We start from the raw sequence: 56,970 nt of genomic DNA on the forward strand, positions 1-56,970 counted from the left end.
CGTCCTCCAGGAGACCTGGCTGCGCTGGGTGGACGTCGACCTGTCCGCCGTGCGGGAGCAGCGGGCCTACCTGGTGCGGATCGTCACCCGGCAGGCGCTGGACCGCCTGCGCGCGCTCGGGCGGCGCAAGGAGTCCTACGTCGGTCCGTGGTTGCCCGAGCCGCTGCTGACCGCGCCGGACGTGGCCGAGGACGTCGAACTCGCCGACAGCGTCTCCATGGCGATGCTGCTGGTGCTGGAGACGCTCGCGCCGACCGAGCGGGCGGTGTTCGTGCTGCGCGAGGTGTTCGACCTGGCCTACGAGGAGATCGCCGAAGCCGTCGGCAAGAGCCCGGCCGCCGTCCGCCAGCTCGCCTACCGGGCACGGGGCCACGTCGCCGCGCGCCGACCCCGCGGCGTCGCCTCCCCGGCTGAGACCAGAGCCGCGCTCCGCGCCTTCCAGCGAGCGGTCGAGACCGGCGAGTTGCAGAGCCTGCTCGACATCCTCGCGCCGGATGTCGTCGCCCTGAGCGACGGCGGCGGAGTCAGACACGCCCTCCCGCGTCCCATCGTGGGCGCCGACAAAGTGGCTCGCCTACTGGCCGGCGGCTGGTGGAAGGACGACGTGGAAAGGTCGGTCGAACTGGTGCAGGTCAATGGCGGCCCGGGGCTGCTCGTCCGCGCCGATGGGGAGATCGACGGCGTGGTGGCGGTACGGGTCGAGAACGGCTATGTCACCGGCGCCTATCACGTCCGCAATCCGGAGAAACTGTCGCGCGTGGAGCAGGAGACCACCCTGAGCCGCTGAACCCGAACGGTTAAGACCAGCCGAGGCTACAGCCTCAGAACGCCACCGTATTCATAGAGGTTGGAGTCTTGAGCGCGGCCCTCGAACGGCTTGAGTGCAGGATCGATGGAGGGGAGCGGCGGCTGGTCGGGGTCGGGCCGCCATTCCTTGAGATTCACCAGTCCCGGGTCGAGAGGGGTGAGGCCGTCCAGCAGGTCCGCGAACTCCTTTGGTGTTCGGGACTGCCAGGGAATACCGGCGGCGTCGATGGCGGAGCCGAATGCCAGGCCGCGGTCCGGGTCGTCGCAGACGACCTGGGACGCGGCGATGTAGCTGCCGGGCGCGGCATGGTCGATGACGGCGTGCAAGGTGTCGCGCGCCCCCGCCAGACCACCGCCAGGGGCGTCCTTGAGATGGTGCCCGACCGAGAGGTACAGCACCGCCACCGGCTGAGTGAAGTCGATCAGGCGAACCAGTTCCGGATGCTTCAGGACGGCCGGGTCGCGCATGTCGGCCTGGATGATGGTGGTGGACTCGTCGGCAGCTAGGAGGGCCCGGCCGTGCGCCAGCACGATGGGGTCGATGTCGGCGTACACGACCCGCGCGTCGGCGCTGAACCGCTTGGCGACCTGGTGCACGTTGTCGCCGGACGGCAGCCCGCAGCCGAAATCGATGAACTGGGAGATACCCGGTCCACCCCTTTCAGGGGGAGCGGCCAGGTAGCTCACGACCCGGTACAGAAACTGCCGGTTCTGGCGAGAGATGTCCAGGCACTCGGGGAAGTTCGGTAGCAGATTGAGCAGGAACTCCCGGTCGGCGGAAAAATTGTCCTTTAACCCCAACATCCACCCATAGGCGCGCGCCGAGTGGGGGAGTGTTGTGTCTACCTCAATCGACGTCATGCGTCCAGACCGACCCATCCAAGTGATCTTGTGAGCCACATGCGGGCTCCCCAGCCGAGCGATGTCCGCCACTACACACCACAGACCTTAGGGCCCAGCAGAATGCGACGGCTACGCAAAGGTACGTCTCTTCACCGCGCGCATGACTTCTGGACACCTTCACCTCCAACCCCGAGGACCGCGTGAGTGGCGCGCACGGACCGTCCAGGGCGCCACCCTGTGACGCTCGCCCCTGGAGACTGGATGATCTACGCGCAGACGTCGCGGCCGCACCCGAGGAGACCTGTGACCAGAAACGACTTGTGGGACCCCTTCGGCACGCTTCGCCGGGCCCTCTGGATCAGCGGCGGGCAATGGGCGGGCAAGTCCACCGTCGCCCGGCTGCTCGCTCACCGTTACGGGCTGACCGCCTACCACTACGACCACCACGATGCCCGCGGCCACAACGACCGCCGGATCGCCCGCCGCGTCAAGCTCGGCCAGTCACCCGCCGACCCGGACCCCGACCACACATGGGTGAACACAACCCCACAGGAAATGGCCGCTGGGACCCTGGAAGGCTTCCCGGTCCGGTTCGAATGGGCCCTGGACGACCTGCGCTGCCTGGTCTCCGGGCGTCCCGTCATCGCCGAAGGGTGGGGGCTCCGCCCCGAACTGGTCGCTCCGATCATCGACTCGCCCCGGCGAATGGTCGTCATGGTGCCCACCCAGGAATTCCGCGAGCGCCAGCTCCGCGAACTCCCACGGACCGCCACCGTCAGCGGTGGCGTCAGCGACCCCGAACGGGCGCAACGCAACCGCCTGGAGCGGGACCGCCTCGTCGCCGACGATGCCGTCCGCTCCGCACAACGCCTCGGCATCCGGGTGATCGAAGTCGACGGATCTCAGGACGCCCCCGCCATCGCCGCCATCGTCGCCGACCACTTCGGCCCCTACCTACCACCACCAGACGACCACAACGCCTGATCGGCACCATTTGGGGGCGCCGCCGTGGAGTGCTCAGGAGGTCAGCCCGGCGCGGTGGGTGAGGATCACCAGTTGGATGCGGTCGCGGGCCTTGAGTTTGCTGAGCAGGGCGGCGACATGGGCGCGGACGGTGCCCGGGGCGATGCCGAGTTCCGCGGCGATCTCGGCGTTCGACAGGCCGTCCGCCACCAGGAGGAGGACGTCGCGTTCCCGCGCGGTGAGGTGGGGGAGGGAGCCCGGATCGGGCGGGGACGGCCGGGCGGTGAACGCGCCGATGAGGCGTCGGGTGATGGACGGGGACAGCAGCGCGTCCCCGCGGTCGACGATCCTGATCGCGTCGAGGAGGTCGCGAGGCGGGGCGTCCTTGAGCAGGAAGCCGCTGGCGCCCCCGCGAAGGGCCGCGTAGACGTACTGGTCCAGGTCGAAGGTGGTGAGGATCAGGACGCGGGAGCCGGTGATCCGCCGGGTGGCCTCCAGGCCGTCCATGCCGGGCATCCGGATGTCCATGAGCACGACGTCGGGGCGCAGTTCGTCCGCCAACGCGACGGCCCCGGCCCCGTCGGCCGCTTCGCCGACGACCTGGAGATCGGGCGCGGTGCCGATGATCCCGGCCAGGCCCGCCCGCACGAGCGCCTGGTCGTCGGCCACGAGGACCCTGATCATGCGGTCAGCGGGAGGACGGCCCTGACACGGAAGCCGCCCTCGGGGAGCGGGGCCGCGTCGAGCGTGCCGCCGTGGACGAGCGCGCGTTCCCGCATGCCCAGCAGGCCGTGTCCGGGACGGTATCCGCGCCCCGCCCCGCCGCCGTGGTCGGTGACCTGGACGGTGAGGGCGTCGGGCGTGCGCCGGATCAGGAGGTGAGCGTGATCGATCCCGGCGTGTCTGACCACGTTGGTGAGGGCCTCCTGCGCGATCCGGTAGGCCGACAGGTCGAGGGCCGGCGGCAGACCGGCGAGCGGGCCGTCCAGTTCGAGCGCGGTTCGGACACCGGCCTGGGCCGTCCGGTCGACCAGTCGTCGGAGCTCGCCCAGGCCGGGGGCGGGTTCGAGATGGACGTCGGCGCCCGTGCCGGTGGGACCGTTACCCGTGTCGACGGGACGCAGGACGTGCAGGAGCGCGCGTAGCTCCGTGAGCGTCTGCCGTCCCGTCGTCTCGATCGTGGTCAGCGCGGCCTGGGCCTTGTCGGGCTGGTCGAGGGCGATCAGCGCGCCGTACCCGGCCTGGACGGTGATGACGCTCATGCCGTGCGCGAGCAGGTCGTGCATCTCCCGGGCGATCCGGAGCCGTTCGTCGGTCGCCGCCTGCTCCACGCGGTTCCGAGCCTGGCGGCGCTGGATGCCCAGCGCGTGCCCGGCCGTCCAGATCACCAGGTAGAGCACGGTGAACGCGACCGCGCCGCCCCGGTGCCGGAAGTCGGGCAACGCCGTCGTCCAGGCGCAGGCCACCGCCAAGGCGAGGGCGGCGTAGGCGTACGGCCCCGCCGCCAGCGGCCACAGGACGTAGCCGAGCGCCGTCAACCCGGCCACCATCGAGGGCGGGTCGGCCGCGCCGACCAGGCCGAGCCCGGTCAGCAGCAGTCCGAGCGCGAGCAGCGGACGGCGGCGTCCGAGGGCGATCGGCAGCGAGAACAGCACGACCCCGGCGGCGAGCGCGAGCGCCCTGAGCACACCCTGGTCGGCGTGGTTGCCCATCATCAGCGTCGCGGGCACCGCGAACCCGACCGCCGCCACCCGGTCTCGCACGTTCGGTGCGAGGACGGCCCTGACGGCGGCCTTCACCCGATCCGCCGAGCGCGCGGCCGAGGTCGTCTCCTGCCCCTGCGCGATCCCCGGACGATCGTTCATCGCCCCAGCGTAAGCGGGCTCTCGCGGGGGCCGCATCCCTCCGGAGGTCTATGCCCGCAGGCAGAGGACCGGGCCCGCGGGCAGGGTGCGGAGACCGCCCCGAGGACCGACGCGCCCCACGTCCCCCGACCGACACCGTGGAGGCACCTACGAAGGAGGTACGAGTGCTCGAACTACGCGAGGTCACCAAGACCTACGGGCGGACCACCGCCGTCGACCGGCTGTCGATCACGATCCACCCCGGCCGGGTCACCGGTTTCCTCGGCCCGAACGGCGCTGGCAAAACCACCACGATGCGGCTCCTGCTCGGCCTCGAACGGCCGGACACCGGTGCCGCGCTGGTCAACGGCCGCCCCTACCACGCGCTCGCCCGTCCCCTCCAGGAGGTCGGGGCCCTCTTGGACGCGGGCGCCGTCCATCCAGGACGGACCGCGCGGGCCCACCTGGGCTGGCTTGCGGCCGCCGCCGGGCTGGAGCGGTCGCGCATTGCCGAAGTCCTGGAGCTCACCGGGCTGACCGGGGTCGCGGGCCGCCGCGTCGGCGGCTTTTCGCTGGGCATGCGACAGCGGCTGGGCCTGGCCTCCGCGCTGCTGGCCGACCCGCCGATCCTCATCCTGGACGAACCGGTCAACGGCCTGGACCCCGAGGGCGTCCGCTGGACCCGCGACCTGCTGCGCGGCCTGGCCGCGCGAGGCCGGACGGTCCTGATCTCCAGCCACCTGATCAGCGAGATGGCCCTGACCGCCGACCACCTGGTGGTGATCGGCCGCGGCCGGCTGCTCGCCGACGGGCCACCGGACGCGCTCGGCGAGGGATCGCTCGAAGACGCCTACCTGCGGCTGACCGACCAGGCCGTCGAATACCGGGCGGGTGACCGGTGAAGACCGCGCTCCGGGCCGAATGGGCCAAGTTCCGGACGGTCCGCTCGACCGTCCTCATTCCCGGCGTCGCGATCCTGCTGGGCCTGGGCGTCGGGCTCCTGGACGTCTCCTCGATCGACTGGACGTCCACCGACCCGGCCTCGCTCGACCCGGTCAGCGAGTCGTTCGCCGGATTCCAGTTCGCCGAACTGGCGTTCGCGGCACTCGGCGTGCTGGCGATCAGCTCCGAGTACGGGACGGGCCTGATCGACACCACCTTCCTGGCCGTGCCGCGACGACGCACCGTGTACGCCGCCAAGATCGTCGTCCTCGCGGCCTTCACGCTGGCGATCTGCACGGTCACCACGTTCACCGCGTTCCTGCTCGGCCAGGCCGTCCTGTCCGGGCACCACGCGTCGGTATCGCTGGGCGACCCCGGCGTGCTGCGGGCCGTCGTGTGCGCCGCCGTCTACATGACCGTGGTGACGCTGGTCGGTTTCGCGGTCGGCGCGCTGATCCGGCACACCGCAGGGGCGATGGCCGTCATGTTCGGACTCGTGTTCCTGGCCTGGCCGGTCGCACGGGCGGTCGAGGGAATCTCGACCCTGCCGAGCAAACTACTGCTGGTCAACGCAGCCGGGGCCCTGACCGCGATCCGCCCGATCACGGGCCCACCCGCCGCCCGCACCCCGTCCCTCGCCCTGGCCGCCGCAACCCTGCTCGGCTACACCGTCCTCTTCCTGACAACCGCCTACTGGAGATTCCGAAACGGCCGCAGATGAAGGCACGTGTTCACGAATCTCGATTCAGCTTCCTGACGATGGGACGAACGGTGGCAGGGAAACGGGCCACGCCGCCTCGCGGCGGAGTCTGAGCACCGCGTGCCACGCCAGTTGCGGATGGTTCGCGAGCAGCCCTCTGATCTCGGCGAGCCTGTCGAGCGGATGCTGCTCGTCGGGCCGTCCGGCCAGGTCGCGCAGCCAGTTCGCGGACTCCGACGGGTTCTCGACGAACAACCGCACGAGGATCGCGGTGATCGCGAGATAGGCCCGGGTCTGCACCGCGAAGGTCCGCGCGTTGAGGCTGAGGCCGTGCTCCGGCATGTCGGCGACACTCGCCTCAAGGAGCGCCGAGGCGATGGGGACGTCGGCGCAGGCGGCCAGCCATTCCAGCAGGACGGCCGTCCCCTCCTCCTCGGCGGCGGCCGCCCCGCGCAGTTGGGCCTCCATGACCTCGGCCACGTCCCGGGCGATCATCTTGTGGGCGAGGTACGCGAGGTCGCGGCGGGCTTCGCCGGACGTCCCGTCCGGGCGCGGCCGCCGGACGCCCTCGGCCGACGCGGCGGCGAGTCCGCGCACCAGGCGGATGAGGTCGCGTGCCAGGCCCGCGGTCATCACGTGGCAGAGCCACACGTACGGCGCCGGGAGGGGGACGCCGCGCCGGCTCAGCAGGGCGAGGGCTTCGTTCCCGCGCAGCGGCGGGATCGCCACGACCGTGTCGAAGGCGCTGTCGAAGGTGTCGCGGACCGAGAGGGTGCGCCGTCCGAACGCGGCGAGGGCGTCCTCCGAGACGGTCACCAGGAAGTAGCAGCCGGGCACCCCGAAGATCACCTTGAGGTCGTTGAGGAACTGCTCCGCCTCGCCCGCCGTCGCGATCTTGTCGAGTTCGTCCACCCCGATGACGACCTTGTTGCGGTCCGCGCGCCGCTCGGTCCCGACCAGCGTGAGCAGCTCCTTGAGATCGGAGACCATGCCGGGCAGGCTCTGGCTCTGCTCGGTCTGCTGGACGGCGAACTGCCCGCCGGCCTTGGCGCCTCCGGGGAGCCCCAGCTCCCCGAGCGATGTCCGGGTCACGGCCTGCTGGTACCTCAGCCGCCGCAGGTGGGCGTATGCGGAGACCTGCGCGCGCGTCATGCTCCGCAACTGCGGCCGACGGTTCAGCAGCAGGGCGACGGCGAGTCCCGCCACGATCAGCACACCGCCGGTGACGAGCAGGTAGACCCGCGCGCCGTCCGGCAGATGACGCACCAGATCACGGATCCTGCCTCGGTAGAGCGTCCCGACGATCAGGGCGAGCCCGGCGACGATGGAGGCCCAGGGAAGAGCCTTCATCGTCAGCATCCGGATCCGCCGCGCCGGGGCCGGCTTGGGCGCCTGGTCCCCCACGATCCGCTCGCAGACGCGGACGAACAGGTGCGTCAGGAACTCGCGCGAATCGTAGGCGGTCGGGGCGTGGACGAGCAGCCGCAGGTCGTCGTCCGGATGCCGTTCCGGGTCGCAGAGCTGCCGCAGGACGGTGCTCTTGCCCGCGCCGCGAGCGCCGCTGATCCCGATGCTGGCGCTGCTCAGCTCCTCGATGAGGAGGGCGGCATGGCGGCTGGCGGCGGTCTCGACGAAATGGTCGTCGCGGTCGTCGGTCCCGCTGAGCGGTTCGAGCTCCAAGCCGTGAAGCTCGGTCGTGTACGTGGGCGGATCCTCGCCCAGACGCGCGGTCAGGAGGGGGAGGAGGCCGTCCCGGGCCATGGCCCTGATCCAGTCGCGATAGGTGCGGTCCAGGACGAGCCGCAGGTGCGGGAGCTCGTCCAGTTGGAGCCACTCGGCCGGATCGCGCGAACGCAGCGCCCGGCGCTGTGCCGCGTGCCTGCGGAACGACACCCACAGGAACACCGACAGGAGCAGCGCCACCGACGTGGCGAAGATGGCGTCGGGCACCCACGGCCACTGGCTCCGGGCGGCGAACAGCCCGACGAGCGCCGTGCCCGCCGATCCGGCGGCGACGAGGTAGGCGGTGCCGAACCGGCTCAGGAACGGCAGATCCGCCGCCTTCTCGAACGCCTGCAGCGCCTCGTCGAACCGCTGCCCCCGGTCGCGGGCCGGGGACTCCACGGCGAGCGGGTCGTCATCAAGTAGCGAGGCGGCCAGCGCCCGCAGCCGCGCGCGGGACTCCAGGGGGGAGCGCTGGTCGACCCGCCGCAACACCTCCGGCAGGACGAGAACCTCCCGCAACACCGCTTCGCGCGCGAACACGTCGAGGCGCTCGGGCCGGGACACGGGGGCGTCGCCGTCCGGCGCATGGGAAACGGGCGGGGGCGCGGGCCGGGGCGTCCGCCGGTACGAAGGGTCCGACTCGCGCACGGACCTTTCGAGGACCGCAGGGGTGTCCGGCCGCGTCACGCCGTCCCCGATCCGGGGACCGGTTTCCTGTGGCTGTCCGGGTCCAGGAGGCGTCCATACGCGACGATCGGGTTCGGGCGCGGCGAGCAGGTCCTGGATCTCCCGGAGCCGGAACTGGTAGGCGCCGCCCATGGCGCGCATCACGCCTTGTCGTCGCGCTCTCTCCAGGAACGACAGCGGCCGGAACGGCAGCGCGCCCCGGACGGCGAGGACCGCGACCGTCATCGCGTAGAACCAGACGGCCGAGGCCAACATGACGCCCCAAGCGGTCCACACGCCCAGGAAGAGGCCGGTTCGGGGCCCGGCCTCCGGCCCCAGGAAACCGGTCATGAGCCCGACGCCGGCACCGGTGACGACCGCGACGCCGCCCCGCAGGAGGACCCTGCGGCGCAACCACGCACGCGGCTCGGCGTTCCGCCGCGGCACCGGGTTTCTGATCTTGGCGAACTCGTCCCAGAGACCGGCCAAGGCCATCAGGGCCAGCCACCTCGCCCCTGCAACGTCCGAGACGACGTCGCTGGGGCCGCCTGCTCCGTAGCACGCCGCCATCAGGGTCGAGCCCACGACGGCATCGAGAACTCCGACCGACAGGACTCGGGCCCAGCGAGGTTGCAGCCGGTACAGGCGCCACCACATGAATCCGGTGTTGTCCCGCTCGGTCAGACGGGCCACCCTGCTCAACCAGAGCCGCTCCTTCTCCCCGGCTGGATACAGCCGCTCGATCCAGTCGGAGTACAAACGCTCGATGATCTGCGACGCGGTCAGGGAACCTAGATCGGGCAGCGGAATCCGAGCGTCCAGGTAGGCCGCGCGGACGAGACCGATGGCCGCCGGTCGGCTCAGCGCCCACCCGAGAGCCGCACCCGACTCGCGGACGAGCTGTTCGCGCCACCGATCCCAGCCGGGGTACTCCGCTTGCGGAAGGATGCCCTCCAGGTAACGGACGACCTGCGCGGGAGTGACCGGTTCCAGTCGCAGAACGGTGGCGCGCTGAAGGTTCTCGCCCTGCCTGCTGCGGACGGCGAGTCCGAGGGCGGCGTCCCGTCCGACGACCACCAGGGGGTCGTCCTCGTGTAGTACCGCGTTCATCCGTCGCAGCGCCTGCCCGGCCTTCTGGACGGGCAGTTCGTCGAAGCCGTCCAGGATCGGGATGACCTGACGTCGGCCGACGAGATCCCGGGCGGCTGCGGAGGAAAGCGGGTAGGTCTCGGCGATCTGCTCGGCCAGCCAGTCCTCGAAGGGCCGCTGAGCGGGATCCCAGGTCGCCATGGGAACCAAGACCGGGACCGGTTCACCGGGTGCCCGGTGGGCCAGGAGGTCCCGCACCAGGAGGAACGCGGCCGTCGTCTTCCCGGACCCCGGCGGCCCGGTGAGCACGAGCCGCCGCGGTCTCAAACCGCGAAAGATCTCGCCGATATGCGCTAACTCTCCGATGAATGCAGTCTGGCTTTCCTGTGCGGCTGCTTCATTTGGTCCGAGCATTGTCAGCGAAATCGCCAACGCCTCACTGCCGCCCACCTCTGACCTGGCCAGCTCCGCTCTCCACTGCACGTGGACGGCCAGTTCCAGTGCCTGTAGCGCCACACCCGGATCCCCAGGCACCTGCTGCGGACCTCGCATCGAAACCGCGGCTACGACGAGCGATGCCACCCCTGCCAGCACACCCACGACGCTGGACAGCTTGTCCGCGTTCCCCAGTGAGAAACCGTCCGTCAGCAGGTAGCCGACGACACCCCCCACAGCGAGGAGAGCCCCTCCCACCTCCAGGGCAAGCCGCAACGACCGGTTCATCCCAGCATGCTCGCAGGACTCCCTCCCCGAACACGCCCAAACACCACTACCGGCCAATCAGCCTTCGCCGGTCCGCCCAACCGCGAGGAGCGGAATTTAAAGATCAACTTCTTTGGCTCGGGGGCCGGAAATCAGGGCCCCCTAGAGGCGTCCATTGGGCCCTAGGGCCCTAACGGGTGCGGGGGCGGCCGCATAACTTCCTCCCATCGCTGGACGGCGAATCGGAACGCCGTCGACGGAGGAGTACAGATGCGTTCACGAACGGCAATGGCCGCCCTCGCCATGGCTTCCGCCGGAATCGCGCTCCCGCTGGCCTTCACCTCTCCCGCGTACGCCGACGCCTCCGGGGCCTCTCCCTGGGGCGAGCAGTCCGCCGGTGGGGTGACGATCCCCGCGGGCGTGCTAGGGCACGACATCAGCGGCTCCGGACTGAAGATCAACTACGAGAAGGGCACCTTCCGCGCGATCGCGTGTATCAGCGAATGGCGGATCGACTTCTACTACACCAGCAACGGGAAGCGGTACAAGACCAGCAAGGGCGCCACGCACGACTCCTGCTCGCGGACCGGGGTGCGGACGATCGGCAAGGCCACCCTCAAGAAGGGCCTGGCCTGCGCGGTGATCTACTCGCACGGCCGCAAGCTCACCGAGCAGTGCCACCAGATCACCAAGTGACCGGCGACCGCCACAGGAGACCGATATGAACAGACCAGCACGGGCACTGATCATCGCCGTCACCGGGGCCGCGGCGACCCTGACGTTCGCCACCGCCGCCCACGCGGGACGCGGCGCGACCTCGTCGATGACCGGATCACGGGTCACCTTCGACCCCAACGGCGACAAGTTCACCGTCTGCGACACCTCCTGGGACGGCTGGGACCCGTACGTCAGGTACGAGTACATCCGCAAGGACGGGACCCTCCAGAAGGGCGAGCACTACGTCCACTCCGGCGACGGCACCTGCGACACGTTCAGCCACAAGTTCACGCCCGGACGTTCTGTCCAGTTCGTGGCGTGCGTGGACATCTGGAGCAACAACGACATGTGCGCCCGCGAGTGGGCCACCGGCGTGGCCTAGCCGACCCGGAAGGCATTCCATGAAGAAGTACGGAAAAGTGCTGTCGGTCGGCGCCGTCGCCGCCGCCGTCCTGCTGGGCTCCTCGACGGCCGCCTACGCCGGGCGGGACATGAAGTCCACCATCGAAGGCTCCTACACGGAGTTCCACAGCAACGGCGACAAGTTCTACAACTGCGACACCGACTACGACCTGTTCACGGCGTACGTCGATTACTCATACATCCGGAAGGACGGCTCCGTCCAGAAGGGAAAGCACTACAATCCCGGCGGCCGGGGTGAGTGCGCGACCTTCGACCACGATTTCGGCGAGGGGCGTCCCGTGCAATTCCGCTCCTGCGTGGACGTCCCGATCGGCATCGACCCGTGCGACCGCTGGAGGGAAGGCATCGCCTGACCGTTCCTGAACAACGCGAAAACCGGGCGGGGTTCCCTGCCCAGTTTTCGCTTGTCGTCAAGTGTCGGCGTAGCACGCGGCGGGGCCGTGGCGGCACGGCCCCGCCGTCCCCCGTGACTACCCCGACACCGCCGCTACCCGGCGGCGGAGTCCGGGACGCCGATCGAGTGGCCGAACCGGAACATCCCGGCCGGGTCGTACACGGCCTTCAACTCCATGAGCCGCAGGTGGACGTCGGGCGGCCAGGCACCCGCGACCTGCGCGGGCGCGGTGGCGGCGCCCTGGAAGTTGAGCAGCGCGCCGCCGGTCGTCCACGGACGGACGGCGTCGAGGACACGCTCGCCGAGCGGTCGCACCAGACCCGCCATGTCCTGCGGGGGCGGCGGGGCGAGCACGAGCAGGGAGTACGCGGCGTCCCGTCCGCCGACCGCGTTGGGGACCCGCGGCGCGCGCGCCATCGCGCCGCCGAGTTGGCGCACCTCGACCACATGCGGCGGGGCCTCCGCGCCCGGCCCGGCCGCGTCCAGCAAGGCCTGGACGGCGCCCTCGGTCAGCTCGCGGAACAGCCCGCCGCCCTCCCAGTAGGGCATCGGGTCGGTCGGGTCGTTGTGAATGGCGCCGATCGCCGTGTACGGCATCATGCCGACCATGTCGATGATCGCCGGGGCGGCCGATCGCATCGGCGCGAGCAGCCGCTCGCCCTCGGCCTGGTCGCCGACGTGCGCGACGCGCAGGTGGACGACGAACCGGCCGCGCAACGGCGGCGGCAGCTCCTCCACGGGCGGCAGCCGCAGCAGCGCGACGGACGTGGTGATCGACTCCGGCAGGTCCCGGGACCACTCGCGGTAGGCGTGCAGCACCTGCGCCGAGTGCTCGCCGGGGTAGAAGATCCCGCCGCCGTACAGCATCGCGATCGGGAACAGGTCGATCGTCATCGCGGTGACGATGCCGAAGTCGCCCTTGCCGCCGCGCAGCGCCCAGAACAGGTCGGGCTCGATGTCCGCGTCGGCGGTCAGCGTCCGGCCGTCGGCGGTCACGACCTCCAGGGACCGGACGTGGTCGGCGGCGAAGCCGTAGGTCCGGGCGACCGGCCCGCAGCCGCCGCCGAGCGTGTAGCCGACGGCGCCGACCGCGGGCGCCGACCCGCAGAGCGGGGCGAGCCCGAAGGGCGCGGTCGCCTCGACCACCTCGGCCCAGCGGACACCCGCCTCGACCCGGGCGGTCCGGGCGGCCGCGTCGACGGTGAGGCCGCGCATGCGGCTGGTGTTGACGACCAGGGCCCCTTCCACGGGGGCCGCGGAGCCGTGCCCGGTGGCGTGGACGGCGACGGGCAGCCCGTTCCGCCGGGCGAACCCGACCGCCGCCGCCACGTCGGCCGCGCCGGTCGCGCCGACGACGACCGCCGGACGGTGCCGGACCGTCAGGTTGAACGTCGCGACCTCCCCGTCGAGGCCGGGGTGGCCGGGGGCGAGGACGGGGCCGGAGACCTGCTCGCGAAGGCCGTCGAGATCCGGCGGGGACATGAGGGTCACGATGTTCTCTCCTGACTTGATCTTCTCGGCGGGGCCGAGCGGCGGGCGGCACGTCCTTTCTCGCAGGCGACACTTGGGGCACGGTTCGGGGTGAGTTACATTTGGCCTGTTCGGCACCGTTAAGGCCGGACGCAAGCCGTCCTAAAGTGGCGGCCGGGCGGCCGGGCGGCCGGCGCAGGGACACCGGGGGGACCACGGCGGGACGGGTGGAAGGCGATTTCGAACGCGAGTCCGGCGCTGCCGCCGGAGCGCCGCGATTCCGGGTGCTGGGGCCGCTCGAGGTGACCGACGCGGCGGGAACGCCCGTCGTCGTCGGATCGGGCAAGCTGCGCGCGCTGCTGACCCTGCTGATCGCGGACGCCGGCCGGGTCGTGTCGGTCGACCGTCTGGTGGACAGGCTGTGGGCGGGCGATCCTCCGGCCTCCGCGGTGGGAACGCTCCAGGTCTATGTCTCGCAGGCGCGGCGGCTGCTCGACCCGTCCCGCCGGGCCCGCACCGACGCGGGCGCGATCGTGACCCGTCCGCCCGGATACCTGCTGGACGCGGCGGACGGCGAGGTCGACACCGGACTGTTCGCCGCCCTGGTCGCGGACGGCGAGCGCCTGGCCGAACAGGCCGCCCACGCCGCCGCGCTGGAGGCCGTCGACCGCGCCCTGGTGCTGTGGCGCGGACGTCCCTTCTCCGACGTCGCCGAAGATCCCGACCTCGCCGGTCACGCCGAGGCCATGATGGAGCTGCGGCTGCGCGCGCTGGACTGCAAGGCCGCCGCGCAGCTCGGCCGCGGCCGTCCCGACCTGGCCGCCGCGACCGCCGAGACGCTCGTCCGCGAACAGCCGCTCCGGGAGCGGTACTGGGCGCGGCTCATGCTCGCCGCCTACCGCGCCGGGCGGCAGGCGGACGCGCTGAACGCCTACCAGGACTGCCGCAAACTGCTGGACGAGGAACTGGGGCTCGTCCCGGGCCCGGAGCTGGTCGCCTTGCAGGGCGCGATCCTGCGCCGCGACCCCGCGCTCGGCGAGGTCGCCACCGCCGCGACCCCCGCCCCGGACGCGCCGGAGCCGTCCGGAGGCTCGGAGCAGACGACCCGACCGTCCGAGCCCGCCGCCGACTCCGTGCCGGGGCTCGTCGGACGCGACCGCGAACTCGGCGAGCTGCGGGCCGGGATCGAGGCCGCCCGCCGGGGCACCGCGACGATGGTCCTGCTCGAAGGCGAAGCCGGGATCGGTAAGACCACGCTCGCCGAGGCGTCCGCCTGGATCGCCCGCGACCAGGGCATGAACGTCGTGTGGGCGCGGGCGGTCGAAGACCTCGGCGCCCCGCCCTTCTGGCTCTGGGAACAGGTGCTCCAGGAACTGGGCGCGGAACGTCCCGCGTTCGTGGGCGGCATGGCCGCGGACGACCAGGCCGACCCCGCCCGGGACCCGGCGATCGAACGCTTCCGTCTGCTGGAGGCCATCGCCCGCGCCGTCGTCGACGTCGCCCGCACCGGGCCGCTCCTTCTCGTCCTGGACGACCTGCAATGGGCCGACGCGGGATCACTGCAGGCGTTGCGGCTGCTCATCGGCCGGTTGCGCGGCCTGCCGTGCGGCATCGTGGCGACGTGCAGGTCCGCCGACGCGCTCGACGCGGCGGCGCTGGAGCACACGCTGGCGCTGCTGGGACGCGAGCGCGCCGTCCAGCGGCTCCCGCTGTCCGGGCTGTCCGTCCCCGAGATCGAGGCGCTGCTCAGCGGGCACGGCGACGGCCTGCCGGACGCGGCGGCGATGCGGGAGCGCACCGGCGGCAACCCGTTCTTCCTCGCCGAGCTGCTCCGGTTCCACCACGACGCGGACTCGCGCTCCCGGCCGCAGGTGCCCGCCACCGTCCGCGACGTCGTGGAGCGCCGCTTCGAGCGGCTGCCCGAACGCACCCGCGTGCTCGTGCGGCTGGCGGCGCTCGCGGGCGCGGAGATCGACGTCGCGATCCTCGCCCACGCCGTCCGGCTGGACTCGGCGCGGGTCGTGACCGCGCTGGAACCGGCGCTGGACAGCGGACTCCTCCGCCACGACGAGGAGACATGGCGGTGGCGGTTCGCCCACGACATCTCCCGGGACGCCCTGTCGGCGCGGCTCGCCCCGGGCGAGCGGACGCAACTGCACGCGCTCCTCGCCGACGCCATCGAGGCCGTCCACGGCGAGGACGCCCACCTGGACGACCTGGCGCGGCACCGGTTCCACGCCGCCGGGGGCACCGCGTCCGAGCCCGCCTTCCGCACCTGCTCCCGGGCGGCCGACGAGGCCCGCCGGCGGCTCGCGTTCGACCAGGCGGCCCGGCACCGGGAGCGGGCCCTGGCGGTGCTGCCGCCGGGCGGGGACGGCGAGGACCGCCGCTACCGGACGCTGCTGACCCTCGTCAAGGAACTGCGGCTGGCGGGCGACGTGCGCCGCGCCGCGTCGGTGCTGAACGAGGCGGTGGAGATCGCCCGGCGGGCCGGGGACCGGGAGCGGCTCGCGGAGGCCGTGTCCGTCCTCGGCGGCGTGGCGCTGTGGAACTGGCGCTCCTACGGCACCGTCGACCCCGCCTTCGTCGCGCTGCTGCGGGACCTGATCGCCGAGACGCGCGACCCGCGCCGCCGCGCTGAACTGCTGGGCACCCTCGCCGTCGAGCTGTACTACGGCCCCGACCGTCCGGAGGGCGAGCGGCTGGCCGAGGAGGCGGTCGAGATCGCCCGGCGGATCGGCGACCCGGAGCTGCGCGGCCGGACGCTGAACAACTACGTCATGGCCTCCTGGGTTCCCGAGCGGGAGCCCGCGCGGATCGCCGCGCTGGAGGAGTCGCTCGCGCTGGCGGGCTCGGGCCTGCCCGCCGTCACCGAGGTGATCGCGCGCATGCACCTGCTGTCGGCGCATCTGAAGTTCGGCCGGATCGCCGAGTACGAGGACGGCATCGAACGGTCCCGGGACACGGTGCGGGCCCTCGGCATACCCGAGCTGGAGGTCCAGCTGACCTACCAGGAGGCCGGGTACGCGATCTTCCGCGGCGACGACGACACGGCCGTCGAGCTGATCGAGCAGGCGCACCGGCAGCACCGCCGGATCAGCGTGTGGGGCGCGCAATGGGCCCGCCTCATGCAGCTCACCGTGCTGGACCGGATCAGGGGACGGGTCCCCGCCCGGCTCGACGAGCTTCTCGCCGCGGCGCCGCTCGCGGAGAACGCGGCGCTGCGTCCGACCACCGTCCTGGCCCTGCTGGACGCGGGGGAGCGGGAGCGCGCCCGTCATCTGCTCCGCCGCTGGGGGCTGGAGCGGGTTCCTCGCGAGCTGACCTGGGCCTCGGACTTCGAGCACGGCCAGCTCGGGGAGATCGCCGCCGTTCTCGGGACCCCTGCCCCGGACGCCATGTACCGGATGCTTCATCCGTACCGGGACCGGCTCCAGGTCGTCGGCTCGGCGCTGGCCTGCGCCGGCTCCACTCACTTGATCCTTGCGAGGCTCGCCCGGCGGCTCGACCGTCCGGACGCGGCGGCCGAGCACCTGGCATGCGCCGCCACCGCACCGGGCCCCGCCTCTATGGGGCCGTAACGTTTTCAGGGCTTCGGGCAGACGGGCAGAACTTTATAGTCCGTGAAGTTGCGCATTATCGGGCGCTTGAGGGGCGACCACACGGATTTGGATTGCTGTGATCCGGTCCTGCAATCCGCTCGCTCCTGTATCTCGTCGACCCGCACGCGGCGTATCTGCTTTGGGTCGTCGACCAGAATCGTGGCCCAGCCGCCCTGATCGGCGTTTACGACGTATCCGGCGAGAGTCTCGTTGGTCTTCAGTTTTATCGCTTCGACGGGAAGCCACTGCGGCGCGAGGACGGGCGACAGGATCACGTGGAGCGCCACGCCGAGCAACGAGAATCGGAGCAGGTTGCCGTGCTGTTGCTGCACATCGCCGTCCGACGCCAGGGAAAGCAGGTTCGCGATCAATGCCATCGACGCGAAGGCCGCCATGAGAGGGTCGACGAAGACCAGGAGCAAGGCGAAGGCCACCACGTAGCCGAAGCCGATGATCCCTTGGTCGCCGGCGTCCATCCCACTCGTGGCTCGCTTCAGGATTCCTGGGCCCGACCAAGCCATCACCAGGATCAGCAGGCCGGGTACTTGCGGAACCAGGACGCCGAACAGGAGTGCGCGGGTGTCCGCACTGGAGGTGAGCGCATAGATGATCTCTTTGTTGCCGTCGGCCATGCGGAATAGCTGCAGCCCGGCGAGCACGAAAGGGATCAGCACCCAGACGTAGCCCGCGACGTCCTTGGTCGTCCAGCCCTGCGGTGGATCATTTGCCTGTCGGGTTCGCCGTCGCTCAAGCAGGCGTAAGTGAACCAGGTCGCGTGTTCCATAACGAGATCTTTCTCGGCTGCCCCCGCGCATAAAGCGAGTATGCCAGGGGCGGAGGGTTCTTGTTCGGAATACGAATAGCCGTTGATTATTGACGCCAGGCCGAGGCAGGCGCGGCTCGACGGGCTGGGCCGGTCCCTCCGGGTTGACGCATGCCGATATGGGCATATGATGAGGCCATGGCACGAGCAGCGACGACGTCGGACGTCTTCAACGCGATCGCCGAGCCGCAGCGCCGCCAGATCCTGGTGCTGCTGCGGGCGGGCGAGCGGCCGGTGACCGAGTTGGCCCGGGAGTTGGGGATGACTCAGCCGGGGGCGTCCAAACACCTGCGGGTGCTCCGGGAGGTCGGGCTGGTTCGGGACCGCAGGGCGGGAAAACAGCGCTTGTACGGCCTCGACGCCCGGGGGCTGCGACCGGTCCACGAGTGGACCGGCGGATTCGAGCGGTTCTGGAACGAGAGCTTCGACCGGCTGGACGCGTACGTGCAGGACCTGAAGCAGGAAAGGCAGGAGGAATAGCTGATGAGTGCGACAAGACGAGGAGCACCGGGCCGGTCCGCGACGGCCGACCGCGAGATCGTCATCTCCCGGGTCATCGACGCTCCGCCAGAGCTGGTGTTCGAGGCGTTCACCGAGGTCCGGCATTTGTCGCGGTGGTGGGGGCCGGACGGGTTCACCACGACCACGCGCGCGTTCGAGTTCCGCGTCGGAGGAGAGTGGGCCTTCGTGATGCACGGACCGGACGGGACGGACTACAGCGAATGGATCTCCTGGACCGAGATCGCCCGTCCGGAGCGGATCGCGTTCGTGCACGGTGAGTCCCACGACGACCCGAACGCCTTCGAGTCGGTCCTGACGTTCGAGCCCGAAGGCGCGGCGACCCGGATCGAGATGAGCACGATTTTCCCCACCAAGGAATTGCGAGACGAAGCTGCCGAGAAGTACCACGCGGTCGAGGCCGGGCAGCAGACCCTCGGCAACCTTGCCGCCTACGTCAGCGAGATCGTTCAGAACGGGGTTGAGGACTGATGGCTGGAAAAGTGTTCTTCAGCGTGTCGATGTCGCTGGACGGGTTCATCGCGCCGTCGTCCATCGACGAACTGATGGGGCAGCAGTGGATGGAACTGCAGCGGTGGGTCTTTCCACAGCGGTTCTTCCGGGAGAACCTGAAGCTCGGCGCGGGCGGCGAGGAAGGGCGCGACAACGACATCCTGCGGGAGACGTTCGAGCGCACCGGCGCGAGCGTGATGGGCAAGCGCATGTTCGACGCCGGTGAGCAGGCGTGGCCGGAGGAGGCGCCGTTCCACACGCCGGTCTTCGTCGTGACGCACGAGAAGCGCGACCCCTGGGAGCGGCCGGGCGGGACAACCTTCCACTTCGTCAACGACGGCATCGAGACCGCCCTCGACCAGGCCCGCGAGGCCGCCGGCGACCGCGACGTCCGCGTCGCGGGCGGCGCCGCGACGATCCTGGAGTACCTGAACGCCGGCCTGATCGACGAGTTCTCGATCGCGGTGTCGCCCGTGCTGTTCGGCTCCGGAATCCGCCTGTTCGAGGACGTGGACGCGACCCGCGTGGCCCTGGACCCGGTCCGCACCGAGCCGTCCCCGAGGACGACGCACCTGACCTACACCGTCCGAAAGCGCTAGCCCAGCCGTCGCCAGAGGCGGAACTCAGCCGAGTTCGATGACCACATTGCCGACCTTCTGGCCCGTCTCGACGTACCGATTTGGTTGGTTGTGCGCCATCGCCTCGTAGGCGCCGCCGGATGGGGACGGGCGCATGGCGCGGGTTCCTGCCGCGCCATGCGCACCGTCCAGCGCATCAACCAGGCTGCGCCTGCGAGCCCATCGGTCGGGGTAGCTGAGCCGGGGCCGCTGTTACTTTCGGGGGTTGGTTGGTCCGGGTGGGTCAGCGGACTTCGACGAAGGTGTTGGTGACTCGGTCAGGGGGGCAGTAGGTGGTGGAGGTTTCACCGACCGGCTTCCACGGCCCGTAGCCCTGGATGGTTCCCACGCCGGGAATGTGATGGGTGTAGAAGCAGACGATCCGGTGCTCTCCGGTGCCGCCGAGGCAGGTGCTGGAGGCGATGCTGGCATTGAAGCCGACGCTGCATTGCGACGGGCTGGCCGAGGCGGGCCCCGACATTGTGATCAAGCCCGTCAGTGCGCCGAGGGCCAGAACGGAGGCTGAGGCGGCCTTGCGGGAGAAGAACTTCACACGTCCTCCTGAAAAATGGGTGAGCGGTTGGTCGCTCACCTATTCGCCCGCACAGGGCGCTCTGGATGTCTGGACCACCCCACGAATCCGGCGCCGTGGTCGTTCGCGGGTGGTGTCCCGCCGCTTGGCCTAGTTGTGCGGCCCGGCCGCGTGGTCGGATGGGGGCGCCTCGGCGGTTCTGCGTTGAACGGCCTCGTTTTGGCTGAGACGCCGGAACGGCACCCCCCGGGCGGAGCGGTCGGGGAGGTGCCGTTTGTCGAAGGCTGTGATCAGCAGCAGGTGGATCCTGCTGTGACCTTCTCACCCTCGGTGGTCTCCTCGGCCTGCTGGTCGGTGGCGCAGCATGCGGAGTTCTCCTGCTTGGCCAAGGTGTCGGCGTCGCCCTTGACCACGTAGACCTCCCATGGCTCCTGGCCGGGACCGTGTACCCAGACCTTGTCCTGGAGTGCGTAGCAGCACGAGGTGTCGTCTTCGGTCAGGGTCACCAGACCGGCGTCGGTGAGGCGCTGTGTGGCCTCGTGAACGCGGGCGGTGTCCTCGACCTCCACGCCTAGGTGGTCCATGCGGGTGGGTTCGCCGGCGTCGCCCTCGATCAGGACGAGCTTGAGCGGCGGCTCGGCGATGGCGAAGTTGGCGTAGCCGGGACGCAGCTTGGCGGGCTCGGCCCCGAACAGCTTGCTGTAGAAGGCGATGGAGCCTTCCAGGTCGGACACGCGAAGGGCGAGCTGGACGCGAGACATCGGGACCTCCTGTTTTGATGTTCATCGAATCAGGTCGACGGCTTTGAGTTTGCGCTCCTGCCTAGATGGATGTCAAATTAGAGACATGTCGAAACAAGGTCTGCCGGTCCTGGATCTCTCGCCGGTCGCCTCCGGGGACGCGGAGTGCTGCGTCCCGCTGGCCTGCGAGCCGCTCGACGCGCGGGAGGCCGCGGCGCTAGCGCCGCTGTTCAAGGCGCTGGGCGACCCGGTCCGGCTGCGGCTGCTGTCACTGATCGCCTGCCATGAGGGCGGCGAGGCGTGCGTGTGCGACCTGACGGCGGCGTTCGACCTGTCCGGCCCGACGATCTCCCACCACCTGAAGGTGCTGAAGCAGACCGGGCTGATCGACTCCGAGCGGCGCGGGACCTGGGTGTACTACTGGCTCCAACCACAGGTGCTGGAGCGGCTCGCGGCGATCCTCGGACCACGGCTCGCCACGATGACGGCCTCGTGACCAGCGCTGAGCCCGGTCTGCGCCCGGGGGATTCCGCCGAACCCGGCGCGGCGGGGCCGGGTTCGGCGGGACTGTCCCGGCTGGACCGCTTCCTCCCGGTGTGGATCGGCGCGGCGATGTTGGCGGGCCTGGCGGCCGGGCGCGCCGTTCCCGGCCTCGGGTCGGCGCTGGAGGCGGTGAAGGTCGACGGGATCTCGCTGCCGATCGCGCTGGGACTGCTGGTCATGATGTATCCGGTGCTGGCCAAGGTCCGCTATGACCGCTTGGACGCCGTCACCGGAGATCGGCGGCTGCTGGCGGCGTCCCTGGTGGCGAACTGGGTCGTCGGACCGGCGGTGATGTTCGCGCTCGCCTGGATCTTCCTCCCCGACCTGCCGGAATACCGGACAGGACTGATCATCGTGGGCCTGGCCCGGTGCATCGCCATGGTGATCATCTGGAACGACCTGGCCTGCGGCGACCGGGAGGCCGCCGCCGTCCTGGTCGCGCTCAACTCGCTGTTCCAGGTCGTGGCGTTCGCCGGGCTGGGCTGGTTCTACCTGGAGGTCCTGCCCGGCTGGCTCGGCCTGGACCAGGCCCGCTTGGACGTGTCGGCCTGGGACATCGCGCGTAGCGTGCTGGTCTTCCTCGGCGTCCCGCTTGCCGCCGGATATCTGTCGCGTCGCCTGGGCGAACGAGCGCGGGGCCGCGCCTGGTACGAGGGGACGTTCCTGCCGCGCATCGGCCCGGTCGCCCTGTACGGGCTGCTGTTCACGATCGTCGTCCTGTTCGCCCTGCAAGGCGAGGCGATCACCTCCAAGCCCCTCGACGTGGCCCGGATCGCGTTGCCGCTGCTGGCGTACTTCGCCGTCATGTGGGCCGGGGCCTTCGCGCTGGGCCGCGTGAGCGGACTCGGCTACCCGCGCACCGCGACCCTGGCGTTCACCGCCGCGGGCAACAACTTCGAACTCGCCATCGCCGTCGCCATCGCGACCTTCGGCGCGGCGTCCGGACAGGCGCTGGCCGGGGTCGTCGGGCCGCTCATCGAGGTTCCCGTCCTGGTCGGCCTCGTCTACGTCTCGCTGATGCTGCGCCGCCGCCTCACCGCAGAGGAGTCATGATGTCCGACGAGCCCCAGGTCCCCGAGGTGCTGTTCGTCTGCGTGCACAACGCCGGGCGTTCCCAGATGGCCGCCGCGTTGCTGGACCACCATGCCGCCGGACGCGTCCGGGTGCGCTCGGCCGGTTCCGCGCCCGCCGACACGATCAACACGGCCGTGGTGGACGCGATGGCCGAACTCGGGCTCGACCTGACCGGGGAACACCCCAAGCCGCTGACCGGCGACACGGTCAAGGCCGCCGACGTCGTCATCACCATGGGCTGCGGGGACGCCTGCCCGGTCTTCCCCGGCAAGCGCTACCTGGACTGGCAACTCCCCGACCCCGCCGGACGTCCCGTGGCCGAGGTCCGACCGATCCGCGACGAGATCGACCGCCGCGTCCGGGCCCTCCTCGCCGAACTGGCGCCCGACGCCTCTTAGGCGGGTCGCCGTGCGAGCACGCGCCGCCGGGCCTTCCCTCTGACCGACTTCATCGTCTATCGTCGATTAACGATGGATGAGCAGAGCGGGCCACTCGACCGACCGACCGCAACCGAGTACGCGTCCTGGTTCAAGGCACTGGCCGACCCGACGCGGATCCAGATCGTGTCCTTGCTGGCCCGCCGTGGTCGGCCGATGAACGTGGGCGAGATCGTCCAAGCCGTCCAGGTCGGCCAATCCACCGTGTCAGCCCACCTCAAAGTGCTGGCCGAGGTGCGGTTCGTCCTGGCCGACCAGAACGGCACCGCGCGCTACTACCGGATCAACCAGGAGTGCGTGGCCTGCTTCCCCACCGCCGCGGACGTCGTCATGGGACAACCCGCGCCCGCCCCGCCCACCTGCGGCCCCCCCGAGCGAACACAGACATAGGGAGCACACACCATGGCCGATCCTCACCGCCAGACCCGTGCAGCGATCGTGGACCGCTATGGCGCCTTGGCGCGGGCAGCCTCCGACGGCCTCCCCGTCATCGACTGCGGCCCCGACACCGCATGCTTCGGAGCCGCCGCCTACGACGACACCGACCAGCTGCCAGAGGCGGCCGTCCGGGCGAGCCTGGGCTGCGGCAACCCCACCGCCGTGGCCCACATGCAGCCGGGAGACACGGTCCTTGACCTGGGCTCGGGTGGCGGCATCGACGTACTGATCTCAGCTCGCCGCGTTGCCCCCGGCGGCATCGCCTACGGCCTGGACGCCAGCGAAGACATGCTCACCCTGGCCCGCACCAACGCCGCCCAGGCCGGAGCCGACAACGCCCGATTCCTACACGGCCACATCGAGAACATCCCACTGCCCGACGCATCCATCGACGTCGTCATCTCCAACTGCGTCATCAACCTCTCGACCGACAAATCTCAAGTACTCCGCGAAGCACACCGAGTACTGCGTCCCGGCGGCCGACTAGGCATAAGCGACGTCATCTCAGACGACGCGGTCTCAGAAACCGACCACACAGAGCACCTAGCCGCCGAACAACGCGTCGGATGCGTCAACGGCACGCTCACGGCCGCCCAATACCACCAACTGCTGCACCAGGCCGGATTCACCGACATCACCATCACACCGACCAGCAATGCGGACGTCCGGCTGCACACGGCAATCGTCCAAGCGACCAAGCCCGGGGCTTACGACCGCTCGTAGCACGATCCACGCCCAGGTTCTCCCGCGCCGCGCCTGATTGGAGCGAGTGGGGCAGGCGCACAAGCGAAAAAGTTGTCCGTATGGCAGGCATCCGGCGGCGGCCGGCGGGCGAACCATGGGTGATCGGGCAGCGGCCCGGTCTTTTGTCGACCGGAGGATCCACGATGCGCTTGCCCATCATCCGTTCCGGCCGCCGCCGGCGGTCCGTCACCAGCGCCGCAATGCCCCGGGCGGGTCGCCGTCGTGGCGCTCGCATCGGTGCGACCCTGGCGCTGGCCATCTCCACCACCGGCGTCGGAGTGGGTGTCGGCGCCGCGCCCGCCAGCGCCGACGAATACTGCTACACCGAGTACCTCACGAGCCTGTGCGTGGAGGATGTCCTCGTCACCGCCAAGCGGCCGAACCCCTTCGGACCGGAGATCGATCTCGGGTTCTTCGGCTCGATCGGCGCCTTCCTCTTCGGCCCGCCCAAGCCGCCGAAGCCACCCCGGCAGCCCGTACTCGCCGCCTACGACAGCGTCAACCAGATGCTCTTCAACAACCAGAAGTGCGTCGATCTCCTCACCGGGCCGAACCCGTTCGTGTACCCGGACGGAACCCGGCGGACCGCGTATACCGACTTCTTGTTCACCCGGATCGAGGACACCGGCCTGCCCGGGGTCCTGGACCCCCTCAGCGGTGACTTCGCCTACGCAGCCGCGTCCGAACAGGGGATCCGCGCCGGCGGCACGATCCGGATCTTCGAACCGTTCCTCACCGTGAACGATCCTGGGCTGTTCGGCGGGGCGAGGCTCAACCGGACGCCCACCCGGCTGGACACCCAGCGACTGATCCTGCTCCACGAGTTCGGCCACCTCACCGGAGTCACAGAGCACAAGCGGAACGAGATCGCGGCGATCAACGCCAAGATCGCCGACGACTGCCTGGGAATGGTCTCGCACTGATCACCCGCCCCGGGCGGACCGCGCCTCCGCCCGGGGCTCCTCGTCAGTACGTCATCAAGCCGCTGACCGAACTCACCGATCCCGCGCGGCCCATGCACCCCCGCTGACGCTTGACCAGGCATTTCTCGCGTTGCGCAGGTGCCGGTGGAGCGCGATGCGAACTGCTGCTCTCACCCTCGGTTGATGCCTGCACGGCCTAAGGTCGGCGAGTCGGTGAACCAGTACGAGAGCGGGCCTCACCGCGGTCCGGGCGCGCCCCCTGATCAGGTGCCTCGGCCGCGGTGAGGCCCTCCGGAGTGGTTCTGCCAGCAGGCGTTAAACCTGCGATGTGGGAACAGTTGGGTCGCGCCGCTCGGCTTGCGCGGTGACTGAACTCAGAACGTCCGGCGCTCCAAGCATTTCCAATAAGGCTGGGGTGGTGACTAACGCAGAACTCGCCATTATTGTCTGAGTGGTCATTGATTCTTTTCCCGTGCTCTAGATAGCGCGGACCCGTCGGCCCTCGGGCTCACCAAGCGGTGCATCTGATCGCTGAACGTAGTCGGATGGGCCGCAGGGTGGTGCGCCGGACCGCGTTTGGCTCGCCCACGGGACGGGAGTCGAATGTCGCGGTGGTCGCGGTGCTCGTATTCGATCGTCGTGCTGAGATTCCACCGGCGAAATGGTGCTCAGGGAACCATTCTGGTAACAATTGGGCCGTACGGGCTGGCGGTCACGGCGTTCGCGCCGGATCCTACGGATATGGGTGGGACCGGTGGCCTGCGGATCTCTCTGGCCGACTATGTGGTGGGGCAACTGAACGGCTGGCCGGCACTGAGACTGTGCCAGGCCGATTGCGGGTTCGGGCAGGCTTTCGCCTGTGACGGCGATCAGATCGTCCACCTGCACGGGTGTGATCAAGCTGAGTTGTATCTGACCTGGCCGCTCGTCCAACGCTTACGCGGGCCGTTGGGAGAGCGGGCCTCGGTGCGAATCCGGCCTGGCAGCGGCTGGGTGGAGATGTTCCTGGGCGGCCATGGCGACGTCGCGTTATTGGTCTCGCTTGTCAGTGTCGCCATCAAGGCGCATTCAGCGGCCGTGGACACGGCGCCGCCGCAGCTGGGGCCCTGCCCGCTCGGATACTCGCATCTGGCGGAGAAGCTCATGCCTCAGCCGCCTCCCGGTCGCGGCGGGTTGACCATCACCCCGTCCGGGAATCCGGTAGAACGCGAGGAGCACGTCATGCGCACGGTGACCGATCGCCTCATCCGCAGCTTCGCCGACCATCACGGCCCCGCACAGGTGACCCACGCCATCGACGCGATCTATCGCCGCTTCGACCACAGACCCGTCCGGGACTTCGTGCCCGTGCTTGTCGAGCGGCTCGCTCGCCAGGCGCTCACCTCCGACCTACCGGATCGAGCCGCTCCGCAACGGGAACTCACCCAGAGTCGGTGAAGTCGGCCGCTGGGGGCTCGACTGGTACGTCGCCTTCATTCGACGGTCAGGCGACCATCCGCAGTTACTGTCCTGGCTGGTCGTTCTTTGGCTATTCACGTTTTGTTGTCGTAGAGGTGCGCCATTCCAGGATCTCCGTTCATCTCGCCGTTGCTGGGGGACCGAGTACCCGGTGGAGCGCGATCCGACTTGATGGGGGCCGGGAATCGAAATGGGCGGACCGGAGTGATCGGCGATGTCGATGAGCCGGGCGCTTGGCAAGCTGTCTGCCAGTGTCGGCCAGGGGTGTTCAACGGACGGGATTGGCGGCTCGTCAGGATTAGCGTGGCCGCCAGGACCGTGTTCGGCGGCCGATAAAGGCGGTCGTCGACCTTCAGGGGAAAGGGCTGGCGGGCATGGAGATGAGGCTTGAGGTCGTGGTGGTCCCGGTCGCTGATGTGGATCGTGCCAAGACCTTCTACGAGGGGCTGGGCTGGCGGCTGGACGCTGATGTGATCACCGGTCCCGACTTCCGGGTCGTGCAGGTGACGCCTCCCGGCTCGGGCTGCTCCGTCATCTTCGGCAGCGGCGTCACCCGCGCTTGGCCCGGGTCGGCGCAGGGCCTGCAACTCGTCGTGGACGACATCGAGGCGGCGCGAGCCGAATTGGCCGGTCGCGGCGTCCAGGTGAGCGAGGTGTTCCACGACGAGGGCGGAGTGTTCCACCATGCCGGCGCCGAAGCCCGGGTGGCCGGCCCGGCCCCGGACCGGACGAGTTACGGCTCATTCGTCTCGTTCGCCGATCCAGACGGCAACCAATGGTTCGTTCAGGAGGTCACCACCCGTCTGCCGGGCCGTTGAACGCACATGCCGAGTGGCTGGGCGATCCTGAGGCGTTCTGGGAGCGCCAAGCGGCCAGACTCGTCTGGGAAAAGCCGTGGAAAACGCCTCTGGACGCGGCCAGCGCTCCGCTTTACCGGTGGTTCCCCGACGGAATGATCAACGCGGCGGAGAACTGCCTGGACGTCCACCTCGCCGAAGGCCGCGGCGACGCCCCCGCGCTGATCTTCGACAGTCCGCAGACCGGGACCAAGGACGTCTACACCTACCGGCGCCTGCACCAGGAGGTCGTGGCGTTCGCCGCGGCCCTCGACGGCCTCGCCCCGAACGCCGATGACACGGTCCTGATCTTCATGCCCGCGATCGCGCGGACCGTCGTCGCGATGCTCGCCTGCGCGCGGCTCGGACTCACCCACTCGGTGGTGATCACCTCGGTGCCCGTGAGCGTCCTGCGGGACCGCATCGAGGACGCGCGGCCAGCGATCGTCCTCACCGCGTCCGGCGGGTTCGACGGCCCGGACGCCACCGACTACCAGCCGCTCCTCGAAGCCGCGCTCGCCGGGGCCGCCCACCATCCGAACCACATCGTTGTTCTGCAGCGGCCGGAGGCGGGCCGGTGGACGCCGGCCGCCGGACGCGACCTCGATTGGAGCGGTCTCGTCGCCGGGTCGGCGACGGCACGGTCGCGGCTGGTCCACGTGCCGTCCACCCACCCGCTCTACCTGCTCTACACCTCGGGTTCGACCGCGCGGCCCAAGGCCGTCACCCGCGACACCGGCGGCTACCTCACCGCACTGCGCTGGGCCGTGCAGAACGTCTTCGGCGTCGGTCCCGGCGACGTCTTCTGGACCGACTCCCACCCCGGCTGGGTGATGGGCCACTCCTTCACCGTCTACGGTGCGCTGGTCAGCGGTGCCACGACCATCGTCCATGAAGGACCACAGGTCGACACCTCCGGCTCTTCGGTGTTCCCTCGGATCATCTCCGAGTACGGGGTGAGCGTCCTGTTCACCACGCCCATGACTCTGCGCCGCATGCGTCGGGCGTCCCACCGGCACCGGCCGTTCGGGGCGGACGGCTCACCGCTGCGCGCGGTGTTTTTGGCCAGCGAACGGGTCGAGCCCGACCTCATGGCCTGGACGGGGGAGTTCTTCGACTGTCCCGTCGTGGACAACTGGTGGCAGACCGAGACCGGGTGGCCCATCGCGTCCAACTGCCTGGGCTCGGGCCTCCTGCCGGTCAAGCCCGGCTCGGTGTCGCGGCCGCTGCCCGGCTACCGGATCGAGGTCCTGGACGACGAAGGCCGACCATTACCGACCGGGGAGCAGGGCCACCTCGCCGTGAAACTGCCGCTGCCGCCCGGCTGCCTGACCACGCTGTGGGACGACGACCAACGATTCATCGACACCTACCTCACGAACTTCCCCGGCTACTACGACACCTCCGACGCCGGACACATCGACGAAGACGGATACCTGTGGATCGCCGGGCGCACCGACGACATCATCAACGTCGGCGGCGACAGCCTCTCCGGCATCGACGTCGAACACGTCCTGGGACGCCATCCGGCCGTCGAACGCTGCGCCGTCGTCGCCGCGCCCGACCCGTTCTACACGCAGGTGCCCGTCGCGTTCGTCGTCCCGCGCCACGAGAACTTCGACCCGGCGAACCTGGCCCACGAACTGCGCGGCCTGGTGGACGAACGCATCGGCGAATGGGCCCGCCTTAACCGCCTGGTCTTCGTCCGCACGCTCACCTACACCACGTCCAGGAAGATCAAACGCTCTGACCTACGCGCCTGGCTGTCCGTCGGCACTGGTCTCGACATCGTCGCCGACATTGGCTTACCCGGCCGCATCTCTTAGGAGCGAGGCTGTTGTCGTGTCTGCACGTTCGTTGGTCGGCCGTCGGCTCATGGACAACCGACCGACACCGGTACGGGAACCGCACCTGCCGATAATCGCCAATGCGTATTTCCACGTTCATGAAGAGTGCCCTCACCGCGGCCCTGGTGGTCGGATTCATGGCGCCTACCGCCGCGACCGCCAAGGTGACCGGTGGGCATCCGGAGACCTTCGCGCTGATCGGCGACACCCCGTACGGCGATGCCCAGAGGGCCGCGTTCCCCCAGCTGGTCAAGGACATCAACGCCGACCCCGGAGTGCGTTACGTGCTGCACGCCGGTGACGTCAAGAACGGATCGTCGACGTGTGACGACGCCCGCTTCGCCGACCTGGCGGGACTGTACGGCACCTTCAAGGACCCGTTCGTCCTCACCCCTGGCGACAACGAGTGGACCGACTGCCACCGCGCGGCGGCGGGCGGTTACTTGCCGACCGAGCGCTTGCAGGCGGTCCGCCGGGTGTTCTACCCCAGAGTGGGCCACACCCTGGGCCGCCGCTCGATGCCGGTACGGTCCCAGGCCCGCGACCCCCGACACCGGGACTACCGCGAGAACGTGCTGTTCACCAGCGCCAAGGTCGTCATCGGCACCGTCCATGTCGTGGGCAGCCAGAACGACCTGGCGCCGTGGGCCGAACTCCCCGGGGGCGACCGGCCCGACCTGCGCTTGGCCGAGTTCGAGGCCCGCAAGGCCGCCGCGCTCGACTGGATCGACACCGCCTTCGCCCAAGCAGCCCGCACCCGCGCTCCCGGCGTGCTGCTCATGATGCAGGCCGAGCCCACCGACACCCCCGGGTTCGCCGACATCCGCGCACGGATCGTCGAACGCTCCCGTGCCTTCGGCAAGCCGGTTCTGCTCGTACACGGTGACGAGCACGTGTACGAGGTGGAGCCGGGCTATGCCGGGGTGGCCAACCTGACCCGGCTGGAAACCTTCGGCGACACCGCTAGCACCTGGCTCCGCGTCACCATCGATCCGCGCTCGCCCAAGGTCTTCTCCTGGCAGCCGCGGACGGTGCCCACGCCGTGACCGTCTCGGAGATCGACGGTCGGCTTACGACGGATCTCCGACCGGTCATGTCGTGTGGTGAGAAGCTCGAGGACATTGACTGGGGCGACTTGCCGGAGCTTCGCTGACGCCTCAGCCGGCAACATCGACAGTGTGCTCGACCAATTGATATCCGACTTCTGAACCCGCCCACGCGTGGGGTCGATTGTCAATGGAGGAGGGCGGCCAGGCGGGCGTGCAGAGTCGGCAGCCTGCCGGGGGAGGCGGTCAATGTCGTGGGCAGTTCTTCTTCGGAGAGGATCTCGAAGAGGACGGCGAGTTGTCGCGGGTCCTCGTCCGCCAGGAGTTCGTCGGCGCGCACCACGATGAGGGCCGGACGGTCGAGATCGCGCAGGCAGTCCAGGAAGGCGTCCCAGTTCTGCCCGAAGTAGGCGGGGAATCCGAGGGCCCGCGCCGCCTCGCGGAAGAAGGCGGCGCGGGTCCGGCAGGCGTGCCCGTCGACGACGGCTGGCGCCGGGTCGCTGGTCACCGTCAGCCAAGGCGGCAGCGAGGTCATCGGACGGGCCCCGTTCTAGGAGATCTTGTAGAAGTTGGAGTAGTGGTCCGGGGAGAAATAGACCGCGCCGGTGCTGCCGTGAACGATGCGGTAGGCATCGCGAGAAGCGCCCTTTGCCCGCGAGTAGACGTCGTATTCGTGGTAGGAGGCGCTCGCCGGAAGTTGACCATCGTAGTTGTGGTAGACGCCGCCGGTGTAGTTGTAACGGCCGTCCGGCCAGGTGTACCAGCCGCTGCTGGACGGCCATCCCTTCCCGGCCCACACCGAGGCGGCAGAGCGGCCGTCAGAGCAGCGCGAGATGGTGCAGGAGTTGTAGACGGTCGCACTTGCGGGGACGTCGACCGCGACGCCCGTCGCGCACATCACACTGATCAGAATGACGGCGGCCCGCTTTGGCCAGGACGTCTGGGAACGCACTTCGAGCACGGAACCTCCCACGAACGAATGCCTACCGAGGGGACATTTCACTTCCCCTGGATTGGACTCTGCGAACAGCCGTCATGATGGCTTCGTTGATCAGCGCTATCAACAAGAAGCGGACAAAGACTGCATGAACACTGGTCCAGGATCGTCGATCTCACGGCAGCCCGCGATGCCCCGCGGAACCTGCTGAGGGCCGCGCGGCACTGCCGGTGCCGTAGTGCCCCGAGCGGGTGGCTCTGCTGCTCTGAGCAGATCTGCCGCCGGCAGATCTGGCCGTGACCGGTGCGCGCCTCGACGCAGAGTTGAAGCATGAGCGAAGAGGAGAAGGTCCCGGTATTCAACGAGCGAGTGCGGCGCGAGCTCTATCAGCAACGCGTCCTGGTGCTGGACGGCCCGCTCGACGACGACAACGGCACGCTTCTGGCAACGCAACTGATCACTCTGGCGAAGGAGGATTCCTCGACCGACATCGCGCTGTGGATCCATTCCCCCGGCGGGTCGGTTCCGTCGATGCTCGCCATTCGCGACGTCATGCGCCTTGTCCCGTGCGACGTGTCCACGATGGTGCTGGGCATCGCCTACAGCGCCGGCCAGTTCCTGCTGTCGTCCGGAACCCGCGGAAAGCGCCGCGCCATGCCGCACGCCCGCGTGCTGATGCACCAGGGCTCCGCCGGAATCGCCGGCGCCGCCGTCGACATCGAACTGCAGGCCAACGACCTGCGCCATACTCGCGACACCGTCCTCGGGCTCATCGCCGAAGACACCGGTCAACCCGTCGAGCGCGTCTTCGAGGACTCCCTGCACGATCGCTGGTACACGGCGCAGGAAGCACTCGAATACGGCTTCATCGACGCGATCGTCGGCGCCTTCGACGAGGTCGTGCCGACCAGTCATCGCACCATCGGACTCGGCGGCCCTTCCGAAGGAGCCGCCCGATGAGCTCTTACACGATTCCGAACGTCATCGCGCAGCACCCTCGCGGTGAACGGATAATGGACGTCTATTCGCACCTTCTGACGGAGCGGATCATCTATCTCGGCACCGCCATCGACGCGGGAGTCGCGAACGCTCTCGTCGCGCAGTTGCTTTACCTGGAGGCCGACAGCCCCGACCGCGACATCCAGCTGTACATCAACTGCGAAGGCGGCGACCCCAGCGCGATGCTGGCCGTTTACGACACGTTGCGCTATATCCGCCCGCAGGTCGCGACGACCTGCGTGGGACAGGCGGTCGCCGTCGGCGCCGTGCTCCTCGCCGCGGGCGCTCCCGGCAAGCGTGCCGCGCTGCCGCACACCCGCGTCGTCCTGCACCAACCGGTCGGGCAGAGTCGCGGCGCGATTCCCGACCTCATCCTTCAGGCGGACGAGGTCGTCCGCGTGCGCGCGGACATCGAGCACATCCTTTCCCGGCACACCGGGCAGGACGTCGCGACGCTGCGCGCCGACACGGACCGCGACCGCGTGTTCACCGCGAAGACGGCCCTGGACTACGGCCTCATCGACCAGGTGATCGAGGAAAAGCAGCCCTTCACCGCGTAGAAACCCGCTCTACGCGGCCAGCGCGTAGGCGGCCCGGCAGGTCGCGCCCATCGGAGCGGTTCCGGTCGGCGCGGCCAGCAGGGTCGTCGCGACCGCGAGCGCCAGGTCGGCGAGCGTCGTCTCCAGGGCGCCGGCGACCGCGGCGATCATCTCGCTCGACGGCTCCTTGACGCCGCGCTCCATCTCGGAGAGGTACTGCGGCGACACCCCGGCGCGGCGGGCGGTCTCGACCAGCGTCTCGCCGCGGTCGAGGCGCCGGCGCCGCAGGCAATGGCCGAGCGCGTCGCGCCACAAGGGCTCCGCCTCCCGGCGCGCGGCGGCCCGCTCGTGCGGCTTCTCGTCGGTCGGCATGGGCGGTCGGACGGTCTCGGCCATGCGCACATCGTAAGTCGGCACCGCCATCAGGTCCTATGCATTCCGCCGACCGCAGAACGACGGCCCAGGGCCGGTACAGCCACGTCACAAAGGAAAAGGGACGATCCGAAGACCGTCCCACAGAATTCCCACAGGGGAGCGTCCCTGCCCTCCGTGCCAAGCCCCGAAAGGGGGCCTGACCTTGGGGTGAGTGAGGGGACTTGAACCCCCGACATCTTGGACCACAACCAAGTGCTCTGCCAACTGAGCTACACCCACCGTGGCCGGGAACGTGCCCGGCTCCCAGTAGTGTAGCGGTTCCCGTGGCGTGGGTCAGCCCGCGGCCACGCGGGCGGCGACGGCGCGGGCCGTCTCGGAGTCGGGGCCGGGCTGCGGGACGAAGACCGCCGCGCGGTAGTAGCGCAGTTCCTGGATGCTCTCGGTGATGTCGGCGAGGGCGCGGTGGCCGCCCTTCTTCTCCGGGCTGGCGAAGTAGACGCGCGGGTACCAGCGGCGGGCCAGCTCCTTGATGGACGAGACGTCCACCATGCGGTAGTGCAGGTGGGAGTCGAGGGCCGGCATGTCGCGGGCGAGGAACGAGCGGTCGGTGGCGATGGAGTTGCCGCAGAGCGGGGCCTTGTTCGGCTCCTTGACGTGGCTCTTGACGTACTTGAGGACGATGTCCTCGGCCTCGGCGAGGGTGACGCCGGACGGGAGGGCCTCCAGCAGGCCGGACACGGTGTGCATGTCGCGGACGACCTGCTTCATCTGGGTGAGCGACTCGGGCGGGGGTTTGATCACGATGTCGACGCCGCGGTCGAGGATGTTCAGCTCGCTGTCGGTGACCAGTGCGGCTATCTCGATCAGCGCGTCGTTCCGCAGGTCGAGGCCCGTCATCTCGCAATCCACCCACACAAGCCGCTCGTTCATGGATTCACCCTACGACCATGAGCGACTGCGCGGGGCATTGAGTTGGAACGAATTAGGAGGTCACGCGCCGCGCGATGTGCGCCGGGACGGGGATTCCCGCACGCAGCACAGGGTCGGGGTCGGGAGAACCGAACGTCTGGTAGATCGGGACGACGCCCGCCCAGACGCCCAGGGCGTAGTCCTCGTCGTCGTCGCTGGGGCCGCCCTCGCGGACCTTGACGGACGCCTCGTCCAGGGAAAGGGCCAGTACGGAGACGGCGGCCATTTCCTTGCGGGTGGGCTTGCGGGCCACGTCCCATTGGCCGGGGGTCAGGTTCTCGGTGACCACGCGGAGTCCGGTGAGTTTCTCGTCGGGATCGGTGACGAGGCGGGGCGTCCCGTAGACGACGGCGCTGCGGTAATTGATGGAGTGGTGGAACAGGGACCGGGCGATGACGAGCCCGTCCAGGTGGGTGACCGTCACGCAGATCTCCTGGGACGGCCCCGCCCGGAGGCTGCTCGCGCCGCTGGACCCGTGGACGTAGAGGGTGTCGCCGAGGCGGCCGTAGGCGGTGGGGATGACGCGGGGGGAGCCGTCCACGACGACGCCGAGGTGGCAGATCATGCCGTCGTCGAGGATCTCGTGGAGGACGGAGCGATCCTCGGTGGAGCGCTCCGGAAGCCTGCCGAGGCGTGTCCGGGCGGTCGACGAGAGTGGGTTCATGGCCGTTTACGCTAGAAGTCGAGTGGCCTGGTCGGTAGTGCCACTCGAAGCGCAAAGCGGGAGACCACTTTGTCGATCGACCTGCCCCTCGCCGTGGACCGGGACGCGGACGAGCCGATGAGCGCCCAGCTCGTGGGCCAGTTGCGGACGGCCATGGGGGAGGGGCGGCTCGCGGCGGGCGAGCGGCTCCCGGCCAGCAGGGCGCTCGCGGCCCTGCTCGGCGTGAGCCGGACCGTCGTGACGGAGGCGTACGAGCAGCTCTACGCGGAGGGCTGGCTCGAAGGGCGGCACGGGTCCGGGACGTACGTCACGGAGGGCGTCGCCGCCCCGCCCATGCCGAGACCACGGCCGGTGGAGGCGAGGTCGGTGAAGCGGGCCGCGGCCCCGCACGAGATCGACCTGCGGGCGGGGCTCCCCTGGGTCGGGGCGCTGGACACGCCCGCGTGGCGGCGGGCCTGGCGGCTCGCGTCCGGGATGGCGCCGCAGCAGCGGCAGGATCCGCACGGCCTGCCGGGGCTGCGCGCCGCCCTCGCCGACTACGTCCGGCGTAGCCGCGGCGTCGCGTGCCCGGTGGACGGCCTCCTGATCACGCGCGGCGCGACGAACGGGCTCGACCTCCTCGCCGCGACCGTGCTGCGGCCGGGGGACCGGGTCGGGGTCGAGGAGCCCGGCTACCGGCGGGCCCACGCCGTTCTCGCCGGGCGCGGCGCCGAGGTGGTGCCGTGCCCGGTCGACGAGCACGGCCTGATCGTGGACGCTCTCCCGGACGGTCTCCGTCTCGTCCACACGACGCCGTCGCACCAGTTCCCGATGGGCGGGGTGCTGCCCGTCCCGAGGCGGCAGGCCCTGCTCGCGTGGGCCCGGCGGAACGGAGCGCTCGTCGCCGAGGACGACTACGACGGCGAGTTCCGCTACGACGTGGCGCCGCTGCCCGCCCTCTACGGCCTCGACCCGGACGTGGTCGTCTACCTCGGCACGACCGCGAAGATCCTCACGGCGGACATGGGGGTGGGCTGGCTCGCGGGGCGTCCCGCGCTGGTCAAGGAGATCGCGCTGCGCCGGGAGGAGCTGAACGACCGGACGGCCGTCGTCCCGCAGGACGCGCTGCGCCTGCTGCTGGAACGCGGCGACCTCGACCGGCACGTCCGGCGGATGCGCGGGGAGTACGCGCGGCGGCGGGACGTGGTCGTCCGCGCCCTGGACGGCCTGGTCCTGCGCGGCGACACGGCGGGGATGCACCTCGTCGTGGACGTCCCGGCGCCCGTGGCCGCCGGGGTGGAGCGCGCGGCGGCGGAGCGCAGCGTCCTCGTGGAGACGCTGCGGCACCACCACGCGGGGCCGCTCGGAGCGCCCGGCCTGGTCATCGGCTACGGCGCCGCGGCGAACCCGGCGGAGCTGCGCGCGGGGTGCGAGATCGTCCGGGAGCTCGTCGGCACCGGGCGATAAGGCCGGCGCCGTCAGTTGGACATGGCCGACTGGCCCACCCGCACCGGTTCGGACGCCGGTCGCGGCCGCGCCGGGTCGCTCTGCGCCGGCAGGACGGGCTCGGCCGCCCGCGCGTTCCGAGGCACCCGCCGCGGCGGCCCGGCGTCGCCGAGCGGGGCGCGCGGGCGCGGGATCGGCGCGACCGGGGTGTCGGGTCCGGTGATGCGCCGGATGTCGATGCCGCCCGGGTCGGGACGCTCGGCCAGCGGCACCTGGGAGGCCCCGTAGTGCCCGCCGTGCGCCCAGTCCCGGCGGCTGCGCCGCGCGTGGTAGGACTGCGGCGACGGCAGCGGCGGCCCGGCGGGCCAGCGCCGCGCGACGCCCCACGAGTCGAGCCACTGGACGATCGCGTCCAGCCCGGCGAGCAGCGCGCCGGTGAACGGCGCCCGGGACTGCCCGATCACCATGATCTGCACGCAGACGCGGCCCTCGTGGCCGATCCGGTCGCCGAGCAGCCGGGCGGCGCGGGTGACCGGCAGCAGCTGGACGATCTCGCCGGTGCCGGGATGCCACACCAGGTGCGGCGGCCGGTCCTCCTTGATCATGTCCGCGGCCACCGAACGGGCTGAGACGGTGCGCGGGTCGTGCTCGCCGGCGCACCACACGGCCCTCGGCGCCCCCCCTCGCAGAGCCCCGCCGTCCTTACGGGCCGGCATGCGTCCGGCTCCCGGCAGCCATGCGTCTGCCACGGTGCGTCCCCCCAATCGGGTGGTCTAGCCCCCGAATGGTCTAGTCCTCGTCTCATGGCCCGGCGGGACCTGTGGTCCAACCCGCCGCCATGGGCCGGAAATGGCGGCTATCGACCTCCGCGCCGGGTAGCGACCACTCTGCTCGGGTGTCGGTGCAGATGCGTACCCCGGGTGTCCGATGAATCCACCTTGCGTCCCTCAAGTTCCTGTAGTCACCCTGGTTGGACAATCGTCCGATATCGGTCATTCTAGCGTTGTCGCAGGTCAGGGGCCATGCTGAAGGTTGGGTGAAGCCCAGCTGGAAGTCGGCCGGAAGTGGCCGGGAGGGCGGGGCCGCGGACTGGTAGGGGGGCGGGTTCGCGCGCCGAACCGAGCCGCGTTCTAATAGGGCGTCATGACCCTTGACGCAGAGTCTCCGGCGGGGCCGCCGCCCGAGGTCCCGGGCATCGACGTGCCCCGGCTCGCGGCCTGGCTGGCCCGCGAGCTGCCCGGCTCCGGCCGCGTCGGGGCGATCGAGTTGATCGCCGGCGGACGCTCCAACCTCACCTACGGGATCACCCTGGACGGCGGCCGCCGCGTCGTGCTGCGCAGGCCGCCGCTCGGGCACGTCCAGCCGACGGCCCACGACATGGGCCGCGAGCACCGGGTGCTGACCGCGCTCGGCGGCGGGACGGGCGTGCCCGTGCCGCGCACGCTGGCGTTCTGCGCCGACCCGTCCGTGCTCGGCGCGCCCTTCTACCTCATGGACTTCGTCGACGGGCGCGTCCTGCGCACCCGCGAGGACGCCGCCGACCTCGCCCCGGGGCAGGCGCGCGGCCTCAGCGAGGCGCTGGCCGCCGCGCTCGCCGCGATCCACACCGTCGACGTGGCGGCCGTCGGCCTGGACGACTTCGGGCGCCCGGCCGGCTACATGGAGCGCCAGCTCAAGCGGTGGGGCAAGCAGTGGGACGGGTCGCGGGAGGCGATCCGCGCGACCGGCGCCGTCCGCGACCTGCCCGAGTACGACCGGCTCGCCGCGCGGCTCGCCGAGCGGCTCCCGGCGGACGCCGCCGCGCGGGGGGAGCGGGCGCGGCTCGTCCACGGCGACTTCCGGCTCGACAACGCGCTCGCCGGGCTGGAGCCGCGGCCGGAGATCGCGGCCGTGGTCGACTGGGAGATGTCGACGCTCGGCGACCCGCTGTCCGACCTCGGGCTGACGCTCGTCTACTGGGCCGAGGCGGCGGACGCCGAGGAACTGCCCGTCGGCGCCACGATCACCGCCGCGCCCGGCTTCTTCACCCGCCGCGAGTTCGCCGACCGGTACGCCGCGCTGACCGGCTTCGACCTCGCCGACCTCGACTTCTACGTGGCGTTCGCGTGCTTCAAGCTCGCCGTCATCCTGGAGGGCATCCACGCCCGCTACCTGCAGAAGGCGACGGTCGGGCAGGGGTTCGACCAGATCGGGGACGCCGTCCCGCTCCTGCTGGGGCGCGCGCACCGCATCCTCGACGCCCGCTCACCCTGGTGAGGGCCGGGACGCCCGCCGCGCGCGGGCGTCCCCGGTCAGCACCGGTGGGACGTTCCGGTCAGCACCAGTAGGACACCGACGCGGTGCCGCCCGGCGAGACGGTCACGCTGCCGGACTGGCGTCCCAGGCAGAGGCCGCTGTCGCGCGACACCCGCACGCCGCCGACCTGCCCCGCTTCGAGACGGCCCGCGCCGCCCGCCGCGACGGGACCGGACGTCCCGGTCACGCGCCAGTTCACCGGCCCGCCGACGGCGGTGATCCGGATGACGCAGGAGTCCTGGCCGTTCCCCATGCTGCACCCCTGCACCGACAGGCGTCCGGCCCGCGGCGGTTCCGGCCGGTCCGGCGGGGGCGGCGTCTTCGAGGGAGTCTTCGACGGGGTCTTGGACGGCGACGGCGACTTCGACGGCGACTTCGACGCGGTCGGGGACGGCGACGTCACCGACGGGTCGAGGCCGCTCGGCGACGGGTCGGGGTCGCTCGACTCGCCGCCCGGGGAGCCGCTGCCGCCGGTGACCGGACCGCCCGCCGCCGCGCCCGTGTCGTCGCCGCCGAGCCAGGACATCGCGCCGACCAGCAGCACCACCGCGCCGACGGCCACCGCGACGGCGGCGATCAGCGGGCCGCGGCGGCGCGGCGACCGGTCGCGGGACCGCGCGGGCGAGGGCTCGTAGGGGAGCGGCCAGCCGTACTCGTCGAACGGCTCCGTCCAGGCGGCGATGGCGCGGCGGTTGGCGCTGCGGTCCTCGGCGGTGGCGGCGGTGAGGACGTCCAGCCGCAGGTCGCCGGGGATCGCCGCGATCGGCAGCACCGACAGCAGCCGGTCGGTCTGCAGCGGCGGCGTCTCCCGCTCGCCGCACACCGGGCAGCTCGCGACGTGCCGGACGAGCGACGTCGCCGCCTGCGGCGACAGCGGCCACGACTCCGTCAGCGCCGAGACGCTCGGGCATTCCTTCCAGTGGTTCTGCGCGATGAGGGCGGCGTGCAGCGCGGCGCCGAGGTCCTCGCGGGACTTCTCGACGAGCGCGAGCGTCTCCTCCAGCGGCATCCCGAAGATGCCGGAGAGGTCGACCTCGTCCAGCTCGTGCCGCACCGACAGGTCGATCGCCTCGCGCTGGCGGCCGTTCAGCGCGGCGAGCGCGCTGTGCGCGAGCAGCCGGCGCTCCTCGCGGCGGGCGAGCTGCTCGTCGGTCAGGTCGTCGTCGGCCTCCGGCGCCTCCTGGCCGGTGTGCCGGTTCGGGCTGTCGCGGCGCCGCATGCACTCCTTGCGGGCGATCGCGTACAGCCAGCCGCGCAGCCGGTCCGGCTCGGTGAGCCGGTCGATGTGCTCGCGGGCCTGGATGACGATGTTGCGCAGGGCCCCCGCGGCCTCGACGCGGTCACGGAGCAGGCCGTGGCAGTAGTCGTAGAGGAACGGCGCGTACGTGTCGTACACCTCGGTCAGGGCGATGACGTCCCCGGCTCGCAGCGAGTTCGCCAGCCTGAGGTCGTCTTCCTGCCCGGGCCCTGGCTCACCGGCCACGGGAATCCTCCCAGTCGAGTTCGGTGTTCTTGATCGTGCCCCCGGCGAGCCCCGACGTCCGTCGGCCGACTCTGGTTGCCAGATCTTGCCACCAAGTCTCTGAGATTTCTCCCTTATGAGCGGATTTCAGTGACGGATTAGGTACGCCCCGTGGCCGTCTCGCCTAGTGAATCGCCCCTTGGACCACAAAAATGTGATCTGAGCCACGTTGACGTCAGTTGCCCCCGCCGCCCCCGCCGCCTCCGCAGTCCCAGGAGACCTGCCGGCTCTCGCCGCCGGGGGAGAAAGTGACCGTGGTGGACCCCGACGGGTCGTCGCAGGAGCCCAGCGTGAACGTGGCCGCGCCGCCCTGTCCCGGGGCGAGCGTGCTGCCGCCGCCCCCGCTGACCGGGCCCCCGCCCGCGACGGACCAGGTCACCTGGCCGCCGACCGCGCGCACCGGGATCGAGCAGCTGTTCCCGGCGCCGTTGATGGTGCAGCCGCCGCCGACCTGCAACGTCCCCGTCCTGGGCTTTGTGCGGGTCGGAGTCGGGGTCGGAGTGCGGGACGGACGGCGCGTCCGCGTCGGGGTCGGCGTGGGGGACGTCGTGGTGGGCGTCGGGGTCGCGGTCTCGGTGGGCGTCGGGGTCTCCGACGGCTGCTCGCTCTCGCTCGGCTCGGCCGAGTCCGGCGCGACCGAGGCCGGCCCGGTCGGCTTGTCCTGGGCGGCCGGCCCGCTGGACGAGCCCGGCATGATGAAGAACGCCCCGGCGACGATCACGACCACGGCGGCGACGGCGGCGAGCACCGGCCAGAGCGCGCGGGGCGCGCCGCGCCGGCCTCCGCCGGACCCCTGCTCCGCGCGGTCGACGGTCACCGGCCAGCCCCAGGCGTCGAACGGCTCGGCCCGGTGCGCGATCTCGGCCAGGTCGGGGGCGAGGGACGGGTCGGTCGCCGTCGCCATGACGAGCCCGCGCAGGTCGGTCGGCATCATCGCGACGGGCAGCACCTGGAGGAGCCGGGCCGCGGAGATCGTCCGGTCGCGGCGCGGGATGCAGGTCGGGCACGTCTCGATGTGGTGGACGAGTTTGCGCACGACCGGCGGCGGCAGCGGGTTCGGGCCGTCGTCGGCGAGGGCGGCGACGCTCGGGCAGTCGCGCCCGTGCCGGGCGAGGTGGGCGGCGGCGAGCGCGTCGTCGAGGCGGGCGCGCGCGGCGCCGGTCACGTCGGCGGCCTCCTGCGGGTCCAGGCCGAGGACGCCGCCGACCTCCACCGGGTCCAGGCCGTGCCGGAGGTTGAGGTCGAGCGCCTCGCGCTCGCGTCCGCGCAGCGCGGCGAGCGCGCTGTGGATGAGGCGGCGGGCCTCCTCGCGGTTCGCGACGTCGACGTCCTTGAGGAAGACGTCCTCGACCTCGGGGGCCTCGTGCCGCTCGGCCGGACGGGCGGGATCGCGCAGCCGCCGCGTGCACTCGTTGCGCACGAGCGCGTACAGCCAGCCGCGGAACCGGTCCGGCTCGCGGACGACGGACACGTGCGCGTACGCGGCGATGAGCGCGTCGTGCAGGGCGCCCGCCGCCTGCTCCTGGTCGCGGAGCAGCGCGTGGCAGTAGTCGTACAGGCGGGCCGCGTAGCGATCCATGACCTGGATGAGGGCGCTGGGATCACCAGCCGCCAGCGACCGGGCGAGACGTTCGTCGTCAGCGCGGTCGAGATTGGGCCATCCGGACACAGGGTCCTCCCGCGGGCTGGGGGATGAGAAAGTCCGCGTCCGCGATGTCAGGGACGGGACTGAAGATCAATTGGGGAGCGCTGCGCTCTCCCTGGGTCCCGGCCTCCCGGCCGGCGGCCCCTGAGCCGCCTCGTCAGGTGCGGCTCCGCCCCCCGTCACGGTTCGGGGAGGGAGAGCGGGTCGGAGGCCCGACGGCCCCGCTCCCCGTCGGGCCTCCACATGAATTGACGATCGACGGAGGCGCCAGGTTGACACGAATCGCCGGAAAAAACCGGGAACTACCAGGCGCATTCACATGATCACCGAGTGCGGAGTGTTGTGCAATTCTCACCAGATCCTCGCCGGCCCGGCCGCGGCGAGCTGACCTGCGCGACGCTGCCGAGGGTGAGGGACGCTCACTCGATGCGCCTGGAGAGCATCTTCAGGAAGATCTTCTTGATCTCGTCCGGGGTCATCGCGATCTCCACGTTGCCGTACGTGACGTTCGCGATCTGCTGGAGCTCGTTGCGGTCCACGCCCTTGCCGAACCCGATCATGTTGACCTGGATGGGCTTGTTCGGGTCCTGCATGCCCTTGAGCTGCTTCAGCGTGTCCTGGAGCGACGGGCCGCCCGGGTCGTCGTTCTTGCCGTCCGTGAGCAGCAGGATCGAGTTGCCGAACTCCGGCTTGTAGGTCTTGTTCATCGTCTTGTAGGCGGCGAGCAGCGTCCGGTAGAGGCCGGTGTCGCCGCTCGGCTTCGGCTGCATCTGGTTGAGCGCCGACAGGAACAGGCCGCGCCGCGTGGTCGAGCCGACCCGCTCGCCGAGCGGCCCGATCGAGATCGTCTCCTTGTACGGGGTGGAGCCGTTCATGTCGGTCGAGAACAGCCACTGGCCGAGCTCGGTGTCGTTCGACATCATGCTCAGCCCGCTCTGCGACACCTGCGCGATCGCCTGGAGGCGGTTCAGGCTCGGCCCGACCTGCTCCGCCATCGAGCCGGACACGTCGATCAGCGTCAGCATGCGCAGCCCGAGCGTCAGCTTCGCCCACGCCTGCATGGTCTTCGCGACGGCCTCGGTCTGCGGCGCGGGGAGCTGGCGCGGCCGGGCCGGGCTGACGCCCGCCTTCTGGTCGAACCCGCCGGGGGCCTTGCCGTCCGGCGTGCGGAAGCCCAGCTCCAGGACGTCGCCGCGGGTGGCCTCCGTGCTCATCGCCTTCTCCAGCAGGCGCGCGCCCTCCGCCTTGGCGTCGTCCTTGGCGGTGATGGTGAACGGGTAGTCCATCGACAGCGTGCCCTCGAGCGGGTACAGCGCGACCGCGGGCTCGTCCGGCTTCGACTGGTTGTACTGCCAGAGCGCCTGCTCCGACGACAGCGAGATCGGCTGCTTGCCCGCCCGCCCCTTGCGGAACTGCCCGAACTCGGCCGCCACGTTCGGGACGGTGCTCTCCCGCACCGTCCGCACGATGCCGGTGAAGATCGTGTCGCGGTTCGGGTCGTTCGCCAGCAGCGTGCTGGTGATCATCAGCGAGCCCATGCCCGCCGCGTTCTTCGTCGGGTCCGGCACGACCAGCCGCACCGTGCCCGCCGGGATCATCTGGTTCTTGGTCACCGCGCCGCCCGCGACGCCGCCCGCCGCCTTGAGCAGGTTGTCCCAGGACGGGGCGGCCGTGATGCCCTGCTGCTTGAGCTGCTGCGCGAGCGACTGCGGCAGCCCGACCACGATCGGGCTCGTCGCGACGGACGTCTTCGTGGGAGTGATGCCGCCCCTGCCGATGCCGCCGCCGCTCGCGGACTGGGCGAGGGCCGTCCACAGCGACGAGTCGGGGATCCACACGTCCGGCCGCTCGTTGGCCGCGTCCGTCACCCCCTGCCCGGACAGCAGCGTCGACACCGTCGCGGGCTCGGTCTTCTTCACGGTGGCCCTGACGCACTTGCCGCCGGACTTGTGCTTGGCGTCGTTGAACCGTCCGGCCGCCTTCTCCACGACCGGCGCGATGTCCGGCGCGGCCGCGACCGTGAGGTTCATCGCGCCGTCGCCGGAGCAGCCGCCGCTCTCGGCGAAGGCGTACACGCCGACGCCGAGCAGGAGCGCGAGGCCCGCCGCTCCCGCCATCGGCCCGATCAGCGCGGTCGCGCTGCGTTTGCGCCTGCGCCTGCCGTACTCGTAACCGCCGGACCCGCCGCCGTAGGAGCCGGACCCGCCCGACCCTCCGTAGCCGCCGGAGTCACCGGACCCGCCGGAGTCGCCGCCGCCCGTCCCGCCGCCGAAGTAGCCGGACGGGCCTCCGTCCGAACTGCGGATCGAGTCGTACTCGCTGTACCCGGTCCCGGCGAGCGGCGAGCGGGTGCTCTCGGACGGCGCGCCCGGCTCCCCGTACCCGCCCGGCTCTCCGTACCCGCCCGGCGTGCCGTACTCGCTCGGCGGGTTGTACTCGCTGGGTTGGGTGTACTCGCTCGGTGGACCGTACTCGCCGGGTGGGGGGTACTCGCTCGGTGGGCCGTACGGTCCGCTTTCAGACGCGCCCGCGGCCGTGCCGTAGTCGCCGGACCCGTAAATGGGCTGCTCGCCCGTTCCGTAGACGGGCTGCTCGCCGGACTGGCGCGGCGTGAACCACTGGGGCGTCTCGCCGGACGCCCCCGGCGGCGGGCTCTGCGGGCTTTGCGAACTCTGCGGGCCCGGGGGCGGGGTGGCTTGCGCTTGCGCGGGCGGCTGGATGGGCGGCTGGGCGAGCTGTCCGCTGTCGCGTGTTCCGAACCAGTCCGAGGAGCCGTCGTTGGCCGGCCCGAAGACAGGGGTGGACGGGTCGTACCCGCCGCCTCCCGTCCCGTCGGGGAAGTCATTGCGATGACGTCCGCTCATGGCCTGCCCTCGATTCACCAGAAACCCGCCGATGTTCCCCGGCACTGTAGTAGTACGAACCAGAGGTTACAAAGAACTCAAAAGTGATAATGACGCAGGTCATCAGCGCCTGTCTCGACGTTCCCGTTGCTGGTCAGAGCCGTGACGGTCCGCGAGCACGGGGGTGCGGACGGTGGCGTGCCGCGCGGAACGGTCACCGCCCGTCCGGAGGTGATCGCAACGGTCCACATATATAAGGCGTGCGGCGGCGCGCCGATACCGTCCGTGTGCGATCACATGGGACGAGTGACGGTCGGTTCGGCGGCGACCATGGAAATGCCATGACGTGAAAATGGCCATTCTCGGCCGTGCGGCGCGTGGTGTCGGCCGTTCTGGTAATGGCGTTCCATTCCCTTCCGTGACCTTCTGGATCTCGTTCTGGAACGTGCCCGCCACGCCATTCGCTAGGGTGCGGCCGGGGCGCCGATCCGCTGTGCCGCGGCCACGTCCGGGACGGTCGGCCCGTCGTCGGGAGTCACCTCCGAGCGGATGCATCAGGAGCCTCATCCATCACATTCGACGGAATACAAGACTCTTTCCCGCAGATTCCGACAACGGACGGCGGTGAAATTCGGGCGTGCGAGTGGGGCCGCTGTTGCGGGTGGTCGCGGCGAGGTCGGCGGACGCGGGTTGGCAGACTTGGGGGATGGCCAGCCTGGTTCCCGTCACCGACCCCGCCGACCCGCGCCTCGCCGACTACGTGCGGCTCCGCGACATGAACCTGCGCAAGAGCCTGGAGGCCGAGCACGGCCTGTTCATCGCCGAGGGCGAGAAGGTCATCCGGCGCGCGGTCGCCGCGGGGCACCCCGTCCGGTCGATGCTGATGGCCGGCCGCTGGTTCGAGCCGCTCGCCGACCTCCTGGACGGCGTCGACGCCCCCGTCTACGTCGCCGACGACGCGGCCCTGGAGGCGATCACCGGCTTCCAGGTGCACCGGGGCGCGCTCGCGTCCCTCGAACGGCTCCCGCTGCCGGGCATGGACGCCGTCGTCGCGGACGCCCGGCGCGTCCTCGTCCTGGAGGACCTCGTCGACCACGCGAACGTCGGCTCCATCTACCGGTGCGCCGCCGCGCTCGGGGTCGACGCGATCGTCCTGTCCCCGAGGTGCGCCGACCCGCTGTACCGCCGCGCGATCAAGGTCTCCATGGGAGCGGTGTTCGCGATCCCCTACGCCCGCATGACCAACCGGCACGACGACCTGGCCGAACTGCGCGCCACCGGGTTCACGCTGCTGGCGCTCACCCCCGACCAGGCGGCCACGCCCCTGGACGGCGCGGCGACCGGCGGCCGCGTCGCCCTAATGCTCGGCTCGGAGGGCGACGGCCTCTCGTCCCGCTGGCTGGACGAGGCCGACCAGCGCGTGTGCATCCCGATGAGCGCGCAGGCCATGGCGAACGGCGTCGACTCGCTCAACGTCACCGCGGCGGCCGCGATCGCCTGCCACGCGCTCGTCCGCGACGTGCCGTCCTGACCCTCGCTCGGGCTCAGGCGCCGGTCACTTGCCGAAGACGCCCTTGCGCGGACGGCGGTGCGTCCCCTTGAGCCGCTTCGGGTCCTCGACGGGCTGCCGCCGGCGGCCCAGCCGCACCTGCGTCAGCAGCAGCGAGAACGCCACCATCAGCGCCGCGAGCCACGCGATCTGCGTGCTCGCGATCCGCTCGAACGTGAGGTCCTGCGCGACGGGCGCGTTGTTGCCCTGCAACCGGCTCTGCGGCGCCATCGCCGGACTCGGCGCCACGGACGGGTTCTGCGGGACGGGACTCGCGATCGGCGGCAGCGCCACCTGCGGGTTCCGCGGGTCGAACGACGAGTTCGGCGCGGGCGGCAGCACGCCCCCCGTCCCGGACCCGGACCCGGATCCACCGCTCCCGGACCCGCCCGACCCGCCGCTGGACCCGCCGCCCCCGGAGCCGCCCCCATTGTGCGACGGCGACTTGGTGGGCTTCTTGGTCGGCTTCGGAGGCTTCTTCGTCGGCTTGTCGGTCGGCGGCGGCGTGGTCGGCGGCTTGTTGTTGTGCGTCACCGTGTAGGTGACCTTCGCCTCACCGGTCTGGTCCGTCGTCACATTGGTCGCGCTGACCGTGACCGTCACCGTGACCGTGACCGTCTTGGACGTGGTATCCGGAACGGACAGCGTCAGCTTGACGGGTTCGGAGGTCTTCCCACTCGCGAGGTCGCCGATCGTGCAGCGCTCCGCGGTGTACGGGTCTGGGCACTCCCCGCCGACCTTCGCCTGGGCGGTGGTCGGACTCGTCACGACACCCTTCACCTTGACCCCGGCCAAGGCGCCGTTCTCGGCCGTGATCTTCACGTCCAGATTGGCGGGCTTTGTGGACCCGGGAACGGCGTCCTGCTTCAGAGGTGTGACGGTCACCTTGAGCGTGCCGGCCTGAGCGGGCGGTGAGGACGGGTCCGTGGCGGGGGGCGACGTTGTGGGGGAGTCGGTTACGGCGATGGCGGACGCACCGCCCGTGGCCAGGATGGCGGCCGTCCCGAGCCCCACAAAGATCGGTTTCACCGCTGGTCGGCAGATCACTGCCGCAGCACCTCCGTCGCGTCGCCGTTGTACGCATGCGCCGTTCTGGGTCGAGGGTTCGCCTCGGGAGCCATGCGAACACGGATCAATGGACCAAATCAACCCCGTTCAGGATTAGATCATCTCTTCCCGGACGTCTTCGACTTCTGACCTCGGCGCCCAGGATTGCCAGACCCCCAGGTCGACCCGGTCGAGCCCGAGACCCTCGGCGACCGTCGCGCGTCCGCCCGCGAATTCGACGCGCAACCAGGTCTCGTGCTCACCGACGATGACGAACCGCTCACCGCGCCAGCGGCACGTGGTGCGGACGTACCGCAGCTCCTCCACCTCGGACGCGGGGACGATCCGCCGGAACCGTCCGGCGCGGATCTCCTCGAAGCCGTCGGTCGGGGCGGGCGCGTAGAGCCTGACCTCGCCGTCCGCGCCGGGCGCCGCCTCGAAGTCGCGGCCGAGCCAGCGCGCGACGTAGCCGTCCCGGATCACTCCGCGGCCTCCGTCCGTCCGTTCCATGACTGGGCGTTCGCGTCCGGACGCAGCCAGGCGAGCCGGTCCGGGTCGTACATGGCCACGAACCGCTCGGTCCGGTCGCCGGAGAGGTAGTACATCTCCGCGCCGTAGGGGAGGCGGACGCTGTCCACCTTGTACTCGCGGATGGACCCGGCGCTGCCCGGCGCGAAACCCGTGCCGAGGAACGGCGGCCGTTCGATGACCCAGCCCGCCTCGCCCCAGGACGCCATCTCGTCCTCGTTCCGCCCGCCGAAGGGGATCCGGTAGAGGTCGGGGCAGTACGCGGGCCAGCGGATCACGTACACGCCCTCGTCGCCGGGCGAGAACGGCGACCCCTCGTAGAGCAGCCCCAGCGCCTCGTACAACTGGCCGGGCGTCTGCAACTCGCCGACGTCGTTCGTCGAGTGGACGAACCCGCCGACCCTGTCGTAGCCCTGCTCCAGGTACCAGGGGACGTGCCCGTGCGGCACGACCTTCTGCATGATCGTCGGGGACGCGACCCGATCGTCGAGATCGGTCGGCGGCTGCGGCTCGGGAACGGGCTCACGCTCGGAGGCGAACCCCGGCTCGGACAGGAACTCCGGTTCGGGCTCAGGCCGCGCCGGAGCCGGAACCTCAGGACGCGCCAAAGCCTCGGACCGGTCGTGGACGTCCGGCCGGTCTGGAACCACCGGCTCGCTCGAAACCTCGGGATGACCGTGGTCCGCCGGTAGCGCCGGGACCTCGGACAGGCCCGGAACCTCCGGCCGAGTCGGAACCTCGGACTGGTCGGTGAACTCGGGGCGGCTCTGGACCTCGGGCGAAGGCGCCGAGTTCTCCGGCCTATCTGGGACCTCGGGTCGGGCCGGGACCTCGGGCCGAGGGGACGAGACGTCCAGCTGGGCGCCCGCCGCCGAGCCCAGCGCGTCTGGACGCGCCAACGCTTCGGACTGGCCAGGGATCTCCGGTCCCGTCGGGACTTCGGAGCCGCCCAAGACCTCCGGCCCACCCGGGACCTCGGGTCGAGGAGCTGAGACGTCCGACCGCGCATCCGACGCCGAGCCCAGGTCGTTTGGACGTCCCAATGCCTCGGACTGGGCGGTAACCTCCGGTCGGGTCGGGACTTCGGAGTAGGCCGAACCCTCCGGTCCACTCGGAGCCTCGGACTGGGGCGGGGCCTCGGATCGGCCGGCGGACTCGGGGCGGGTCGGGACCTCTGGGTGGGTGGTGGCGAGGCCGACGCGGGCCGCCCACTGGCTGAGTTCCCGTACCTGGTCGCCGAGCAGGGACGCGCCGATGTGCGTGCCCGGGTTGAGGAGCATCGTCCACTCGTCGCGGGGCCAGCCGCTGATCAGCTCCCGGAAGTCGGCGTACACGAAGCGCGACTGCGGCAGCACCTCGCGCAGCCGCACCAGCGAGGTGAACACCTGCACCGCCGACTCGGTGCGCAGCGCCGCGTCCCAGCGGAAGTCGCGCTGGATCGGGGTGACTTCGAGGGGGGCGTCGTCCGGGATCGGGACCAGCACGTTTGCGTTGAGCAGCACCCGCAGGAACCCGTCGGAGTCGCCGCCGGACGCCGCCTCGTACAACTCCTGGTCGATCCGGTTCCCGGGCTCGAACGCGGGCTCGGGCTCCGGGACGGGGTGCGGCGGCCGGACGTCGTCCCGCGCGTCGGCGGTCTCCTCGGAGACGGCGGGCACCGGGCCCGCCACGTCCCGCGGCTCGATGCGCTCGTCGTGCGGTTCGGGTGCGCTCGACCGGGCGGACGGCTCCGGGACGTCCTGCAGCGTCTCGTTCGGATTGGCGGAGGGGACGGCGACGGCGTGCCGTCCAGCCGATCGTGGCGCGGTCGGCTCGGGGGCGTCCCGCAAAGGCTCCTCGGCGGGCGCGCTCGGCACGGCCGCCTCGGGCTCGACCGGTGCGGCAGGCACCGGTGGGGCGGACGCCGGAACGGGGGGCGCCACCGGGACCGCGGGCGCCTCCGGGGGCGGCGGAGTCGCGGCGGCCGGAGCGGCGGCGGGGGACGCGGCCGGGATCTCCGGGCCGCGCAGCGCGCGGACCTGGTCGCCCGGCAGGGTCGCGTCGATCGGCGTCCCCGGGTTGAGGACGAGGCTCCACCCCGTCTCCGGCCACGCCGCGACGACGTCCACCAGCGTCGGCATCACGAACCGGGACGAGCCGATCGCCTCGTTCATCCACTTCAACGACGTGAAGATCTGGATGGACGTCCGCCCGTGCACCGACACCGGCCGCCACGGGAACCCCGAATCGGACGGGTCGATGCCCCACGGGGTGTCCGGGTCGGCGGGGACGAGCACCTGCGCGCCGAGCAGGATCGAGTAGAAGGCGTCGGTGTCGCGGCGGCGCGCCGCGTCGAACAGGCGCTGCTCGATGTCGTTCTGCGGCTCGAAGTCGGCGGTCATGCGCTGCGCGGCGCGCTGGTCGGCCCAGGCGGCGAGGCCGGGCAACTGCTGCGCGAGGACGGTGCCGCCCGCGGGCGACCCGGAGTTGATGGCGAGCAGCCAGCCGTGGTCGGGCCAGTAGCGCAGGACGACGGTGAACGGCAGCCTGATGTACTCGGTGCCGGTCCCGGCGGCGTGGGCGGCCTCGATGAGGCGCTCGGGCGAGGTGAAGACGGGGACGACGGTCGCCCCGTCCACCTCCCGCGTCTGCCAGGGGAACCCGGGACGGCCCGGACGCAGCGCGTAGTCGGTGTCGTCCGGGATGGGCAGCAGCACGTCCGTCGCGGCGAGCGTCTGCAGGAACAGGTCGTGGTCGTTGTTGGCGGCGGCGCGGAGCAGTTCGCGCTCCACGTCGTTGGCGGGCTGGAACTCCGCCCGCGCCGTGCTCCCCTGGACCTCGCCCGCTCGCTCGGCGACCGGCTCCGGCGCCTGTTCGGAAATCCGCTCGGGCAGGGGGACCGGCTCCGGCTCCTGCCCGAGCGTCGGCTCGGACGCCGCTTCGGGCGCCGCTTCAGGCGCGGGCTCGGCGGCCGGTTCGCGGGGGAGGCCGCGGTGCTGTCCGCGCAGCTCCTCCCAGGGCGGGGACGCGCGGCCGACCTGCGGCGGGCGGCCGTCCCCGGCAGCGACCTGCCGGACGAACCAGGCGGGCAGCCGCGACTCGATCGGCAGCGCGGCCGTCGCGCCGCGGGCGGGCGCGTCGACGGCGAGCCACCAGCGGTCGTCCGGCCACGTCTCCGCGATGTCGCCGAACCGGACGGTCACGAAGTGCTGGTAGGACGGCCCGAGGCAGGCGCGCATCGCCGACGCCGACGTGTACGCGAGCACGTGGACGCGGCCGTCCTCCTCCTGGGTCGGCCAGGACGGCTGCGCCTCGCCCGCGAGCATCGCGTCCGCGATGTCGGGAGGCACCGGGACGACGAGCTCGCTGTCCGCGAGGAGGCGGAAATAGCTCTCCTGGTCCCCGGCCCGGACTGTCTCCTGGAGCCGGCGCTCCAGTTCCGACGTGGGACGCCACGCGTCGGCCACGGTCGCCACCCCCTGTTTCCTCCGTGCTCGTCCCCGCGCGTCTGCCTACGCTACATGGGCGAACAGCACCAAAGCGCACCATCACCTGACAGTGCGGGTGAGCGCGCTGGTCAGCGTCCCGTCAGTCCGGCGAGGGCGGCGAGGAGCCGATCGACGTGCTCCTCGCTCGTGCCGATGCCGAGGCTGGCGCGGACGGCGGTGTCCCGGCCCCCTGCCGAGCACCCCGTGCCGTCCCCGTCCAGCAGATGCCGGACGAGGGGGTGGGCGCAGAACCTCCCGTCCCGGACGCCGACGCCGTACTCCTCGGACAGCGTAAGCGCCACGTCCGACGCGTTCCAGCCGTCCACGATGAACGACACGATCCCGACACGTGGCGCGCGGTCGCCCCACAGGGTCAGCTCCCGGACGGACGGCAGCTCCGCGACCCCCGCGCGGAGCCGTCCGAGGAGCGATTCCTCGCGGGCGCGGACCGCGTCCCACGACCCGCTCAGCGTCTCGCAGGCGGCGGCCAGCGCGATCGCGCCCAGCACGTTCGGGGAGCCCGCCTCGTGCCGCTGCTCGGCGGACGCGGCCCAGCGGGTCGTCCGGCCGACGGACGCGCTCGCCCCGCCGCCCTTCAGGTACGGCTCGGCGGCGCGCAGCCAGTCCGCGCGCCCGGCGAGGACGCCGGTGCCGAACGGCGCGTACAGCTTGTGCCCGGAGAACGCGATGTAGTCGAGGCCGAGCGCCGTCATGTCCAGCGGCCGGTGCGGGACGAGCTGCGCCGCGTCCACCACGATCCGCGCGCCGTTGCGGTGCGCGACCTTCGCCAGCTCCTCGACCGGCCACAGCTCGCCGGTGACGTTGGACGCGGCGGTGACGACGAGCAGCCGCGACCCGATCGGCGACTCGCGCAGCGCCCGGTCGGCGGCGGAGACCGCCTCGGCCGCGGTGGCGGGCGCGGGCAGCCGCACGGCCCGCCGCCACGGCAGCAGGGAGGCGTGGTGCTCGGTCTCGAAGACGACGACGCTCGTCCCGCGCGGGACGGCGTGCGCGAGCAGGTTCATCGCGTCCGTCGTGTTGCGGGTGAACACGACCGCCGAGCGTCGCCACGCGCCGAGGAACGACCGGACGGCGTCCCGCGCGTCCTCGTACGCCCGCGTCGTCACCTGCGACGCGTACCCGGCGCCGCGGTGGACGCTGCTGTAGTACGGCAGCGCGCGGGTGACGGCCTCGTGCGCCGCCTCCAGACACGGCGCGCTCGCCGCGTAGTCGAGGTTGGCGTAGGGGACGTGTCCGCCGCCCTTCACGGGCACGGGGACGTCCGCGCCGATGATCCGGGGGATCGGGCGAACCCGGACCCCTTCGACGCGCGTCACAGCAGGAGTGATGGGGGAGGGGGCGAGCAGCGTGGACACACCGGAGCCTTCCGGGTCAGGGACCCCGGGGAGTGGCCAGGGTCCGCGCTTGCCGGGACGCGGTACCGCGTCCGGCCAGGTCCTCACCCGGGGCACCCCATCGCGGACGAAGGGTTGCCGGCCAGCAAGCCGGGGCTTGACGCTGGCGCTCATGACCTAATGCGGAATTATATGCGGGTCTGGTCGGGGATCAAGATGGCCGGACGGGGACCGAGTTGGAGGGTGCGATGCGGTACGGGGTTGTTCGGGCGCTGGCGGCGGGCGTCGCCGCGCTCGGCGCGGCCGGCCTGCTGGGCGGATGCGGCGCGCTGGGCGGCGACTCCGGCAAGGTGTGCGACGACACCAGGCAGGCGTTCCAGCAGTACATCACGCAGGTGCGGAGCGTCCCCGCGGCGGAGCCCGCGCAGTGGCGGCAGGCGACGGAGAAGCTCGCCGGACGCCTGGACGCCCTGGCGAAGGACACCGGCGACAGCGACCTGCGCAAGGCCCTGAAGGCCGAGGCGGACCGGCTCCGCGCCGCCGCCCCGGCCGTCGGCGGCGGCGACGTCGCGCAGCTCGACACCGTGCTGAAGGAGACCCCGGCCAAGATCGGCAAAGCCTGCGACTGACCCGGCCGGGGCCCCGGTTCCCGCCGGGCGGGGCTAGTCGTGCTGGGCGGGACGGCCGCCGCCCCCGCCGTCGCCCGGACCGTCGGTCGGTTCGCCGCCTCCGCCGTCGCCGCCGCCCCCGCCCGGCGGGGTGGGCAGCAGCGTCGGCAGGTCGGTGGGCGGGGTCGGCAGGTCGGGGCCCTCCGTCCCGTTGGACGGCGGCGGCTCCTCCGGCCCGGTCGAGGGCGGCTCGTCCGTCCCGCCGGGGCCGGTCGAGTCGGGCGGGGTGCCCCAGCCGCCGCCGGGCCGCATCGACGGCGACCCGAACGACTCGGGGTCGTAGCCCTTGATGTTGACCGCCTCGCTCATGTACGACCGCCAGATCTGCGCGGGGAGCTGCCCGCCGTACGCGCCGAAGCCCGGGATCTGGAGGGGCTTGCCGTCGCTGCGGAACATCGCCACCGACGTCGCCATCTGCGGGATGAAGCCGTTGAACCAGATCGCGCGCCCCTGGTCGGTCGTGCCGGTCTTGCCCGCGACGTCGCGGCCGTCGGGGAGCTGCGCGCCCGTCCCGGTGCCGCCCTGGACGACCTGCTGCATCGCGTACGTCGCGTCCAGCGCGTTCTGCTCGCTCAGGGCCCGCTTGCCCTTCTCGCTGAACGTGCGCTTGTGGCCGCCGTCGTCGGTGACGGACTTCACCACGAACGGCGTCCGGTGCACGCCCTCGGCCGCGAACGTCGCGTAGACCCCCGCCTGCTGGACGGGATGCAGCGACACGACCCCGAGCGGGAACGTCGCCGCGGACCGCTGCGCCGCGTTCATCTGCGCCGCCGGGATGCCCATCTTCTCCGCCATCGCGGCGATCTTCTCGTTGCCGATGTCGCGGCCGAGGTTCACGTAGGCGGTGTTGACGGAGTGCTCGGTCGCGGTGACGAGGTTGATCGTCCCGAAGTTCTCGCCGCTGTCGTTCTCGATGCGGGTGCCGTTGAAGTACTGCGGCGAACTGCCGTCGTAGGACGTGCTGAGGGACTTGCCGTCCTCCAGCGCGGCGGCCAGCGCGATCGGCTTGAACCCCGACCCGGCCTGCGCCCAGTCGCCGAACGCGCTGCTCAGCGCCTCGTCCAGGTAGCCGCGGCCGCCGTAGAACGCGAGGACCTGCCCGGTGGCCGGGTCGACCGACACCGCGCCCGTCCGGATCTTCTTGCTCATCCCGCTCGGCGCGTTCTGCGCCACGGCCTGCTTCAGCGCGTCCATCAGCCGCCGGTCGAACGTCGTGGTGATCTTGAGGCCGCTGCGGTTGATCTCGTCCTCGCTGTAGCCGCGCCGCTCGACCAGCTCCTTCTTGGCCACGTTGACCATGTAGCCCTTCTGGCCCCTGAGGACGTCGGTGAGCCGTTCCTTGCGCGGCACGGGGAACGCCAGCGAGGCGGACTGGGCGGGGCTCAGCACGCGGTCCCTGACCATGTTGCCGAGGACCGAGTGCCAGCGCTGCTCGGCGTACCCGCGGCGCGCCCCGGTCGGGTCGGCGAAGTTGCTCGGCTGCTGGATCGCGGCGGCGAGGTAGGCGCCCTCGGCCGGGGTCAGCTCGGAGACGTCCTTGCCGTAGTACGCCTTGGCGGCGGCCTGCACGCCGTAGGCGTCGCGGCCGAAGTAGATGGTGTTGAGGTACTGCTCGAGGATCCAGTCCTTGTTCTTCTCGCGGCCGACCTTCAGGGAGACCATGATCTCCTTGAGCTTGCGGGTGACCGACCGCTCCTTGCCGATGCCGCCGTAGTAGTTGCGGACCATCTGCTGCGTGATCGTCGACCCGCCCTGGAGCTGCGAACCCGTCACCGTCGACCAGAGCGCCCGCGAGGTGCCCGAGACCGACACGCCCGGGTCGTCGTAGAAGCTGCGGTTCTCCGCGGCGATCACCGCGTCCCGGGTGCTCTTCGGGATCTTGTCGAGCTTGACCGACTCGCGGTTGACGCCGGTCTTCGCGATCTGCGTCTTGCCGTCGGAGTAGTAGAACGTCGGGCCCTGCGCGACCGCCTGCTCCTGCGGCGACGGGACGGGCGTGAGCAGGTACGCGATCGCGAACGCGCCGATGAAGAAGGCGATGAGGCCGAGCAGGGTGAACAGCGTCCGGCGGAGGAAGCGGCGCTTGCGGCTGCGCGGTTTGCGTGGCTTGCGCGGCCCCTTGCCGCCCGGGCCGCCGGGGCCTTCCGGGCCGCCACGTCCGCCGCCCGGGCCGTGCCCGGGCGGTTCTCCTGGGGTGGACGAGGCGGAAGACATGATCCTGGTATCTCCGTTCGGGGACGTCTCGACACGCGCGGCGCCCTCGTCGCCGGACGCCCGTCCCGCGGGCGGGCCGTCGTGGACGGCGTTATCGCCGTCCGCATCGACGTCGGTGGAATCGCCGTCACCCCCGGCGGAGGCGTCCTCCGTGGGCGTCTTGTCGCCGTTCCGAGATATGTCGGCCTGGTCCGGGAATTCCGGGTCATGGGCGGTTTCTTCGGTGGGCGCGGTCAGCGTGGCGGGCGGGCCGCCGTCCCGTCCGACCTGCGGCGCCGCCTCGGCGCCCGGCCGGTCGGTTTCGGCGGGAGCGGTGTCCTCCGTGCCCTCCGCACCCTTTTCTGCGTTGCTCACAAGCCCCCCGTGATTAATGCGTGACCGACGATACCTGAGGGGATCAGTGGGATGAGCCGCCCGTGAACCTTCCCATGGCCTCCCATTAGGAGGACGGGCAATGCGGCGTCCCGGTTGTCGTGACGGACGTCGCATCGCCGGAATCCCCTGGAACGCCGAACGGCGGGGACCCGCCGGGTCCCCGCCGTCCTGTGGCCGCGCGGCGGTCTCGTGTCACCGCCGGGCCGTACGGCTCACTTCTTGAGCTTGGCGAGAATGTCCACCACGAAGACGAGGGTGTCGGTGCCCTTGATCGCGGGCGGGCTGCCCTTCTTGCCGTAGCCGTCCTCCGGCGGGACGACGAGCAGCACCCGGCTGCCGACCTTCGCTCCGGTCAGGCCCTTGTCGAAGCCGGGGATGGTGCCCCCGGTGCCGATCGGGAACTTGGCGGGGGAGCCGCCGGCCTTGAAGCTGGAGTCGAACTCCTTGCCGGTGTTCCAGATCGTGCCCTGGTAGTTGACGATCGCCTCGTCGCCCTTGGCGAGCGCCGGGCCCGTCCCCTCGACGAGGGTCTTGATCTGGAGCTTGTCCGGGGCCTTCTTGTCGGGGACCGTCACCTTCGGGGCCTTGCCGGCGCCCTTGTCCTCGACCTTCGGCAGGCTCTTGTCGTCGAGCGGCTTCGCCGTCCCCTGCGGGCCGGGGTTCTTGTGGAGGACCGCCTGGACGTCCACCACGAACACCACCCAGTCGGTCTTGGTCAGCCCGAGCTGCGTGCCCTGTTCGCCGAAGCCCTGCGACGGCGGGATCTGCAGCACCACCCGGCTGCCGGACTTCTGGCCGATCATCCCCTGGTCGAAGCCCTTGATGCCGCTCTTGCCGACGGTGAGCGGCTGCGTCCCCTGGCCCTGCGCCTCCTGCTTGTAGGACGACCCGAGCTGCTTGCTCTTGCTCTTCTTGGAGCTGTCGTCCTCGTCCTTGTCCTTGGACCACTGGTAGAAGACGTACTTGACGTAGAGCGTGTCGCCGTCCGCGATGGGGGTGCCGTCGCCCGCGATGGGCGCGGTGACCTTGCGACCGCCCTCGGGAGACAGGTCGGTCGGGATCTTGACCTTCGGCTCGGCCGCGAACTTCCCGGTCACCTCGATCTTGGGACCGGGGCGGTTGACCCACCAGACGACGACACCGGCGATCGCCACCGCGACGGCCACCAGCCCGGCGATGACGGCGATGCGCCGCTTCCGGGCCTGCTTGGCGGTGAGCCCCGACGGACGGTTCAGCCCGCTGCCGCGCCCGGCGCTGATGCCGTGCGGCGTGAACTGCGGGCTGCGGATGCTCTTGGCGTTCGGTATCGCCGACTTCGCCTTGATCGCCGGCTTGCCCCCGGGCTTGTCATCCTCGGACATGGTTCCTCACTCGCTCCGGGTTCGACGACATCAGGAAAGTGCCACCCTGCCAGGGCCGGTCTAAGCCCAGCGTGAAAACCGCGCAAAGGAGGCCGACCCGCAATCTACCGGCACGCGGAGCCGACACGATACCGCTGTCGGCGCCCTCTCTCACGCCCGCGCGCCCGCGCGAGGTGACAGGCAGGGATAATGCGCCACACGCCCCGCAACGTCAATTCGATGAAAACCCGCCACACC

50 protein-coding genes, 1 tRNA gene and 1 riboswitch (1 of these 52 running past the window's edge) are annotated in these 56,970 nt (G+C 71.0%); of the genes, 27 read left to right on the forward strand and 24 right to left on the reverse strand.

Annotated elements, in window-relative coordinates; genetic code table 11:
- Positions 1-787 carry the 3' portion of an RNA polymerase sigma-70 factor gene (locus FXF65_RS06560; protein ID WP_148348912.1) on the forward strand. Its footprint begins 128 nt before the window's first position, so only the last 787 of its 915 coding nucleotides appear in the window; its start codon lies off the left edge, out of view; its stop codon occupies positions 785-787.
- Between the two features lie 26 nt (positions 788-813).
- On the opposite strand, the gene FXF65_RS06565 is transcribed toward FXF65_RS06560, so the two are convergent.
- A complete protein-coding gene (locus FXF65_RS06565; protein WP_246198383.1) occupies positions 814-1,668 on the reverse strand; it encodes an SAM-dependent methyltransferase in 855 nt (284 codons plus the stop codon).
- A 285-nt stretch (positions 1,669-1,953) separates the two neighbouring features.
- On the opposite strand from FXF65_RS06565, the gene FXF65_RS06570 reads away from it, so the two are divergent.
- A complete protein-coding gene (locus FXF65_RS06570; protein WP_246198384.1) occupies positions 1,954-2,634 on the forward strand; it encodes a hypothetical protein in 681 nt (226 codons plus the stop codon).
- A gap of 33 nt (positions 2,635-2,667) precedes the next feature.
- Here the strand turns inward: FXF65_RS06570 and FXF65_RS06575 are convergent, their stop codons facing one another.
- Both FXF65_RS06575 and FXF65_RS06580 read right to left on the reverse strand, forming a co-directional pair.
- Positions 2,668-3,297, reverse strand: coding sequence for a response regulator (locus FXF65_RS06575; protein WP_148348786.1), 630 nt, complete (start codon positions 3,295-3,297; stop codon positions 2,668-2,670).
- On the reverse strand, positions 3,294-4,478 hold the full coding sequence (locus FXF65_RS06580) for a sensor histidine kinase (protein WP_187412135.1): 1,185 nt from the start codon (positions 4,476-4,478) through the stop codon (positions 3,294-3,296). Before FXF65_RS06580 ends, FXF65_RS06575 begins: the two co-directional genes overlap by 4 nt.
- 164 nt (positions 4,479-4,642) lie before the next feature.
- Between FXF65_RS06580 and FXF65_RS06585 the strand changes: the two genes are divergently transcribed.
- On the forward strand, positions 4,643-5,359 hold the full coding sequence (locus FXF65_RS06585; RefSeq protein WP_148348788.1) for an ABC transporter ATP-binding protein: 717 nt from the start codon (positions 4,643-4,645) through the stop codon (positions 5,357-5,359).
- The gene (locus tag FXF65_RS06590; RefSeq protein ID WP_148348789.1) at positions 5,356-6,120 is read left to right on the forward strand and encodes an ABC transporter permease; all 765 of its coding nucleotides are present in this window, start codon (positions 5,356-5,358) and stop codon (positions 6,118-6,120) included. Before FXF65_RS06585 ends, FXF65_RS06590 begins: the two co-directional genes overlap by 4 nt.
- A 24-nt stretch (positions 6,121-6,144) precedes the next feature.
- Here the strand turns inward: FXF65_RS06590 and FXF65_RS06595 are convergent, their stop codons facing one another.
- Positions 6,145-9,906, reverse strand: a complete 3,762-nt coding sequence (locus FXF65_RS06595; protein WP_187412136.1) for an NACHT domain-containing protein — start codon at positions 9,904-9,906, stop codon at positions 6,145-6,147.
- 645 nt (positions 9,907-10,551) lie between these two features.
- Here FXF65_RS06595 and FXF65_RS06600 point away from each other — a divergent pair.
- The 3 genes from FXF65_RS06600 to FXF65_RS06610 are packed head-to-tail and all read left to right on the forward strand — an operon-like array spanning position 10,552 to position 11,774.
- Entirely contained in the window at positions 10,552-10,977 is a 426-nt protein-coding gene (locus FXF65_RS06600; protein WP_148348791.1) for a hypothetical protein, read from the forward strand.
- A gap of 25 nt (positions 10,978-11,002) precedes the next feature.
- Entirely contained in the window at positions 11,003-11,380 is a 378-nt protein-coding gene (locus FXF65_RS06605) for a hypothetical protein (protein ID WP_148348792.1), read from the forward strand.
- Positions 11,381-11,399: 19 nt separating this feature from the next.
- Complete coding sequence (locus FXF65_RS06610) at positions 11,400-11,774, forward strand: hypothetical protein (RefSeq protein WP_148348793.1); 375 nt, start codon at positions 11,400-11,402, stop codon at positions 11,772-11,774.
- A gap of 134 nt (positions 11,775-11,908) precedes the next feature.
- Here FXF65_RS06610 and FXF65_RS06615 read toward each other — a convergent pair whose 3' ends face one another.
- Complete coding sequence (locus FXF65_RS06615) at positions 11,909-13,297, reverse strand: FAD-binding oxidoreductase (RefSeq protein WP_148348914.1); 1,389 nt, start codon at positions 13,295-13,297, stop codon at positions 11,909-11,911.
- 215 nt (positions 13,298-13,512) lie between these two features.
- Between FXF65_RS06615 and FXF65_RS06620 the strand changes: the two genes are divergently transcribed.
- A complete protein-coding gene (locus FXF65_RS06620) occupies positions 13,513-16,866 on the forward strand; it encodes an ATP-binding protein (protein ID WP_222868400.1) in 3,354 nt (1,117 codons plus the stop codon).
- Positions 16,867-16,871: 5 nt separating this feature from the next.
- On the opposite strand, the gene FXF65_RS06625 is transcribed toward FXF65_RS06620, so the two are convergent.
- Entirely contained in the window at positions 16,872-17,702 is an 831-nt protein-coding gene (locus FXF65_RS06625; RefSeq protein WP_148348795.1) for a hypothetical protein, read from the reverse strand.
- A gap of 146 nt (positions 17,703-17,848) precedes the next feature.
- Between FXF65_RS06625 and FXF65_RS06630 the strand changes: the two genes are divergently transcribed.
- Genes FXF65_RS06630 through FXF65_RS06640 form a run of 3 tightly spaced genes read left to right on the forward strand, consistent with a single transcriptional unit; the run spans position 17,849 to position 19,320 of the window.
- A complete protein-coding gene (locus FXF65_RS06630; protein ID WP_148348796.1) occupies positions 17,849-18,190 on the forward strand; it encodes an ArsR/SmtB family transcription factor in 342 nt (113 codons plus the stop codon).
- Positions 18,191-18,193: 3 nt separating this feature from the next.
- Positions 18,194-18,700, forward strand: a complete 507-nt coding sequence (locus tag FXF65_RS06635) for an SRPBCC family protein (protein WP_148348797.1) — start codon at positions 18,194-18,196, stop codon at positions 18,698-18,700.
- Entirely contained in the window at positions 18,700-19,320 is a 621-nt protein-coding gene (locus FXF65_RS06640) for a dihydrofolate reductase family protein (protein WP_148348798.1), read from the forward strand. Before FXF65_RS06635 ends, FXF65_RS06640 begins: the two co-directional genes overlap by 1 nt.
- A 262-nt stretch (positions 19,321-19,582) precedes the next feature.
- On the opposite strand, the gene FXF65_RS06645 is transcribed toward FXF65_RS06640, so the two are convergent.
- Positions 19,583-19,891, reverse strand: coding sequence for a hypothetical protein (locus FXF65_RS06645; protein WP_148348799.1), 309 nt, complete (start codon positions 19,889-19,891; stop codon positions 19,583-19,585).
- Between the two features lie 269 nt (positions 19,892-20,160).
- Positions 20,161-20,631 carry an ArsI/CadI family heavy metal resistance metalloenzyme gene (locus FXF65_RS06650; protein WP_148348800.1) on the reverse strand — a complete coding sequence of 157 codons (471 nt, stop codon included), beginning with the start codon at positions 20,629-20,631 and terminating at the stop codon, positions 20,161-20,163.
- Positions 20,632-20,716: 85 nt separating this feature from the next.
- Here FXF65_RS06650 and FXF65_RS06655 point away from each other — a divergent pair, with 85 nt between their 5' ends.
- From FXF65_RS06655 to FXF65_RS06700, 10 genes are all read left to right on the forward strand, one after another.
- The gene (locus FXF65_RS06655) at positions 20,717-21,106 is read left to right on the forward strand and encodes an ArsR/SmtB family transcription factor (RefSeq protein WP_148348801.1); all 390 of its coding nucleotides are present in this window, start codon (positions 20,717-20,719) and stop codon (positions 21,104-21,106) included.
- 71 nt (positions 21,107-21,177) lie between these two features.
- Entirely contained in the window at positions 21,178-22,206 is a 1,029-nt protein-coding gene (arsB, locus tag FXF65_RS06660) for an ACR3 family arsenite efflux transporter (protein ID WP_281288881.1), read from the forward strand.
- Positions 22,206-22,625, forward strand: coding sequence for an arsenate reductase ArsC (locus FXF65_RS06665; protein WP_148348802.1), 420 nt, complete (start codon positions 22,206-22,208; stop codon positions 22,623-22,625). The genes arsB and FXF65_RS06665 overlap by 1 nt, the downstream gene beginning before the upstream one ends.
- A gap of 72 nt (positions 22,626-22,697) precedes the next feature.
- Entirely contained in the window at positions 22,698-23,054 is a 357-nt protein-coding gene (locus FXF65_RS06670; RefSeq protein WP_148348803.1) for an ArsR/SmtB family transcription factor, read from the forward strand.
- A 12-nt stretch (positions 23,055-23,066) separates the two neighbouring features.
- Entirely contained in the window at positions 23,067-23,825 is a 759-nt protein-coding gene (locus FXF65_RS06675; RefSeq protein ID WP_148348804.1) for a methyltransferase domain-containing protein, read from the forward strand.
- 164 nt (positions 23,826-23,989) lie between these two features.
- On the forward strand, positions 23,990-24,769 hold the full coding sequence (locus tag FXF65_RS06680) for a hypothetical protein (RefSeq protein ID WP_148348805.1): 780 nt from the start codon (positions 23,990-23,992) through the stop codon (positions 24,767-24,769).
- Positions 24,770-25,510: 741 nt separating this feature from the next.
- A complete protein-coding gene (locus FXF65_RS06685; RefSeq protein WP_148348806.1) occupies positions 25,511-26,206 on the forward strand; it encodes a three-helix bundle dimerization domain-containing protein in 696 nt (231 codons plus the stop codon).
- Positions 26,207-26,601: 395 nt separating this feature from the next.
- On the forward strand, positions 26,602-27,045 hold the full coding sequence (locus tag FXF65_RS06690; protein WP_148348807.1) for a VOC family protein: 444 nt from the start codon (positions 26,602-26,604) through the stop codon (positions 27,043-27,045).
- Positions 27,003-28,889, forward strand: coding sequence for an AMP-binding protein (locus FXF65_RS06695; RefSeq protein WP_148348808.1), 1,887 nt, complete (start codon positions 27,003-27,005; stop codon positions 28,887-28,889). The genes FXF65_RS06690 and FXF65_RS06695 overlap by 43 nt, the downstream gene beginning before the upstream one ends.
- Before the next feature lie 119 nt (positions 28,890-29,008).
- The gene (locus FXF65_RS06700) at positions 29,009-29,956 is read left to right on the forward strand and encodes a metallophosphoesterase (protein WP_222868402.1); all 948 of its coding nucleotides are present in this window, start codon (positions 29,009-29,011) and stop codon (positions 29,954-29,956) included.
- A 187-nt stretch (positions 29,957-30,143) separates the two neighbouring features.
- On the opposite strand, the gene FXF65_RS06705 is transcribed toward FXF65_RS06700, so the two are convergent.
- Complete coding sequence (locus tag FXF65_RS06705; protein WP_148348810.1) at positions 30,144-30,491, reverse strand: barstar family protein; 348 nt, start codon at positions 30,489-30,491, stop codon at positions 30,144-30,146.
- A 15-nt stretch (positions 30,492-30,506) separates the two neighbouring features.
- Positions 30,507-30,929: a ribonuclease domain-containing protein gene (locus tag FXF65_RS06710; protein ID WP_222868403.1), complete on the reverse strand. Its 423-nt coding sequence runs from the start codon at positions 30,927-30,929 to the stop codon at positions 30,507-30,509.
- Between the two features lie 294 nt (positions 30,930-31,223).
- Between FXF65_RS06710 and FXF65_RS06715 the strand changes: the two genes are divergently transcribed.
- Positions 31,224-31,853: a ClpP family protease gene (locus FXF65_RS06715; RefSeq protein WP_148348811.1), complete on the forward strand. Its 630-nt coding sequence runs from the start codon at positions 31,224-31,226 to the stop codon at positions 31,851-31,853.
- Complete coding sequence (locus FXF65_RS06720) at positions 31,850-32,452, forward strand: ClpP family protease (RefSeq protein ID WP_148348812.1); 603 nt, start codon at positions 31,850-31,852, stop codon at positions 32,450-32,452. The genes FXF65_RS06715 and FXF65_RS06720 overlap by 4 nt, the downstream gene beginning before the upstream one ends.
- Positions 32,453-32,461: 9 nt before the next feature.
- On the opposite strand, the gene FXF65_RS06725 is transcribed toward FXF65_RS06720, so the two are convergent.
- The 4 genes from FXF65_RS06725 to FXF65_RS06740 all read right to left on the reverse strand — a co-directional run bounded on the left by FXF65_RS06725 (position 32,462) and on the right by FXF65_RS06740 (position 34,439).
- Positions 32,462-32,827, reverse strand: a complete 366-nt coding sequence (locus FXF65_RS06725) for a helix-turn-helix domain-containing protein (RefSeq protein WP_148348813.1) — start codon at positions 32,825-32,827, stop codon at positions 32,462-32,464.
- Between the two features lie 182 nt (positions 32,828-33,009).
- Positions 33,010-33,085, reverse strand: a tRNA-His gene (locus FXF65_RS06730).
- A 54-nt stretch (positions 33,086-33,139) separates the two neighbouring features.
- Positions 33,140-33,736: an oligoribonuclease gene (orn, locus tag FXF65_RS06735; protein WP_148348814.1), complete on the reverse strand. Its 597-nt coding sequence runs from the start codon at positions 33,734-33,736 to the stop codon at positions 33,140-33,142.
- 52 nt (positions 33,737-33,788) lie between these two features.
- Positions 33,789-34,439 (reverse strand): pyridoxamine 5'-phosphate oxidase family protein, encoded by a 651-nt coding sequence (locus FXF65_RS06740; protein WP_148348815.1) that lies wholly within the window; start codon positions 34,437-34,439, stop codon positions 33,789-33,791.
- Between the two features lie 69 nt (positions 34,440-34,508).
- Here FXF65_RS06740 and pdxR point away from each other — a divergent pair, with 69 nt between their 5' ends.
- Positions 34,509-35,885 (forward strand): MocR-like pyridoxine biosynthesis transcription factor PdxR, encoded by a 1,377-nt coding sequence (gene pdxR / locus FXF65_RS06745; RefSeq protein ID WP_342787281.1) that lies wholly within the window; start codon positions 34,509-34,511, stop codon positions 35,883-35,885.
- A gap of 11 nt (positions 35,886-35,896) precedes the next feature.
- Here the strand turns inward: pdxR and FXF65_RS06750 are convergent, their stop codons facing one another.
- Positions 35,897-36,481: a hypothetical protein gene (locus tag FXF65_RS06750; RefSeq protein WP_222868404.1), complete on the reverse strand. Its 585-nt coding sequence runs from the start codon at positions 36,479-36,481 to the stop codon at positions 35,897-35,899.
- Positions 36,482-37,007: 526 nt separating this feature from the next.
- Between FXF65_RS06750 and FXF65_RS06755 the strand changes: the two genes are divergently transcribed.
- A complete protein-coding gene (locus tag FXF65_RS06755; RefSeq protein WP_148348816.1) occupies positions 37,008-38,120 on the forward strand; it encodes a phosphotransferase family protein in 1,113 nt (370 codons plus the stop codon).
- Positions 38,121-38,178: 58 nt separating this feature from the next.
- On the opposite strand, the gene FXF65_RS06760 is transcribed toward FXF65_RS06755, so the two are convergent.
- From FXF65_RS06760 to FXF65_RS06770, 3 genes are all read right to left on the reverse strand, one after another.
- On the reverse strand, positions 38,179-39,642 hold the full coding sequence (locus tag FXF65_RS06760) for an RNA polymerase sigma factor (RefSeq protein WP_148348817.1): 1,464 nt from the start codon (positions 39,640-39,642) through the stop codon (positions 38,179-38,181).
- 214 nt (positions 39,643-39,856) lie between these two features.
- On the reverse strand, positions 39,857-41,350 hold the full coding sequence (locus FXF65_RS06765; RefSeq protein WP_148348818.1) for an RNA polymerase sigma factor: 1,494 nt from the start codon (positions 41,348-41,350) through the stop codon (positions 39,857-39,859).
- Between the two features lie 395 nt (positions 41,351-41,745).
- Entirely contained in the window at positions 41,746-44,190 is a 2,445-nt protein-coding gene (locus tag FXF65_RS06770) for a substrate-binding domain-containing protein (RefSeq protein WP_148348819.1), read from the reverse strand.
- A 685-nt stretch (positions 44,191-44,875) separates the two neighbouring features.
- Here FXF65_RS06770 and FXF65_RS06775 point away from each other — a divergent pair.
- The gene (locus tag FXF65_RS06775) at positions 44,876-45,700 is read left to right on the forward strand and encodes a TrmH family RNA methyltransferase (protein ID WP_148348820.1); all 825 of its coding nucleotides are present in this window, start codon (positions 44,876-44,878) and stop codon (positions 45,698-45,700) included.
- Between the two features lie 24 nt (positions 45,701-45,724).
- Here FXF65_RS06775 and FXF65_RS06780 read toward each other — a convergent pair whose 3' ends face one another.
- The 4 genes from FXF65_RS06780 to FXF65_RS06795 form a co-directional block, all read right to left on the reverse strand.
- On the reverse strand, positions 45,725-46,603 hold the full coding sequence (locus FXF65_RS06780; protein WP_148348821.1) for a hypothetical protein: 879 nt from the start codon (positions 46,601-46,603) through the stop codon (positions 45,725-45,727).
- A gap of 276 nt (positions 46,604-46,879) precedes the next feature.
- Entirely contained in the window at positions 46,880-47,248 is a 369-nt protein-coding gene (locus tag FXF65_RS06785; protein WP_067898136.1) for a hypothetical protein, read from the reverse strand.
- On the reverse strand, positions 47,245-50,748 hold the full coding sequence (locus tag FXF65_RS06790; RefSeq protein WP_148348822.1) for an SseB family protein: 3,504 nt from the start codon (positions 50,746-50,748) through the stop codon (positions 47,245-47,247). The genes FXF65_RS06785 and FXF65_RS06790 overlap by 4 nt, the downstream gene beginning before the upstream one ends.
- A 101-nt stretch (positions 50,749-50,849) precedes the next feature.
- Complete coding sequence (locus FXF65_RS06795; RefSeq protein WP_246198386.1) at positions 50,850-52,097, reverse strand: aminotransferase class V-fold PLP-dependent enzyme; 1,248 nt, start codon at positions 52,095-52,097, stop codon at positions 50,850-50,852.
- Positions 52,098-52,176: 79 nt separating this feature from the next.
- Positions 52,177-52,293, reverse strand: a riboswitch (SAM riboswitch).
- Positions 52,294-52,363: 70 nt separating this feature from the next.
- On the opposite strand from FXF65_RS06795, the gene FXF65_RS06800 reads away from it, so the two are divergent.
- Entirely contained in the window at positions 52,364-52,744 is a 381-nt protein-coding gene (locus FXF65_RS06800) for a hypothetical protein (RefSeq protein ID WP_148348823.1), read from the forward strand.
- Between the two features lie 33 nt (positions 52,745-52,777).
- Here FXF65_RS06800 and FXF65_RS06805 read toward each other — a convergent pair whose 3' ends face one another.
- Positions 52,778-55,351 carry a transglycosylase domain-containing protein gene (locus tag FXF65_RS06805; protein ID WP_187412141.1) on the reverse strand — a complete coding sequence of 858 codons (2,574 nt, stop codon included), beginning with the start codon at positions 55,349-55,351 and terminating at the stop codon, positions 52,778-52,780.
- A gap of 233 nt (positions 55,352-55,584) precedes the next feature.
- On the reverse strand, positions 55,585-56,733 hold the full coding sequence (locus FXF65_RS06810) for an FKBP-type peptidyl-prolyl cis-trans isomerase (protein ID WP_148348825.1): 1,149 nt from the start codon (positions 56,731-56,733) through the stop codon (positions 55,585-55,587).
- Between the last annotated feature and the right edge of the window lie 237 nt (positions 56,734-56,970).

Origin of the sequence: Actinomadura syzygii (assembly GCF_008085905.1) — a bacterium.
Taxonomy (GTDB): Bacteria; Actinomycetota; Actinomycetes; order Streptosporangiales; family Streptosporangiaceae; genus Spirillospora; species Spirillospora syzygii.

What these genes read in the sequence shown, in the direction of transcription:
- FXF65_RS06640 (WP_148348798.1), top strand. Translation starts at nt 18,700, where the DNA reads ATGGCTGGAAAAGTGTTCTTCAGCGTGTCGATGTCGCTGGACGGGTTC.
- FXF65_RS06755 (WP_148348816.1), top strand. Translation starts at nt 37,008, where the DNA reads ATGACCCTTGACGCAGAGTCTCCGGCGGGGCCGCCGCCCGAGGTCCCG.
- FXF65_RS06705 (WP_148348810.1), bottom strand. Translation starts at nt 30,491, where the DNA reads ATGACCTCGCTGCCGCCTTGGCTGACGGTGACCAGCGACCCGGCGCCA.
- orn (WP_148348814.1), bottom strand. Translation starts at nt 33,736, where the DNA reads ATGAACGAGCGGCTTGTGTGGGTGGATTGCGAGATGACGGGCCTCGAC.
- FXF65_RS06725 (WP_148348813.1), bottom strand. Translation starts at nt 32,827, where the DNA reads ATGGCCGAGACCGTCCGACCGCCCATGCCGACCGACGAGAAGCCGCAC.
- FXF65_RS06655 (WP_148348801.1), top strand. Translation starts at nt 20,717, where the DNA reads ATGTCGAAACAAGGTCTGCCGGTCCTGGATCTCTCGCCGGTCGCCTCC.
- FXF65_RS06665 (WP_148348802.1), top strand. Translation starts at nt 22,206, where the DNA reads ATGTCCGACGAGCCCCAGGTCCCCGAGGTGCTGTTCGTCTGCGTGCAC.
- FXF65_RS06670 (WP_148348803.1), top strand. Translation starts at nt 22,698, where the DNA reads ATGGATGAGCAGAGCGGGCCACTCGACCGACCGACCGCAACCGAGTAC.
- FXF65_RS06810 (WP_148348825.1), bottom strand. Translation starts at nt 56,733, where the DNA reads ATGTCCGAGGATGACAAGCCCGGGGGCAAGCCGGCGATCAAGGCGAAG.
- FXF65_RS06565 (WP_246198383.1), bottom strand. Translation starts at nt 1,668, where the DNA reads ATGACGTCGATTGAGGTAGACACAACACTCCCCCACTCGGCGCGCGCC.
- FXF65_RS06600 (WP_148348791.1), top strand. Translation starts at nt 10,552, where the DNA reads ATGCGTTCACGAACGGCAATGGCCGCCCTCGCCATGGCTTCCGCCGGA.
- FXF65_RS06675 (WP_148348804.1), top strand. Translation starts at nt 23,067, where the DNA reads ATGGCCGATCCTCACCGCCAGACCCGTGCAGCGATCGTGGACCGCTAT.
- FXF65_RS06635 (WP_148348797.1), top strand. Translation starts at nt 18,194, where the DNA reads ATGAGTGCGACAAGACGAGGAGCACCGGGCCGGTCCGCGACGGCCGAC.
- FXF65_RS06615 (WP_148348914.1), bottom strand. Translation starts at nt 13,297, where the DNA reads ATGTCCCCGCCGGATCTCGACGGCCTTCGCGAGCAGGTCTCCGGCCCC.
- FXF65_RS06580 (WP_187412135.1), bottom strand. Translation starts at nt 4,478, where the DNA reads ATGAACGATCGTCCGGGGATCGCGCAGGGGCAGGAGACGACCTCGGCC.
- FXF65_RS06800 (WP_148348823.1), top strand. Translation starts at nt 52,364, where the DNA reads ATGCGGTACGGGGTTGTTCGGGCGCTGGCGGCGGGCGTCGCCGCGCTC.
- FXF65_RS06690 (WP_148348807.1), top strand. Translation starts at nt 26,602, where the DNA reads ATGGAGATGAGGCTTGAGGTCGTGGTGGTCCCGGTCGCTGATGTGGAT.
- FXF65_RS06575 (WP_148348786.1), bottom strand. Translation starts at nt 3,297, where the DNA reads ATGATCAGGGTCCTCGTGGCCGACGACCAGGCGCTCGTGCGGGCGGGC.
- FXF65_RS06770 (WP_148348819.1), bottom strand. Translation starts at nt 44,190, where the DNA reads ATGAGCGGACGTCATCGCAATGACTTCCCCGACGGGACGGGAGGCGGC.
- FXF65_RS06610 (WP_148348793.1), top strand. Translation starts at nt 11,400, where the DNA reads ATGAAGAAGTACGGAAAAGTGCTGTCGGTCGGCGCCGTCGCCGCCGCC.
- FXF65_RS06695 (WP_148348808.1), top strand. Translation starts at nt 27,003, where the DNA reads ATGGTTCGTTCAGGAGGTCACCACCCGTCTGCCGGGCCGTTGAACGCA.
- FXF65_RS06630 (WP_148348796.1), top strand. Translation starts at nt 17,849, where the DNA reads ATGGCACGAGCAGCGACGACGTCGGACGTCTTCAACGCGATCGCCGAG.
- FXF65_RS06685 (WP_148348806.1), top strand. Translation starts at nt 25,511, where the DNA reads ATGGGTGGGACCGGTGGCCTGCGGATCTCTCTGGCCGACTATGTGGTG.
- FXF65_RS06775 (WP_148348820.1), top strand. Translation starts at nt 44,876, where the DNA reads ATGGCCAGCCTGGTTCCCGTCACCGACCCCGCCGACCCGCGCCTCGCC.
- FXF65_RS06720 (WP_148348812.1), top strand. Translation starts at nt 31,850, where the DNA reads ATGAGCTCTTACACGATTCCGAACGTCATCGCGCAGCACCCTCGCGGT.
- FXF65_RS06605 (WP_148348792.1), top strand. Translation starts at nt 11,003, where the DNA reads ATGAACAGACCAGCACGGGCACTGATCATCGCCGTCACCGGGGCCGCG.
- FXF65_RS06700 (WP_222868402.1), top strand. Translation starts at nt 29,009, where the DNA reads ATGAAGAGTGCCCTCACCGCGGCCCTGGTGGTCGGATTCATGGCGCCT.
- FXF65_RS06715 (WP_148348811.1), top strand. Translation starts at nt 31,224, where the DNA reads ATGAGCGAAGAGGAGAAGGTCCCGGTATTCAACGAGCGAGTGCGGCGC.
- FXF65_RS06680 (WP_148348805.1), top strand. Translation starts at nt 23,990, where the DNA reads ATGCGCTTGCCCATCATCCGTTCCGGCCGCCGCCGGCGGTCCGTCACC.
- FXF65_RS06650 (WP_148348800.1), bottom strand. Translation starts at nt 20,631, where the DNA reads ATGTCTCGCGTCCAGCTCGCCCTTCGCGTGTCCGACCTGGAAGGCTCC.
- FXF65_RS06625 (WP_148348795.1), bottom strand. Translation starts at nt 17,702, where the DNA reads ATGCGCGGGGGCAGCCGAGAAAGATCTCGTTATGGAACACGCGACCTG.
- FXF65_RS06740 (WP_148348815.1), bottom strand. Translation starts at nt 34,439, where the DNA reads ATGAACCCACTCTCGTCGACCGCCCGGACACGCCTCGGCAGGCTTCCG.